This is a genomic window from Bacteroides rodentium JCM 16496, assembly GCF_000614125.1.
Classification (GTDB): Bacteria; Bacteroidota; Bacteroidia; order Bacteroidales; family Bacteroidaceae; genus Bacteroides; species Bacteroides rodentium.
Window position 1 is genome coordinate 1 of record NZ_BAKJ01000023.1, and the last position, 57671, is coordinate 57671.

The 57671-nt window shown below is 44.5% G+C and carries 47 protein-coding genes, 7 pseudogenes and 1 riboswitch (1 of these 55 running past the window's edge); of the genes and pseudogenes, 35 read left to right on the top strand and 19 right to left on the bottom strand.

Features of this window, described 5'->3' with window-relative positions:
* Positions 1–67 precede the first annotated feature (67 nt).
* The 4 genes from JCM16496_RS11400 to JCM16496_RS11415 all read left to right on the top strand — a co-directional run bounded on the left by JCM16496_RS11400 (position 68) and on the right by JCM16496_RS11415 (position 2278).
* The gene (locus JCM16496_RS11400; protein ID WP_005831772.1) at positions 68–412 is read left to right on the top strand and encodes a helix-turn-helix domain-containing protein; all 345 of its coding nucleotides are present in this window, start codon (positions 68–70) and stop codon (positions 410–412) included.
* A 128-nt stretch (positions 413–540) separates the two neighbouring features.
* A complete protein-coding gene (locus JCM16496_RS11405) occupies positions 541–1056 on the top strand; it encodes a GFO_1088 family ECF-type sigma factor (protein ID WP_025834405.1) in 516 nt (171 codons plus the stop codon).
* Positions 1037–1561 (top strand): PG0215 family putative anti-sigma factor, encoded by a 525-nt coding sequence (locus JCM16496_RS11410; protein WP_025834407.1) that lies wholly within the window; start codon positions 1037–1039, stop codon positions 1559–1561. The genes JCM16496_RS11405 and JCM16496_RS11410 overlap by 20 nt, the downstream gene beginning before the upstream one ends.
* A 6-nt stretch (positions 1562–1567) precedes the next feature.
* A complete protein-coding gene (locus JCM16496_RS11415; protein WP_025834409.1) occupies positions 1568–2278 on the top strand; it encodes a DUF4252 domain-containing protein in 711 nt (236 codons plus the stop codon).
* A 171-nt stretch (positions 2279–2449) separates the two neighbouring features.
* On the opposite strand, the pseudogene recA reads toward JCM16496_RS11415, so the two are convergent.
* From recA to JCM16496_RS11430, 3 genes and pseudogenes are all read right to left on the bottom strand, one after another.
* Positions 2450–3390: pseudogene (gene recA / locus JCM16496_RS11420) on the bottom strand (recombinase RecA).
* Between the two features lie 99 nt (positions 3391–3489).
* Positions 3490–3936, bottom strand: coding sequence for a thioredoxin-dependent thiol peroxidase (gene bcp, locus JCM16496_RS11425; protein WP_025834411.1), 447 nt, complete (start codon positions 3934–3936; stop codon positions 3490–3492).
* 24 nt (positions 3937–3960) lie between these two features.
* A complete protein-coding gene (locus JCM16496_RS11430; protein WP_025834413.1) occupies positions 3961–5154 on the bottom strand; it encodes a saccharopine dehydrogenase family protein in 1194 nt (397 codons plus the stop codon).
* 195 nt (positions 5155–5349) lie between these two features.
* Here JCM16496_RS11430 and JCM16496_RS11435 point away from each other — a divergent pair, with 195 nt between their 5' ends.
* Positions 5350–6141: an META domain-containing protein gene (locus tag JCM16496_RS11435; RefSeq protein ID WP_025834415.1), complete on the top strand. Its 792-nt coding sequence runs from the start codon at positions 5350–5352 to the stop codon at positions 6139–6141.
* 181 nt (positions 6142–6322) lie between these two features.
* Here the strand turns inward: JCM16496_RS11435 and JCM16496_RS11440 are convergent.
* Together JCM16496_RS11440 and JCM16496_RS11445 are read right to left on the bottom strand one after the other, a co-directional pair.
* Positions 6323–6897, bottom strand: a pseudogene (locus tag JCM16496_RS11440) (Crp/Fnr family transcriptional regulator).
* Between the two features lie 70 nt (positions 6898–6967).
* Positions 6968–8349 (bottom strand): annotated as a pseudogene (locus tag JCM16496_RS11445) (MATE family efflux transporter).
* A 443-nt stretch (positions 8350–8792) separates the two neighbouring features.
* On the opposite strand from JCM16496_RS11445, the gene dnaK reads away from it, so the two are divergent.
* The 10 genes and pseudogenes from dnaK to JCM16496_RS11500 all read left to right on the top strand — a co-directional run bounded on the left by dnaK (position 8793) and on the right by JCM16496_RS11500 (position 18990).
* A complete protein-coding gene (gene dnaK / locus JCM16496_RS11450; RefSeq protein ID WP_025834417.1) occupies positions 8793–10712 on the top strand; it encodes a molecular chaperone DnaK in 1920 nt (639 codons plus the stop codon).
* A 217-nt stretch (positions 10713–10929) separates the two neighbouring features.
* Positions 10930–11490 carry a helix-turn-helix domain-containing protein gene (locus tag JCM16496_RS11455; RefSeq protein WP_008154652.1) on the top strand — a complete coding sequence of 187 codons (561 nt, stop codon included), beginning with the start codon at positions 10930–10932 and terminating at the stop codon, positions 11488–11490.
* Positions 11487–12743, top strand: a complete 1257-nt coding sequence (locus JCM16496_RS11460) for a site-specific integrase (RefSeq protein ID WP_008154650.1) — start codon at positions 11487–11489, stop codon at positions 12741–12743. Before JCM16496_RS11455 ends, JCM16496_RS11460 begins: the two co-directional genes overlap by 4 nt.
* 292 nt (positions 12744–13035) lie before the next feature.
* On the top strand, positions 13036–13395 hold the full coding sequence (locus JCM16496_RS11465; protein WP_005864702.1) for a helix-turn-helix domain-containing protein: 360 nt from the start codon (positions 13036–13038) through the stop codon (positions 13393–13395).
* Entirely contained in the window at positions 13395–14771 is a 1377-nt protein-coding gene (locus JCM16496_RS11470; RefSeq protein ID WP_008154646.1) for a DUF3987 domain-containing protein, read from the top strand. Before JCM16496_RS11465 ends, JCM16496_RS11470 begins: the two co-directional genes overlap by 1 nt.
* 116 nt (positions 14772–14887) lie before the next feature.
* A complete protein-coding gene (locus JCM16496_RS11475) occupies positions 14888–15895 on the top strand; it encodes a DUF6371 domain-containing protein (RefSeq protein ID WP_008154644.1) in 1008 nt (335 codons plus the stop codon).
* Between the two features lie 12 nt (positions 15896–15907).
* A pseudogene (locus tag JCM16496_RS11480) lies at positions 15908–16461 on the top strand (MarR family transcriptional regulator).
* A gap of 414 nt (positions 16462–16875) precedes the next feature.
* On the top strand, positions 16876–17259 hold the full coding sequence (locus JCM16496_RS11490) for a plasmid mobilization protein (RefSeq protein WP_008154640.1): 384 nt from the start codon (positions 16876–16878) through the stop codon (positions 17257–17259).
* Between the two features lie 12 nt (positions 17260–17271).
* Positions 17272–18480, top strand: a complete 1209-nt coding sequence (locus tag JCM16496_RS11495; RefSeq protein WP_008154639.1) for a relaxase/mobilization nuclease domain-containing protein — start codon at positions 17272–17274, stop codon at positions 18478–18480.
* Between the two features lie 18 nt (positions 18481–18498).
* Positions 18499–18990 (top strand): hypothetical protein, encoded by a 492-nt coding sequence (locus JCM16496_RS11500; RefSeq protein ID WP_008154637.1) that lies wholly within the window; start codon positions 18499–18501, stop codon positions 18988–18990.
* An 11-nt stretch (positions 18991–19001) separates the two neighbouring features.
* Here the strand turns inward: JCM16496_RS11500 and JCM16496_RS11505 are convergent, their stop codons facing one another.
* The 10 genes and pseudogenes from JCM16496_RS11505 to JCM16496_RS11545 all read right to left on the bottom strand — a co-directional run bounded on the left by JCM16496_RS11505 (position 19002) and on the right by JCM16496_RS11545 (position 31635).
* The gene (locus JCM16496_RS11505) at positions 19002–19499 is read right to left on the bottom strand and encodes a tyrosine-type recombinase/integrase (RefSeq protein WP_500778596.1); all 498 of its coding nucleotides are present in this window, start codon (positions 19497–19499) and stop codon (positions 19002–19004) included.
* 141 nt (positions 19500–19640) lie between these two features.
* A pseudogene (locus tag JCM16496_RS11510) lies at positions 19641–21703 on the bottom strand (AAA family ATPase).
* Between the two features lie 3 nt (positions 21704–21706).
* Positions 21707–22213, bottom strand: a complete 507-nt coding sequence (locus JCM16496_RS11515) for a hypothetical protein (protein ID WP_008154633.1) — start codon at positions 22211–22213, stop codon at positions 21707–21709.
* Between the two features lie 61 nt (positions 22214–22274).
* Positions 22275–22724, bottom strand: a complete 450-nt coding sequence (locus JCM16496_RS11520; protein ID WP_244440339.1) for a hypothetical protein — start codon at positions 22722–22724, stop codon at positions 22275–22277.
* Positions 22725–22910: 186 nt separating this feature from the next.
* Complete coding sequence (locus JCM16496_RS11525) at positions 22911–23327, bottom strand: hypothetical protein (protein WP_008154630.1); 417 nt, start codon at positions 23325–23327, stop codon at positions 22911–22913.
* A gap of 348 nt (positions 23328–23675) precedes the next feature.
* Positions 23676–24821: a helix-turn-helix transcriptional regulator gene (locus tag JCM16496_RS11530; protein WP_008154629.1), complete on the bottom strand. Its 1146-nt coding sequence runs from the start codon at positions 24819–24821 to the stop codon at positions 23676–23678.
* Between the two features lie 5 nt (positions 24822–24826).
* Positions 24827–26647, bottom strand: a complete 1821-nt coding sequence (locus JCM16496_RS11535; RefSeq protein ID WP_008154628.1) for a hypothetical protein — start codon at positions 26645–26647, stop codon at positions 24827–24829.
* Positions 26648–26658: 11 nt separating this feature from the next.
* Positions 26659–30315 carry an ATP-binding protein gene (locus JCM16496_RS11540; RefSeq protein WP_244440340.1) on the bottom strand — a complete coding sequence of 1219 codons (3657 nt, stop codon included), beginning with the start codon at positions 30313–30315 and terminating at the stop codon, positions 26659–26661.
* Positions 30316–30328: 13 nt separating this feature from the next.
* The gene (locus JCM16496_RS23755) at positions 30329–31414 is read right to left on the bottom strand and encodes a zinc ribbon domain-containing protein (protein ID WP_244440341.1); all 1086 of its coding nucleotides are present in this window, start codon (positions 31412–31414) and stop codon (positions 30329–30331) included.
* A gap of 8 nt (positions 31415–31422) precedes the next feature.
* The gene (locus tag JCM16496_RS11545; protein WP_025814305.1) at positions 31423–31635 is read right to left on the bottom strand and encodes a helix-turn-helix transcriptional regulator; all 213 of its coding nucleotides are present in this window, start codon (positions 31633–31635) and stop codon (positions 31423–31425) included.
* 374 nt (positions 31636–32009) lie between these two features.
* On the opposite strand from JCM16496_RS11545, the gene JCM16496_RS11550 reads away from it, so the two are divergent.
* Positions 32010–34595: a S8 family peptidase gene (locus JCM16496_RS11550; RefSeq protein ID WP_008154625.1), complete on the top strand. Its 2586-nt coding sequence runs from the start codon at positions 32010–32012 to the stop codon at positions 34593–34595.
* 139 nt (positions 34596–34734) lie between these two features.
* Here the strand turns inward: JCM16496_RS11550 and JCM16496_RS11555 are convergent, their stop codons facing one another.
* The 4 genes and pseudogenes from JCM16496_RS11555 to JCM16496_RS11570 all read right to left on the bottom strand — a co-directional run bounded on the left by JCM16496_RS11555 (position 34735) and on the right by JCM16496_RS11570 (position 39862).
* Positions 34735–35613: an AAA family ATPase gene (locus tag JCM16496_RS11555; protein WP_244440342.1), complete on the bottom strand. Its 879-nt coding sequence runs from the start codon at positions 35611–35613 to the stop codon at positions 34735–34737.
* 194 nt (positions 35614–35807) lie between these two features.
* Positions 35808–36563, bottom strand: a complete 756-nt coding sequence (locus JCM16496_RS11560; protein WP_008154623.1) for a hypothetical protein — start codon at positions 36561–36563, stop codon at positions 35808–35810.
* 421 nt (positions 36564–36984) lie between these two features.
* Positions 36985–38496: an RNA-binding domain-containing protein gene (locus JCM16496_RS11565; protein ID WP_025834428.1), complete on the bottom strand. Its 1512-nt coding sequence runs from the start codon at positions 38494–38496 to the stop codon at positions 36985–36987.
* 134 nt (positions 38497–38630) lie between these two features.
* A pseudogene (locus JCM16496_RS11570) lies at positions 38631–39862 on the bottom strand (Cof-type HAD-IIB family hydrolase).
* Between the two features lie 100 nt (positions 39863–39962).
* A riboswitch (cobalamin riboswitch) is annotated at positions 39963–40161 on the top strand.
* Between the two features lie 136 nt (positions 40162–40297).
* Here JCM16496_RS11570 and JCM16496_RS11580 point away from each other — a divergent pair.
* The 19 genes and pseudogenes from JCM16496_RS11580 to JCM16496_RS11680 all read left to right on the top strand — a co-directional run.
* Positions 40298–42235, top strand: a complete 1938-nt coding sequence (locus JCM16496_RS11580) for a TonB-dependent receptor plug domain-containing protein (protein ID WP_025834432.1) — start codon at positions 40298–40300, stop codon at positions 42233–42235.
* Between the two features lie 53 nt (positions 42236–42288).
* Positions 42289–43389: a YncE family protein gene (locus JCM16496_RS11585; RefSeq protein ID WP_025834434.1), complete on the top strand. Its 1101-nt coding sequence runs from the start codon at positions 42289–42291 to the stop codon at positions 43387–43389.
* Between the two features lie 5 nt (positions 43390–43394).
* Positions 43395–44528, top strand: a complete 1134-nt coding sequence (locus tag JCM16496_RS11590) for an ABC transporter substrate-binding protein (protein ID WP_025834436.1) — start codon at positions 43395–43397, stop codon at positions 44526–44528.
* Between the two features lie 81 nt (positions 44529–44609).
* Entirely contained in the window at positions 44610–45638 is a 1029-nt protein-coding gene (locus tag JCM16496_RS11595) for an iron chelate uptake ABC transporter family permease subunit (protein WP_025834438.1), read from the top strand.
* Positions 45639–45749: 111 nt separating this feature from the next.
* A complete protein-coding gene (locus tag JCM16496_RS11600; protein ID WP_025834440.1) occupies positions 45750–47012 on the top strand; it encodes a carboxypeptidase-like regulatory domain-containing protein in 1263 nt (420 codons plus the stop codon).
* Between the two features lie 461 nt (positions 47013–47473).
* The gene (locus JCM16496_RS11615; protein WP_025834442.1) at positions 47474–48301 is read left to right on the top strand and encodes a DUF4121 family protein; all 828 of its coding nucleotides are present in this window, start codon (positions 47474–47476) and stop codon (positions 48299–48301) included.
* Between the two features lie 20 nt (positions 48302–48321).
* Positions 48322–49260: a hypothetical protein gene (locus tag JCM16496_RS11620; RefSeq protein ID WP_025834445.1), complete on the top strand. Its 939-nt coding sequence runs from the start codon at positions 48322–48324 to the stop codon at positions 49258–49260.
* Between the two features lie 81 nt (positions 49261–49341).
* A pseudogene (locus JCM16496_RS11625) lies at positions 49342–52343 on the top strand (N-6 DNA methylase).
* Between the two features lie 15 nt (positions 52344–52358).
* A complete protein-coding gene (locus tag JCM16496_RS11630; protein WP_244440343.1) occupies positions 52359–52529 on the top strand; it encodes a hypothetical protein in 171 nt (56 codons plus the stop codon).
* A 40-nt stretch (positions 52530–52569) separates the two neighbouring features.
* Entirely contained in the window at positions 52570–53067 is a 498-nt protein-coding gene (locus JCM16496_RS11635; protein WP_025834446.1) for a hypothetical protein, read from the top strand.
* 20 nt (positions 53068–53087) lie between these two features.
* Positions 53088–53402: a DUF8466 domain-containing protein gene (locus tag JCM16496_RS11640; protein ID WP_025834447.1), complete on the top strand. Its 315-nt coding sequence runs from the start codon at positions 53088–53090 to the stop codon at positions 53400–53402.
* An 11-nt stretch (positions 53403–53413) separates the two neighbouring features.
* Positions 53414–53782: a hypothetical protein gene (locus tag JCM16496_RS11645; RefSeq protein ID WP_025834449.1), complete on the top strand. Its 369-nt coding sequence runs from the start codon at positions 53414–53416 to the stop codon at positions 53780–53782.
* A 20-nt stretch (positions 53783–53802) separates the two neighbouring features.
* Positions 53803–54090: a hypothetical protein gene (locus JCM16496_RS11650; protein ID WP_025834452.1), complete on the top strand. Its 288-nt coding sequence runs from the start codon at positions 53803–53805 to the stop codon at positions 54088–54090.
* A gap of 93 nt (positions 54091–54183) precedes the next feature.
* On the top strand, positions 54184–55113 hold the full coding sequence (locus tag JCM16496_RS11655) for a hypothetical protein (protein WP_025834454.1): 930 nt from the start codon (positions 54184–54186) through the stop codon (positions 55111–55113).
* 37 nt (positions 55114–55150) lie between these two features.
* Positions 55151–55738, top strand: coding sequence for a hypothetical protein (locus tag JCM16496_RS11660; protein WP_025834456.1), 588 nt, complete (start codon positions 55151–55153; stop codon positions 55736–55738).
* Complete coding sequence (locus tag JCM16496_RS11665) at positions 55735–56367, top strand: hypothetical protein (RefSeq protein WP_025834458.1); 633 nt, start codon at positions 55735–55737, stop codon at positions 56365–56367. Before JCM16496_RS11660 ends, JCM16496_RS11665 begins: the two co-directional genes overlap by 4 nt.
* Position 56368: 1 nt before the next feature.
* Complete coding sequence (locus tag JCM16496_RS11670; RefSeq protein ID WP_025834461.1) at positions 56369–56578, top strand: hypothetical protein; 210 nt, start codon at positions 56369–56371, stop codon at positions 56576–56578.
* 12 nt (positions 56579–56590) lie between these two features.
* The gene (locus JCM16496_RS11675) at positions 56591–57613 is read left to right on the top strand and encodes an LPD29 domain-containing protein (RefSeq protein ID WP_025834463.1); all 1023 of its coding nucleotides are present in this window, start codon (positions 56591–56593) and stop codon (positions 57611–57613) included.
* A gap of 11 nt (positions 57614–57624) precedes the next feature.
* Positions 57625–57671 carry the start of a hypothetical protein gene (locus tag JCM16496_RS11680; protein ID WP_025834465.1) on the top strand. It continues 319 nt past the right edge of the window, so the window shows 47 of its 366 coding nt (coding positions 1–47); the start codon lies at positions 57625–57627; its stop codon lies beyond the right edge, outside the window.

Sequence of the window (57671 nt, forward strand, 5' to 3'; positions counted from 1 at the left end):
GACTTTAGGGACAAATTGATATTGGTGTTCCTTATAATATGAATGATTAATTTGTATCTTCATATAAATGGAAAAAAGTAATATATACATCGGAGAAATAATCAAGAACGTGATGCTTGAACAGCAGGTTACCAAGGCGGAACTTGCACGAAGACTGAAAGTTAAGCCTCAAAGTGTAGACTATATGCTTACGAGAAAAAGTATTGATACGGATACGTTGTATAATGTCTCACGTGCCTTGAACTACGATTTTGCTTTGTTGTATTCCATTCATAAGGAACAGATAAATTATGATACGTTAGAGCAGGAATACAGGCTCTCCACAGCGAAGGTGTTGGTGGAGCTTGAGCTGAAGCCTGAAGACATTGCGAAATTGAATCTCAAAAAGCGGATTGCTGATGTCTTGAAATAAACGCACTCTTGGACTGGTGCTATTGGTGTTTTCATTTTTTTCCATTTTTTCTTCCTGATTGTGTAACAAAATCCTTTCCCCCTACGTCTGAAGGGTATAAACAGAAATCTACTATTGATAAATAGCCCATGGACGCTGAAAGTTTTAAAAAAGAGTTTCTGCCATATCATCGCAAGCTGTACTGCATAGCTTACAGGCTATTGGAGAATGCTGCCGACGCTGAAGATTTGGTGCAGGAAGCTTATCTGAAGTTGTGGGACAAGCGGGAAGGACTGGCCATTATCAGTAATCCGGAAGCATTCAGCGTTACTCTGGTGAAAAATATGTGCTTTGATTTGCTTCGTTCGGGAAAGTATACTTTGAGCAGACAGAGTGTGGAGTTGGCCGAAGTACATAATGTGCCTCAAGCAGATAACTTTGAAGTGAGGGATGAAGCGCAGCAGGTAAGGCACATCATTGCCCATCTGCCGGTGCAACAGCAGAAGATAGTAACGTTGCGTGATGTCAAGGGATGTTCTTATGAAGAGATAGAGCAGGTCACGGGATTGAATGCTACCAATGTCCGTGTACTGTTGTCCCGGGCAAGAAAAAAGATACGTGAGGAATTTAATAAATGGAGTAACTATGAAAGTCGAGGAAATTGAAAGGCTGCTCGCCGAACTTTATGAAGGGAATACCAACGAGCAGGAAGAAGAGTTGTTGAAGGAAGCTTTCAGAACCGAAGAAGTGCCCGAGCACTTGCAGAAGGACAAGAAACTCTTTCTCAGCTTTTTTCCCGGGGAAGTGGTGGATAATGTTCCCGCCGGATTGGAGGATAAACTGAGCCGGATGATTGATGAAAAGGCTGAAGAAGAACAACGTTTTTTCCACCGGAACAAGGCCAAACGTAATTGGCGCTGGATAGGAGGTATTGCTGCCACCATTCTGGTTCTTGTAGGTGTAGGTTATGGCATTACGAACATGGGGGAGGATATGTGTCCTCCTACGCCTCAGGACACTTTCTCTGATCCGGAAGCTGCTTATAAGGCATTGCAGGCCACTTTAATCGAGGTGTCTGCGAATCTGAACAAGGGAATTGAACAGATAGAGGAAACGCGGATAGACGTAAAGAAGGTGAACCAGGAAGTAAGAAAAGAAATTCAACAATAATCTGATATGAAAACAATGAAAATGATTTTGGTAGGTGTACTGCTGATGTTGCCTTTGCTTTGCCAGGCACAGAAGAACCTATTCAACAAGTATGGAGATATGAAAGGCGTGTCGTCCGTCTACATATCCAAGGCAATGATAGAAACGAATCCCAACTTGTTTACTAAAGATGTTTATATTGGGAAAGTGTCCGGACAGTTGAACTCTGTGCAGGTACTTTCTACAATGGATAATAATGTAAAGAAAGAAATGCGTAAGGATCTTCGTTCTTTGGTGCAGTCTTCCAGATATGAATTGCTGATGAAGCAGAAAGGGACAGTCTCCAGTTCTGAATTCTACATGAGCCGTAAAGGGGAAAAGGTGAAGGAGCTGATAATGATTGTAGATGGTGCAGCCACTTTGAAATTTGTTTATCTGGAAGGTGATATGACTTTGAAGGATATACAGAATATCATGATGTATCAGAATACCAGCTGGAATGGGAACAATGTGAATATACAGCTTCCGGATATAAACTGGGCGGAGATAGAGAAGCTGAAGAACCGCGATTGGCTTGGAGAATTGAAGCATTCGCAAGAACTGGCATTGAAAGGGCTGGAAAATGTAGCTAAGCTGAAAGACAACAAGTATCTGAAAGAACAAATGGATGCCGATACATGGAAACGTTTTGAAAAAAGCATGGAGGCTTTGGAAGAACGTTTGGAAAAAATGGAGTAGGAAGCGGTAACCTTTTAGGGAAGAGGATGTGTCGAAACTGGTATTCACCACAGATTACACAGATTTGTACAGATAAGCATCTTTGATTATCAGTAGATTAAGTTCATTCTGTGTTAATCCGTGTAATCTGTGGTGAATTTTGACACCCTCTTTTTTGTTATTTGTCTTTTCTCAATTCTGCAAAGATAAGCCTTCCAGCTCTTCTGCCAGTTCCGGATTGTCAAGGATGACCTGCTTGGCGGCGTCGCGTCCCTGGGCAATTTTCGTCTCGTTATAGCTGAACCATGAACCGCTTTTCTTGATGATGCCAAGCTCTGCGCCCAAGTCAATGATTTCGCCTGCGCGGGAGATGCCTTCACCGAACATGATGTCGAATTCCGCTTTGCGGAAAGGAGGAGCTACCTTGTTCTTCACAACTTTCACTTTGGTCTGCTTGCCGATTACTTCATCGCCGTTCTTGATGGCTTGGCTTCCACGGATGTCAAGACGTACGGAGGCATAGAACTTCAGTGCATTACCGCCGGTAGTTGTTTCGGGATTGCCGAACATGACACCGATTTTTTCGCGCAACTGGTTGATGAAGATGCAAGTGGTGCGTGTTTTGCTGACAGCTGCCGTCAGTTTACGCAAGGCTTGTGACATGAGTCGGGCTTGCAGACCCACCTTGTTGTCACCCATATCGCCTTCAATTTCAGCTTTCGGGGTCAAGGCAGCCACAGAGTCCACTACAATGATGTCAATAGCGGAGGAACGGATCAGTTGCTCTGCGATTTCCAGCGCTTGTTCGCCATTGTCCGGCTGTGATATCAGCAGATTGTCCACATCCACACCCAGTTTTGCCGCATAGAAGCGGTCGAAGGCATGTTCTGCATCAATGAATGCGGCAATGCCTCCTGCCTTTTGCGCTTCAGCGATGGCATGAATGGCAAGGGTTGTCTTACCGGAAGATTCCGGGCCGTAAATCTCGATAATACGCCCGCGGGGATATCCTCCCACGCCAAGAGCCACATTGAGCCGATGGAACCTGTGGGAATAACTTCTACTTGTTCGACGCTTTCGTCGCCCATTTTCATGATAGAGCCTTTACCAAAGCTCTTTTCTATCTTGTCCATGGCAGCCTGCAAGGCTTTCAGCTTTTCGCCTGATGCCAGATTGCTGCCATTTTCAAAATTCAGTTCGTCTTTTTTTGCCACGTTGTTAATGTTTAATGATTATAAAATTTGTGCCGCATGGTCTTTGGTCTTCACTTCTTTCGGAGTGATGATGCGCTCTACAATACCTTCTTCATTAATGATGAAAGTTGTGCGGAACGTTCCCATATATTTGCGGCCATACATGCTTTTTTCGCCCCATACTCCGAATTGTTCTACCAGCTTCTTGTCGGTGTCTGCAATCAGGGTAAAAGGCAGATTGTTTTTCTCAATAAATTTCTGGTGTGACTTTTCGCTGTCCACACTGACGCCGATGACTTCATAACCGGCATTGCGCAGGTCGGCATAATTATCCCGCAGGTTGCAGGCTTGTGCCGTGCAGCCGGATGTCATGTCTTTGGGATAGAAGTAGAGTACAATCTTCTTTCCCTTATAGTCACTCAAGCGGATTTCTTCACCTTTTTCGTTGATACCCAATACTTCGGGTGCTTTATCTCCTATATTCACTTTGTTGATGATTAATGTTTAATTTCAAACTTCCAAGTCTCCGTCGATAATCTCATGCCAAGGCAGGCCTTGTTTGTTGAGCTGTTCCATGAACGGGTCCGGATTGAATTCCTCGACATTCCATACACCCGGCTTTTTCCACAATCCCTTGAGGAACATCATGGCGCCAATCATGGCGGGCACACCGGTGGTATAGCTTACGCCCTGCATGCCGGTTTCCTTGTAGGCCTCCTGGTGGCTACAGTTGTTATATACATAGTAGGTACGCTCTTTGCCATCCTTTAGTCCGCGGATGCGGCAGCCGATGGATGTTTCGCCTTCGTAGTTTTCGCCCAGGTCTTGCGGGTTGGGGAGGACGGCTTTCAGGAATTGCAGCGGAACAATCTTCATGCCGTTATATTCCACTTCGTCTATGCGGGCCATACCGATATTCTGGATGACACGCAGATGTGTGAGGTATTCCTGGCCAAACGTCATCCAGAAGCGTGCACGCTTGATGGTGGGGAAATTCTTCACCAGAGACTCCAGTTCTTCGTGATAAAGCAGGTAGGAGTCGCGTGGACCGATGTTCGGATAAGTCAGGTCTTTGTGGATTTCCAGCGGCTTGGTTGTCACCCATTCTCCGTTTTCATAATAGCGTCCGTTTTGTGTAATCTCACGGATGTTGATTTCCGGATTGAAGTTGGTGGCGAATGCTTTATGATGATTTCCGGCATTGCAGTCCACGATGTCCAGATATTGTATTTCGTCAAAATGATGTTTGGCGGCGTATGCAGTATAGATACCGCTCACTCCCGGGTCGAAACCGCAACCGAGGATGGCCGTCAGTCCGGCATCTTCGAAGCGTTTCTTATAGGCCCATTGCCAACTGTATTCAAAGTGGGCAACATCTTTCGGCTCATAATTGGCGGTATCCAGATAGTTGACTCCGCTTTGCAGACAAGCCTCCATGATGGTGAGGTCTTGGTAGGGGAGGGCTACGTTGATGACGATTTCGGGTTTGAAACTATTGAAGAGTGCTACCAGTTCGTCCACGCTGTCGGCATCTACCTGGGCGGTTTTGATGTTCGGGTTACCGATTGCCTTGACAATAGCGTCACATTTGGACTTGGTGCGGCTGGCTATCATGATTTCTGTAAACACATCAGGATTTTGAGCCACTTTGTGCGCAACAACGGTACCTACACCGCCTGCACCGATAATAAGAACTTTACCCATTTCTTTGTACTATATTATTATATTAGGTTTATAAAAAATACGGAGAGCAAATATAAGGGTTAATTCTTAGATAAACATTAAAATCCTGCTAAATACTTTGAGGTAAATGCTTCAAATATTAAACAAATTACTTGCATTTGGGTTATTTTCTATATATTTGCCCCTTGAATAAATTAACTTAAACAACGAATAACAATGAAAAAAGTATTTGTTTCCCTATGCATGGCAAGCGTGTTGATGGGCTTGTCTTCTTGTGCATCAACCAAAAATGCTGCAACTCTTTCTTCCATCAGCGGTGAGTGGAATATTATTGAAGTGAATGGTACTGCCGTAGTCCCTGCTCCGGGTCAGGAATTTCCCTATATCGGTTTTGACACAAAGACTGGAAAAGTATTTGGCAACAGTGGTTGCAACCGTATGATGGGTTCGTTTGACGTGAATGCCAAGCCCGGCACGATTGACCTTGGCGCTTTGGCAAGTACCCGTATGGCTTGTCCGGATATGACTGTAGAAAATAATGTGTTGTCGGCTTTGAACAAAGTGAAAAAGTATAAGAAGCTGGGAAAGGAAAATATAGCTTTATGCGGTGCTTCCAATCGTCCCATAGTCGTGTTGCAGAAGAAAGAGTCCGTTTCCAAGTTGTCTGATTTGGAAGGAAAGTGGATAATTAGTGAGGCTGTGGGCGAAGCCATTCCCGACGGAATGGAGAAGCAGCCGTTCATTGAATTTAATATTGTAGAAAAGCGCTTGCATGGTAATGCGGGTTGCAATTTGATTAACGGTGCTTTTCTGGTTGATGATGAAAATCCGTCGGCAATCTCTTTCCCGCAAGTTATCAGTACCATGATGGCATGCCCTGATATGGAGGTGGAAGACCGTGTGCTGAAAGCCTTGAATTCCGTTCAGTCTTTTGGCAAGCTGGCAGGCGGAGGCATCGGGCTGTACGATGCTGACAATAACCTGGTGATGGTGTTGGTGAAGAACTGACAGGATAGATTGAAATAATAAAAGGGGTGTGTCAAAATTCACCACAGATTACACAGATTTGCACAGATAAGCATCTTTGATTATCAGTAGATTAAGCTCATTCTGTGTTAATCCGTGTAATCTGTGGTGAATACCAATTTCGACACACCCTCTTTTTTGCATCTTGACATAAAATGGTCTTTTACTTTTTCTTTAATCCTGCGCGTATCCGGCTCAGGGATTGCGGAGTGATGTAGAGATAAGAAGCCAGATACTTGAGCGGTACATCCTGCAGCAGTTCCGGATTCTCTTCCATCAGCGTCATGTACCTTTCTTTTGCAGTGGGAGGGGTGCCGTAGGCTACTGTAGAACTGTCTACCGACAGAATTTCCCGTTCAAAGATTCTTCTGCCGAAGTTGGCCATATCTATGGAATACGAAAAAAGGGCTTCCAGCTCAGGCTTACTGATACAATAGGCGATGCTTTCGTTCACTGATTCGATGTTGATGGGGGAAACCTCGCCGTCCACATATCCCCACGATGAGAAAGCTGTGTCGCCCGGTGCGGCGAACCAAAGGGAGTTTTCCGTGCCGTCTGTCAGGTAGTAGCGCGCCAGATGCCTTTCTTCAAAAGATAGAAGTTGCTGTTCCTTTCCCCTTCGCTGATAATGAGTTCTCCCTTGCTGAAACGAACTTCTGCCATGTGTGACAGAAGTTCGTGCAAAGTGTTTTCCGGTAGTTTATACTTCTTGCAGAATTTCTTTATCATGGTTTCCATGTTGCAAAGATAGTGTAAACAGAAGACAGAACTTTTATGCTTGCATGAAAAAGTTCTGTTGGGATGTCGCTTATTTATCTATAGATAGGTATTTCTCTTCATGCTTTCCTTTCCCGGATATGTAAATCACAAGGATAAAGAGCGTTGTCAGTATTTCTGCAAGAGGAGTGGCAAGCCAGATTCCCCGGTCTCCCAATAGCAGGGGCAGTCCGAAAAAGCAGGCTGTCAGCAGGATAAAACCACGCAACAAAGTGATGGCTGTGGCATATTTGGCACGCTCCACACTCTGGAAATAGCCGATGGATACGATGTTGACGGCAAAAAACACGAAGCCAGTGGCATACAAGGGCAACCCTTTTACCGCTATGTCATAAGCCGGATAACTGCGGTCTATGAACATGCCGACAATTTCAGGACTGCAGAATATTGTGACCAGGGCAAAACATACACCGCAGCCTATGGCGGTTTTCAGCGCCAGCAAGTAGGCGCGGCGGACACGCAGGCTCTCGTTCAGGCCGTAGTTGTAGCTGATGATCGGCTGTGCCGATTGTGCAATGGCATTATATACCATAAATATGATAGGAAAGAAATAGCAGGCAATGCTGAATGCCGCCACTCCGTCTTCCTTCAGATAATGGATGAACACTTGGTTGCCGACAAACATCATGCAGGCAATAGCCGCCTCGCACAAGAAGGCAGACGAACCCAGGCAGCACATGTAGCCAATGTTGCGGCGCATCAGTTGCATGCTTTTCCGGCTCATCTTAATGGGGTGGAAGCGCAGTGCGCATCGGCGGCGCAGCAGATAGAACACTATCATCAATGCGCCTACCGTGGTGCCTATGGCACTTGCCAATGCGGCACCGAACATTCCCCAGTCAAAGGGGAAGATAAAGAGATAATCCAGCAGGATGTTCAGAACGGCAGCTACCACATTGCACATCATGCAAAGTTGGGTGAACCGTCCAGCCGCAAGAAAAACATACCCGAATTGAGCAATGCCGTGAACAGAGAGAAAGGCACAAACCAAAGCATGTATTCCACAGCCAATGGCGTGAGCCGTTCGGACCCTCCGAGCAGCTTTACCACCTGCGGGGCAAATGAACAGAATAGGGCGGAGGTGCACATCAGCAACAAGGAAGATATGGCTACCGACTGTGTGATATTGATGCGTGCCACCTTGACTTTCCCGTGTGACAGATGAATGGAGGCTACCACAGAGGCGCCGACACCGAACATAAGTCCCACACCCGTAGAAAACAACCATAGCGGTGCCACAATGTTGACCGCCGCCAAAGCATCACTGCCAATTCCTTTTCCGACAAAGATGCCGTCGGTGATAACGAATAGTGCGGAGAAAATCATCCCCAGTACAGTAGGGAGCAATAGTTTGCGGAACAATGTCTTGATGTCCGTGTTCTTGAAGTCGATACTGTCTCTAATCTTTTCCATACTCATCTTATTTATTTCTTTATATGTGAAAACCAATCATTTCCGTGCTGCGATTAAGCCCAATGTTAACTAATCCTTAATCGTTCCACCATGGTGGAACGATATTTCCCTCGTGGTGGAATGATATTTTCTCCACGGTGGAACAATATTTCCTCCATGGAGGAACGGTTAAAGGTATGCAAGGAAAATGATTAATGTTGTTCATGTTTTATTATCTCTGATTCGGGCGACAAAAGTAGAGCTTTTGAATGGAATGGAAATTAACAAATGGTAATTTCCGACAGAAAAAATGATTTTAATTCTGCCAAACTGACAGATAAACTGCCACAAGTATAAATCTGCGGCTGCTCTGAACAATTTGGCACAACGTTTGTCTTTTTATTGGCGTCTGCCACTGAGGTGGACGTCGAAACAGAATAATAACAAATAAAAAAATAACGATCATGGGAAAAATTATTGGTATTGACTTAGGAACAACAAACTCTTGCGTTGCAGTATTCGAAGGTAACGAACCTGTAGTAATTGCAAACAGTGAAGGTAAGCGCACCACTCCTTCAGTAGTAGCATTTGTTGATGGTGGTGAACGTAAAATTGGTGATCCTGCCAAGCGTCAGGCTATCACGAACCCCACCCGTACAGTGTTCTCCATCAAACGTTTCATGGGTGAAAACTGGGACCAGGTGCAGAAAGAAATCGGCCGCATGCCTTATAAAGTAGTAAAGGGTGACAACAATACTCCGCGTGTAGACATCGACGGACGTCTCTATACCCCGCAGGAAATCTCTGCAATGATTCTGCAGAAGATGAAAAAGACTGCCGAGGACTATCTGGGACAAGAAGTGACAGAAGCCGTAATTACCGTCCCCGCATATTTCTCCGACTCCCAACGTCAGGCAACAAAGGAAGCCGGACAGATTGCAGGTCTTGAAGTGAAGCGTATTGTGAACGAGCCGACTGCCGCAGCTCTTGCTTACGGTATTGACAAGTCTCACAAGGACATGAAGGTTGCCGTATTCGACCTTGGTGGTGGTACATTCGATATCTCTATCCTTGAATTCGGTGGCGGTGTGTTCGAAGTATTGTCAACCAACGGTGACACTCACCTGGGTGGTGACGACTTCGACCAGGTAATCATCGACTGGCTGGTTCAGGAGTTCAAGAACGACGAAGGTGCCGACCTGACTCAAGACCCGATGGCTATGCAACGTCTGAAGGAAGCTGCCGAGAAGGCTAAGATAGAGCTGTCCTCTTCTACAAGCACTGAAATCAACTTGCCGTACATCATGCCCGTAGGTGGTGTGCCCAAGCACTTGGTGAAGACGTTGACCCGTGCCAAGTTCGAGGCTTTGGCTCACAACTTGATTCAGGCTTGTTTGGAACCCTGTAAGAAGGCTATGAGCGATGCTGGTCTGAACAATGCGGACATCGATGAAGTAATCCTTGTAGGTGGTTCTTCACGTATCCCGGCTGTACAGAAGTTGGTAGAAGATTTCTTCGGTAAAGTTCCTTCCAAGGGTGTGAATCCGGATGAGGTAGTAGCCGTAGGTGCTGCCGTGCAAGGTGCCGTTTTGACGGACGAAATTAAGGGCGTTGTGTTGCTGGATGTTACTCCGCTGTCTATGGGTATCGAGACTATGGGTGGTGTGATGACGAAGCTGATTGATGCCAACACTACCATCCCCTGCAAGAAGAGCGAAACATTCTCTACTGCTGCCGACAACCAGACGGAGGTTACCATCCACGTATTGCAGGGTGAGCGTCCGATGGCTGCACAGAACAAGTCAATCGGCCAGTTCAACCTGACAGGTATTGCTCCGGCACGTCGCGGTATTCCTCAGATTGAGGTAACGTTCGATATCGACGCCAACGGTATCTTGAAGGTATCTGCCAAAGATAAGGCTACCGGTAAGGAACAAGCTATCCGTATCGAAGCTTCCAGCGGTTTGAGCAAGGACGAAATCGAAAAGATGAAAGCCGAAGCCGAAGCCAATGCCGAAGCCGACAAGAAAGAGCGTGAGAAAGTAGACAAGCTGAACCAAGCCGACTCTATGATTTTCCAAACCGAAAATCAGTTGAAGGAACTCGGCGACAAGCTCCCTGCCGACAAGAAGGCTCCGATTGAAGCTGCTTTGCAGAAGCTGAAAGATGCCCATAAGGCTCAGGACCTGGCTACCGTAGACTCTGCCATGGCCGAATTGAATACGGCATTCCAGGCTGCAAGTGCTGAAATGTATGCCCAGAGCGGTGCTCAGGGTGGTGCACAAGCTGGTCCTGATATGAATGCAGGGCAACAAGGCGGTGCTCAGGATAATACAAAGCATGGCGATAATGTGCAGGATGCTGATTTTGAGGAAGTGAAGTAAGTATCGGTAAATAACGATAACTAACGATAGTAAAATAGGGTGTAACTCAATTGGTTACGCCCTATTTTGTTTTTAGCACTTTCTGATTGATTTGCTTGTTTCTCGGATTTTTATTGTATATTTGTACCATATTTGTTCCGACACTTAGAAGTAGATAATGTGAAACTTATATAGTTGTCGGTGGTGATAGTGAATAACTTATGTTTCAAAGACAGATATGCCAGCAGCAAAGTTCGAGATAGTACGTAAATGCAAGATCTGCGGAGAACCGTTCAAAGCGAAGACCATTGAATCTTGGTATTGCTCTCCAAGATGTTCTAAAATTGCTTGGAAGAGAAACAAGGACGAGGAGCTAAGGATGCAGAAGTTGGATGAGGTTGTGAAGAAGATACCGAAGTCCAAAGACTATATCACCGTTCCTGAAGCCTATGCCTTGTTCGGGATTAGCAAAGAAACCCTATATCGCTTGATTCGTAAAGGTGTCATTTCAAGTGTAAACGTAGGCGAACGACAAACAAGAGTCAGCAAAGAAGAACTGCTGAAACTCTATCCTCTGCGGAAGAAAGCTCTGACAAAACCAAAGCCCGTTGCCAAACTATATAGCTTGGAACCGAAGGACTGTTATACCATCGGCGAAATATCCAAGAAATTCCATTTGGACGACAGCACGGTCTATCAGCATATCCGCAAATACTCTATCCCTACCCGGCAGATAGGTAACTTCGTTTATGTACCAAAGAAAGAAATTGACAATCTATATAAAGGAGCGAAGCAATGAAAAAAGCACTGGCCAATACGCGAGTTTCAGTAAAACTTCGCAAATCAGAATACCGTGAAGAATGGTATTTGTATGTAGAGGCTTATCCGGTTTTTCAAGCCGATAAGCCTACACCTCAGCGAGTGCGTGAATATTTAAACCGTACTATCACCACTCCCATTTGGGATAAGTCGCGGAACGCCCGAACTGACAAGGACGGCAAAACCACTTATAAGCCTAAACGTGATTTGAACGGTATTATTCAATGCAAGTCACAGTTAGACCAAGAATCGTGTATCTATGCCGACAAAGTGAGAAGTCTGCGGCAGAAGGAATATGATAATGCTTCTTTATATTCTGAAACAGATGCAGAACAAGCAGAACAGCTGGAACGTTCACGCTACAACTTTATTGAATACTTTGACCATGTGCAGCGCACCCGTCATGCGCACAGTTCTGATTCTATCATCGCCAACTGGAACCGTGTATATGAGCTGCTGAAGATTTTTTCAAAAGGCAATACCATTCCTTTTTTGCAGATAGATCTAAAGTTTGTAGAATCGTTCCGGCAATTTATATTGAACGCCCCACAAGGAGGCACAAAGAATGGTACTCTTTCTCAAAACACGGCATCCACTTATTTCTCCATATTCAAGGCAGCATTGAAGCAAGCTTTTATTGACGGCTATCTTACCGTTGATATTTCGGCAAAGGTCAAAGGCATTCAGGGGAAAGAGAGCCGCAGGGAATATCTGACGGTTGAGGAACTGAACCGTTTGGCTCAAACTCCATGTGACCCATTATTAAAACGAGCCTCGCTGTTTTCAGCCTTGACAGGACTTCGCCATTGCGACATACAAAAATTGAAGTGGTCAGAGGTTGAAGAATTTAATGGCGGTTACCGCTTGAACTTTACCCAACAAAAGACCAAAGGTGTTGAGTATATGCCCATATCCGAACAGGCATACCAACTTTGCGGCGAAAGGAAAGACGGTGAGAAACTTGTTTTTGCAGGACTTCCCGACCCGTCATGGATTAACCGTCCAATTAAGAAATGGGTTGCAGAAGCCGGAATAACGAAGCACATCACCTACCATTGCTTTAGGCACTCGTATGCAACCCTGCAACTCGCCGGAGGAACAGACATTTATACGGTCAGCAAAATGCTTGGTCATACGAATGTCCGTACAACTCAAATTTATGCCAAGGTCGTTGATGCCAAAAAGGAAGAGGCAACCAAGACGATTAAGCTGGATTTGCCAATGACCGAATAACCTCTTATATCATTTCATTTAAGTCATAAGCCATCTGCATCTTCATGTGGGTGGCTTTCTGTTTCTGTGCATTTTTATCTTCACAACCTTATGATTCAATGATGATTCGCTTATGCCGAGAGGCATAAGCGAAAAAATCTAATAATGGAATTTGTCATTATAGATGCTGATAATCAGTGCATATTGTTTATGATTCTTATGACCTGCTGATGTTTCTTTATGTGATATTTGTCACCCATAAATCAGTATTGGGATTTGCCATTACTTTGCGGCAAAATCAACTGATAATGATATGGAAGACAAGAACATTACATTTGAAGATTTGCCCAAGGCAATGTCATGGATGATGGACAAGTTGAATAAACTTGACTCCAAGATTGACGGTCTGAACAATATCCCGCAAATACGGCCTGCCGACCAGTGGATGAACCTGAAAGAACTGTGCGAATACCTGCCCAGCCATCCGGCGGAACAGACCGTTTACGGATGGACGAGCTGCCACCAGATTCCATTTCATAAGAGAGGCAAGCGCATCATGTTCCTCAAATCGGAGATTGACGCATGGCTTCATGACGGCAAACGGAAATCACAGAAGGAACTGGCGGAAGAAGCTGCACAATTCATTAATGCCAAACGAAACAGACCGTTCTAATGGATTCACTTGACTTGTGCAACAGCATCAGAATGGAGTTCGAGGGTATCGTAGAGAACAAGATACCTTTGGACGTGTTTCCTGCCAAGTTGCAGGACATGGTTCTGGCATTGGCACGGCAAGAGAACTATTCCATTGAGTACACAATGGCATCCCTTATTGCAGCAGCATCAACGGCCATCGGCAATGCGGTCAACATCCGCATCCGTGGCGGCTGGGTTAGCAGTCCAATTCTATACATGATATTGATCGGACGGCCAGGCATGGGTAAAACACCACCGCTTGACTTTGCTTTTCGCCCCATCCGAAAGCTTGATGCCAAAGTCATTAAGCAATTCAAGATAGATATGGAAAACTACAATTCCATACTAGAAAGTCAGAAGGGCAAGAAAGATGAAAGGCCGTCATTGCCGCCCAAGCCGATTTTGAAGCGAACAATCATTTCGGACTTTACCCCTGAGGCTCTTATTCGTGCACTTAACGATAATCCAAGAGGTGTGACCGTGTATGTGGATGAAATAATGGGAATGTTCAACGCCGTGAATCAATACAGCAAGGGGCAACTGATAGAACAGCTCTTGACGGCTTTTAGCGGTAAGCCTCTTGATGTGTCAAGATGCAGTATGCCGATACCTATTCACATTGAGCGACCTTTTATAAACATAGTCGGCACGATGCAGACTACCCGTGTGCATGAACTGGTCGATAAGGGGTACAAGGACAATGGCTTGCTGGATAGGATAATTTTCGTATATCCCTCGTCGCAGGAAATATCAGACTGGCCGATTGACGAAGATTTCACAGCTTCATCGTTTGAGAAGTATTCTGCCTTGTGGGAAGATGTAATCAACCGTATTTGCGAGATTTGTTTTATAACGGATGAGAATAACGACTACGCTTTACAGAACGTACTGAATTTTTCTCCAGAGGCTGGTACCTATTTTACCAACTGGCGCAATGGCCTAATTCATAAGGTAAACCAAATAAAGGATGACGGCTTGGTTGACAGTCGGATAATGAAAATACCCATGATTGCTGCACGGTTGGCTTTGGTATTTCAGATACTCCGATGGGCTTGTGGCGAAGTACACAAGGATTTCGTGGATATAGATTCCATTAAATCGGCCATCAGATTAAGTTCCTATTTTGAAGACTGTTATTCAAACATACAAAGATTCATGTTGATGGAGAGCATAGAACCGCAAAAGAAAGAATTGCTTGACAACGTACCAGCCTTGTTTTCTACCACCGAAGCCATCCAAGCAGGAAAAGAAGTCGGCCTGTCCGAAAGGTCTGTGATGTATATGTTGGTCAACCTTACAACGAGCAAGATTATCAGGAAAATCAAAAGAGGAGAATATGAGAAACTGCAATGAGCTACACGGTTTGCACCTTGCAGTATTTGCAGTTTGCAGTTCAGAAGACATGGGTAACCTGCAAAACTGCAACAACTGCAAACTGCACGAACTGCATTTATAAAAAAGGAGGAACTATGACTGAATACAGATTTACGCTCCAAAAATACAAGCGAGGCTCTAAGCTGACCTGTCCTAAATGCGGAAGGAAGCAATGCTTTGTCAAATATGTTGATACGGAAGGGCAGATTGCCTTTCCCGATTATGTAGGCAGATGTGACCATGAACATTCGTGCCAATACCATTACAAGCCATCGGATTATTTCAAGGATAATCCCGTTGCATTGGAAGAAAGGAAGTCGTGGAAGTCACAAGCAAAAGTTATGCAGCCCAAGCCAACAGATTACATTGATCGTGACATTATGCATCGCTCGCTTGCCAACTACGAACTGAATCCGTTATTCATCTTTCTTTCGGGTGTATTGGGTGAGAAAGAAACATCCCGGCTGTTCAAATTATACTGTGTCGGGACATCCAAGAAATGGGGAGGCTCCACGGTGTTCTGGCAGATTGACCGACAAGGAAAAGTACGAGCAGGAAAGATAATGTTGTATAATCCGACAACAGGACATCGGGTAAAAGAACCGAGAAGCTATGTGAGTTGGGTGCATACGGAATTGGAACTTGAACACTTTAACATGAAGCAATGCTTGTTTGGCGAACATCTTTTAGCTGGTTATCCAACAAAAGCTGTAGCCATTGTGGAGAGTGAGAAATCCGCTTTAGTGGCCAGCCACTTCATGCCTGATTTTGTATGGTTGGCAACTGGAGGAATACACGGCTGTTTCAAGGCTGACACCGTTGGCGTATTAAAGAACCATGCCGTAATTCTTTGTCCTGATTTGGGAGCGAAAATGGTTTGGCAGGAGAAAGTGCAGTTGCTTTCTTCCGTTTGCTCTAAGGTGGTTTTCAGTGAAAAACTGGAGCAGTGCGCTACAAACGAACAAAGGGAAAAAGGATTAGATATAGCTGACTTTCTGCTGATGGCGGACACTCCCATGATGACGCTTCAAAAAATGATAAAGCGATGTCCGAGTTTGCAAACGCTCATTGACCAATTTCAGTTAGAGTTAGTTGAACAATAAATAGAAATGAAAATGAAGAAAGACGTTTATTATTGCATAGTGCTTTCCGACAGCAGCTTGATTTTCTGGCAGGAAGCAAGTACGGCATCGACCGCATGAAGGTATTGAAATGCCTCATTGACGCTGTGGTCATTAAGGAAACGAAGTACGAAAAGAAAGGCTTTGCCGTTACATTGCATATCGGGCAAGCCGCCCTTTCGGAAGTTGAATTGGCTACCCGTTTAGGCTATGACAAGAAGACTGTTTCGAGGTTACTTGACAAAATGGCCGAGTTGGGGATTGTCACATCCGAACAGACCAACCGCACAAGCATACACACCGTGCATTGTGTGTCGGCATGGTATACGGACAATCAAAAGATACTCAATCCGTATTACGTGAGCGTGAAAGAGCGGCACCATTGTGTCGGAGAGATTGGCGACAATGGTATAGATAAAGATGGTATCTCTGCCAATACGCCAAATGATGGAATTGGAAAGTCGGATACCTCCGCCTGTTGTAACAGTGAACAGCCGTCTCTATCCCTTATTTTGGGCAATAATGTTCATGACGGAAACGGAGCGTAAAACCTAATGAAACCGAGACCGTTGCAAAATGCCGTGTATTGGCTTTCAAAAGATGGCTTTTTACAATGCGAAACACGGCCTTTCACGCTGCATTTTGTGACCTTTTGGAAAAGCGTTGGTTTATGGCGGAATTGGGACTTGTTCTTATGAAGCGGTTGGAAGCACTTTTTTGAGGAATGAATGTAGCGGAGTACGTTTGTTTTAGACGTTTATAAAGACTTCGGACAAACTGCCCGCTCTGTGAGTCATGATATATCCAAAGTTCGTGTCAGGACTGTTACAAGAATTGCCTATGTCGCACAAAAACGCTCCGCGCTTCCATGCCACATAAGCCGTTACAGCCGCTCGCAAGCTCGCACCGGGCTGACCAGTTTTATTTATTTTATCGTATCACCTTATTACAAATCATTAGATATGACAACAACGGAAGAAAACAAGGACGAAAAGAAAAAGGATATAAAGCGCACAAAGCGGTTGGAGGCCAGAGTGACCGAAAAAGAATACGCAAAAGCCGTGGAACTTGCCGAGACCTGCGGTTTGACTTTGAGCGACTATATTCGAAAATGTGCTTTGGGGCAGCATCCGAGGCGGCGGCTTACCGACAAGGAGGTGGAAGCCCTTTGCAGTCTCTCTGATGCACGGGGCGCACTAATGCGAATAGCGGCAGCCGTCAAGTCCATACAGGGCAGCCATCGGGCGCAATACTTCGCAGACACCCGTTTCGTGGAGCAGTGGATGCGTGCAGCCATTCCCCTTATGGCCCGTTGGAATGAAATTCAGGAATACATCACCCAATAAATTCCCAACCAAATGATAGCAAAAGCGGCCACCATCAGCCACGGCGGAAACGCCGTCCGCTATTCGGTCAACAAGGACAAGGCCGAGATCGTGAAAGTGAACTTTCTGCCCGATGACATATCGGCTGAAGCCATGTACCAACGTATGGTACTCAAGCAAAAAGAATTTGCCAATACAATCAACAAAGGCAGACCGCTCAAACGGAATGTGATAAGAATGGAAATATCCCCAACTAAGGAAGAATCCTCAGGCTGGACGCTGGACGATTGGGTCAGATTGGCAAACGAGTACATCCAAGTATTCGATTCCATTGACCTCTCGAAAAAGACTAAACGTACCAGTGCGAAATCCACCAACGTAAAGAACAGCCAGTATGTAGTTGCTCTCCATCATGATGCAAAGAGTGGCATACCTCATCTGCACATAGATGTGAACCGTGTGGACATGGATGGAAAAGTCAACGATGACCACTTAATAGCGGAACGGGCAATGTCGGCTGCGTACATTATCAATGAACGGCGGGGATGGGTACAGCCGGAGGATATTTACGAGAAACGCAGGCTGGAGATTGCTGGCACTTGCATGGACGTGCTTCGCTCCTTGCCGAATTTCAGTTGGTCAGGCTATGAGGCCGGACTAAAAGCACACGGCTACGGCATACACTTGCAAGAGGATGACAAGGGGAATGTACGAGGCTATTCTATTCTGTCGGGCAACTCCAGTTATAAATCCTCCATTCTCGGTAAAGGCCGACATCTCATGCCTTCAAAGATAGAAGCGACATGGGCAAGGCTTCATGAAGAGCGGAAATCTTCGCTAATCCCAAATACCGAACAGAAAATACGGCCAGCTACCGTTTCGACTGAAATGCCACAGACAAACCGTCCGGCTCTAGTTATTAAGCACTACGACATTTCCACGGATGAATATCACCATTACCATGTGGCCATACCGGAAGAAGCGGACGAAATCATCTGCAAGGAATGTTCCGTGCCGGATGACAATCCCTTAGCAACTATAGAAGATGTACAGAAAACCGCCTTGCTCCTTTTTGCTGAATACCTTGACGGTGCAACGAGCATGGCTGCATCCAGTGGCGGCGGAGGTTCTGACATGAGCGGTTGGGGAAAGGATAAAGATGAGGATGAACGCGAATGGGCAAGGCGATGCGCTCAAATGGCTAATCATCTTTGCAAGCGCAGGAGGGGTTTACACAGATAATTGTTTCACTCAAAATCAATGAATATGGGAATAGGAAAAGGGAAATCTGACAAGATAGACATTGACGGCCTTATAGAAGGTGTAGGCAATGAAAACAAAGTAGCCCAAGAAGAAAGTAAACTTGAACAGAAAATTAAAGAACTAAAGGATGTACGTTTAGAATTGGAAGCCGCTACCCGCAAAATGGAAGAAGTTACTTTTGCGCTCAAAACAGCTACGGATAGTGCCGACAACATTATTTCAGGCATTTGCCGTGCTATTGTCAAAGCGGAACAAAATATAGTTTTCCGTGCCAAAATCAGCACAGATGAGTTGGCAAAAGTGCATCAATGCACAGTCCGACATATTAAGGCCGAAGAAGATCTATTGGAAAGGCATAGTGACAAAATGGCCAAACACCTCCAGAACAATGAAGGCGTTTGGCTTTCCACCTCTTGGCTTATATTTACTTTGGTCGTACTGGCGATTAGTTATCTTGCCGTAATTTTATGGGCTATATATAAAAGATGAGTTACACACTTTTACTTGCCCAATGATTTGAACATCTTGGTAATGCAACGCTTCTTCTGCTCCATGTTAGGATGAACGTAAAGGTTGAGCGTGGTTGAAATGTTGGAATGACCTAACAATACGCTGACAGTTTTATAGTCGCATCCGGCTTCAATGCAACGGGTGGCAAAGCTATGGCGCAGGCCGTGATATTTCAATTTAGGGATGTCGAGTTTCGCCATCAAACTGTTGTAGTAGTTGCGGTATGTGCATGGTTCTGTTGGATGCTCGTCGTTACCAATCAACACGCCATCAAACATGGCATTGAAGTCGATAGTGTTGTTGACATAGAATGTATCGTACTCTCCGCATCCTATCTTGAAGTTGAATGATACACCCTGGCACTTTACACCCTTTCCTTGTACTGAGTGTATGTCCATGGTCTTGCCGTCTATTACACTTGACTCGTCGATCAATGAAAGTACCGACTTGTTGAGTATGCAATGTACGGAACCGCTATCAACCATCATAGCACCCACGTACACATTTCCATCCTTTCCCTTGAATGCAGCTTTCACAATAGGGAACCCCACTTGCTCTATGTCTCTCAGTTTTGCAGTTCTTGTTCTTCATCTTTTTCTGGTTTTGTTTGTTTGGAAGAGCCACCTGCTTTATGCTGCAGGCTGTTCTTCGTTGAATTCTTGCTTTTTGATTCTGCGAATCAAGTAAGCGATAGCCTTTGGTGCCTTCTCTCGGCAGACCTTCAGCTGAGCAAGGAACTCCTCCTCGGTAGCGTCTGAGTTGAAGAGGTCCACCAACTCGCAGTTGTTGTCCGACTGCTTGTCAAGCTTTAGGTTGTGGCATTGCATCAAAGTGCGAAGGGCAAGGATGCCAAGGTCGTACTTTGGACGTGCCTCTACCAGTTTGCGCATCAAGTCAAGTCCTGGATCGCCAATGTGCATCTCGTTGAGCATGGCAATCATGAAGAGCACCTTTGCGTCTGGTGTTGCCATCTCGAACACGTTCGCAAGCTGGCAGTTGGTCTCGTCAGCTTCTGTGTAGCGTTCGAGTTTTGCCAAGCACGCGACTTGATGTACATGGCTTCTGCACATTGGTGTGTTGCCAGTACCTCGTTAGCGTACGCCAATGCTTCCTCGTACTTCTCTGCATAGAGGCAGAGCAACGAAGCAAGGAATTTCGGTGCCCAATGGCTTGCCTTTGTCAGACACTCTGGTACCGACTCTATCGAACCATAGAGATGCTCGTCGCACACGAGTATGTCAAGGAAGCGTTTTGCTTGCTGCATGGCTTCTTTGATGTCGCCGTTCTCAGCCTTCTTCGCTACGAGGAGCAGGTACTGACGTGCCGCTTCGTCGTAGTCGTTGTGCTGGAGTGCGCCATAGACAGCTTTTCCGCTCTCTATCTCGTTGCCAATCTGTTGCTCGTTGTTGTACTCGCTTGCGTAAGTCAGCACCTCACGACTCGTATGAGCATACTGAGGTATGACGTTCTTCGAGAGGTACAGACCTTCAAGGCTGCGAACACGGCTCAGAGCTACGTAGAGCTGTCCTGCTGCGAACATGCCACGGCTGAGGTCGAGCGAGAGTTTGTCGAAGGTCATGCCCTGACTCTTGTGGACGGTGATTGCCCATGCAAGTTTCAGAGGGTACTGGGTGAATGTACCAATGAGTTCCTTCTTCATCTTGCGCTCCTCCTTGTTGTAGTCGTAGCTGTACGACTCCCATGAACAGCATGGCACAATGTATGTCTCGCCGTTGTTGAGCGTCACGCTGATTTCGTCCTTAGTGAGTTTGCTCACCTTGCCGAGAGTGCCGTTTGCCCATCGTTTTTGCTGGTCGTTGCGAGTGAACATCACCTGAGCACCAACCTTGAGGCGAAGCTTCATGTCCACCGGGAACTTCTTTTCCTCGAACTTGCCGTCAATGGTTCCTTCATAGACGAACTCCTCCGACTCAATCTCCTCTAGTCGCTGAAGGTTGATCTTGTCTGCCGTCTTATTGATGGAAGCCAGCGTGATGACAGCACCATCTTCTGCGGTCGGAATGTGAACGCGATCGTTGAGGTGCATGATGTTCTCTGGTGTTACCTTGTTCAGGCGCACGTTCTCCAAAATGTGCAGGAAGTGTTCGTCATCCTGACGGTACACCTTGCGGAACTCAATCTTCACGAGTCGCATGCGCTTGATGGCGTCTGATTTGTAGAAGAAGAAGTCATCCGTTTGGTACAGATCCTTCAGCATATCCTTCTCAGGACCTTGCTTCACCACCGGTGGCAACTGGAACATGTCGCCTACGAAGATTATCTGCTTGCCGCCGAAAGGCATGTTGTTGCGCAGAGCCTTACGCATGGTGTAGTCGATGGCATCCATGATGTCGCATCTTACCATCGACACTTCATCGATGATGATCGTGTCTGCATGTAAAAGCGTCAGAATCTTTGCCTCGTTCATCTTGCCGCATGTTCCTGGCGTACACACCTCCATTGGCAAGCCAAAGAAGGAGTGTATTGTGTCGCCACCGGCGAGGATGGCAGCCACACCTGTTGGGGCAAGGGTGATGAACTGCTTTCCAACCAACTTCTGTACGTTGTGAAGAAAGGTTGTCTTACCTGTTCCAGCACGACCTGTGAGGAAGAAACTGGAGTTTGTGTTGGCAACAAGCTCGTATGCAAGCTGCTGTTCGTGGTTGTGTGGGTCTATCTGTGTGTTCTGCATGTCCTACTTCTGTTCGATTTGTGGGAGGATTTGGGTGAGACGTGTGTTGTAGTCGCTGTCGAGGAAACTCTTGTAGCATCCATCGATGATGCCTTTCGCCTTCTCTTCGAGTTCTTCCTGTGGCATGCAGCTTCTCTGGGCTTTGAGTACTCCTTCAAAGAAGTTGCGCACCATGATTTCTAATTCCTTTCGGATGAACTCCTCGTTGCGATGCACCTTGTCGTAGTCTCTCTTCTGAACAAGTTCAAGGCGTGTACCGTTGAAGGCGTAAACCTCGATGCCGTCGATGTAGGTCCAGTTGTGGTAGAGTCCCACCTTCTCGACAACTACGATGCGGTCGCAGAACCTCACGCCCTTGTAGTAGCGGTTTCCGCTTGCGCTCTCGTACTCTTCGCAGAGGAACATCTTCTGTCCTTCGTCCCATACAGGAATATGAACTCGTTGGTTTCCGAATGTCGGCAGGATGCTGTCGAACAGATCTTTGTTGATCGCTTTTGTTAAGCTTGCCATGTCGTTTTGTTTTTCTTGGTTTGTGATTTTTGTTTGTTCTCTCTTTGATTGGGCATGATGGTTAGCCCAAGCACTTCTGATGAGTTGCCTCTATCATGCTTCGCGAGAAGTCAAGGAGCTGACTCTCTGCCACCATGCTGCCCATTGTCTTGGCTTGTCCCTTCAGGAAGTCCTTCAGCATGAGGATGCTCTCTTCCTTGGCGCTTCGTTCGTTGAAACATCGCCAGTTGCATCCGCCCCAGAACTTCTGGGCAATGATGTTTGCCTTCTGTCCGTTCCATGCAAACAGCGTGATGCCGTTGAGGAAGGTGTGGGCGTAACCTTGTCCGATGTGGTAGTAAACTGCCAATCGGTCAGAGAGGCGGATTGCTCGGTAGTAGGTGTTGCCAGCTGCGCTGGTGTAACCGAGGGTGAGGTACACGTTCTTCTCTGCGTTGTAGGTGAGAGAACTACCCGAGAGGCTGGGAGTGCCTTTGCGGCAATGAGTGCGAGTGATGTGTTCATCGTACATCTGGTTTTTGTTTAGCGGAATAGGCCGCCACCTCTGTTGTTTGTAATAATAAAATAATGTATAAACAAAACCAACTCTCTCGGAATTGTGATGCAAAGTTACTATGTTAGTATAGGGCATGCAAGCTTTTTTACATGAGTATTGGTTCCTTCCGTTTTGGAACCAATCACACTCATTTTTGAAAGTTCATGCAGCGTATCTTTTCTTTCTGATATCCTTCATGCACTTGCTTGTGCATGCAAGGGTGATGTGCATTGAGGTGAAATCTTCTGAACGACCATGCTTCTTGTGGTTTGCCTGTGCCTGACGTTTCTCTATGATGCGACGGAGAATTCTGTCCTGCACTTTTGAAGGCTTCATCTTACTTCTGATGTTCAAGTTGAGAAGGATGCCGTCAAGTACCTCAATCTCAATCTTGTTTGTTGTCACATTGCAGAGCTCTTCGGTAGCTGCCTTGCGATAGCGATTAGATGTCTCAACACGTTCCCAACGCTTGTTGGTTCTTCTGTGAGCATCTGCCTCTGCCTTCCTCTGCTTCTTTGTCTGCTTTGCTGTTACCTTGTTATTCATGGTTGCCTTGTTGTTGTTTGGTATCTGTTTCATAGTCGTCCGTTTTTGATTTCGAGTGCAAAATTACTACTTGATTTCGGATTTGAATAATGTTTCTGTCTGAACAATAGTTCCTCTCATTTTGGAACCATTGTCTCTCTGATCAACTACTTCTTTCCTGCGAAAAAACAGTAATAGCAGTACCGATTGCCGAGCAGATAGCTGCTGCGAGCAACCAACGATCTTTCTCTGTCATGGGCGTTTCTGTTTTTGGAGATTGCTGTGTTTCCATTTGCGATCAGTTTTAGGTTTCCACCAACGAATTGCAGCGTCAACTTCGTGGCGGTTTTCGAAGTTTGACTCTGCAAAGGTAATAACTATTCTTGTGATAAAATCAAGAACTTATGATTCTAATGGTTCCTCCGTATTTGGAACCATTCGTTGAAGTTTCTCTCCAGGTTCAAGGTAGTGTGAAACTATGTCTTTCACTCTTGTCGCGAAGATCTTACGTATCCTTGGCGGTGACATAACTTCGAGTCCTGCACCCATCTGGAGAACACGACCAATAAACTCGTTGTTCATCTCTACATCAACAGAGAACTCAGCATACTCTCCATCTTCGTATAATCCGTAAGGCTTCACAACCTCGTATGAATGATGCAGAGGCTTTGTGTCTATTAATTTAAATATATAATGTTCGTGCGCGCGTATAACGATGTGTTCTTTGTTCGGGTGCTCCTTCATGTGGCTCACGCCCACGATGTCCTTGAAGAACTCATCATAATAGTGCTCCGGTGCAGGAACATAGTCCACCTTACTCCTCTCACGAGGTTTCTCTTGTATGCGGTCAAGAGCAATGTTGTACCCGAATTCCGGTTCTCTACCTTCTGCATGACCGAATAAATGCCATCGTCCATTGTACTCTTTCAAGTAATGCGGATGAAATAGTAAGGTTACTTGTTCATTGTCGTATGGCTTATATTCTATCTCCATCACCGTTTTGTTGGTAATAGCTTCATAGAGCTGAGGGAGATATTCTATATTGGTTAATATTCGGTCAAGGCTTGAACTTATCACCTGCTCACCTTTCCGGCGCTTAGCCTTCATGTCGAGCAAATCCTGACAATCATGGAAGAAGTACTCCAACCACGATTTAGGGAAGAATCCAGCAGAGTCCTGGCAAAACTTCCAGTACTGACGAAGATTATTGATGACCTTGGCATTACGCATGTCTGCAAGTGGATCATCATCCTTACCAACGTATCGAAAGCGCTTATTGCGGTTGTTGCCTTCTTCCTCAAAGCATTCGCCAACGTCCTTTTCAAGCTTATCGGCTATAGCTTTCTTTAGTGTGCCAACCACCTTCTTCAACTCGCCATACCCATCGCAATTTGACAAATTAGCAGGAAGTTCTTTTGTTGTCACACCAATATAATCAGCCATGATATCTGCATAACTAACCCATCGGTGACTCATAAGCCACCGATAGGTTATCAAAGCAAATTGTGCCTTATAGCTATCTCCGTCAAAGAGGTTCTTGCGTTGCATGATTATTAATCATTTGCCGGTCTTACGTTTATTGCAAAAAAGATAGGCTTTCCCGTTTTTGGATTCGTTCCTTCTTTTAATTCAAACAAAACCTCCTCTCTTTCAGAATAGTCGTATTCTCGAGGGGAATTGTTTGGTGCAAATCCCTTTCTATTGTCAATAATGTATACAGGATGATTATCTACAAGAATTCTGTTTCTGTCACCATTAATTTTTCCTCTTAAAGCAGAACTGCTGTCCGACCCAGTTGTAAAGGTATTTGTATTAGTGCGAGAAGGAGAAGTTGGAACTTGCATGCCACATAATTCATCTCGACATAATTGTAGAATTCTAACTTGCATCTTCGCGAACTCATAATCATAAATCGGGCGACTACCATTATTGACAATCATCAATAAACGCTCCTCCGGCATTGTCGAAGGAACACATTCTCTATGATTATATAGATGCCTTAATGCACGAGTTAAATTAGCGAATTCGGACGATTTATCAGGAAGATTGTTTCCGTTATTACTTCCTTCATAGTATAATTTATACAACGATCCCGAAAATGCATCCATTGAAGCTTCATCATAGCATCGCTTTCTTAAGATTCCAAATTCGATTGGATCTTCGTGAGAAGGAATAAATACCTCATGAACATTAATATACCGTTTATTTACGCCAACTCGCAATCTTTCTATTTGACCTACTAGCTCATTTAGTTCTTCTTGCTCTATGGAATCAACATCCACAACTTCCTTGTCATGGCTACATGCACGCAAATAATCTTCCAAATACCCAATCGGCAAATAAAAGGTCGATTCAGAAATGCTATTTACAAGACCCTTAGACCTTAAACTCGTTATTCCGTCTGGTATAGTTCCTTCAAAATTCTTAGGTCCTTTTGAAAGTAAGAACATTGTGGAACGCTCTGCTTCAGATACAAACCGATTATTAATTATCTCACATAAATAATCTCGAATTACATCATATTCAGGCAGAGCAACCTTTCTATTGGTATACATATGAGAAGCTACAAACTTAGCATAATATGGAACGCCTCCTGTCTTCTGAAACAAAGGAGACAATAAATCCAAATACTGTTGTCTTAAGAAAGTTTCTTCAATCAAAGAGCATTCATGTTGCCAAAGAGAGGTGAAGTCCTCCTTTGATGTTGAAGTAATCGTCACATTCTCCAATCCACAATTAAGTTCTGGAGAGCCTACACTCGTGCATATTGCACTCCATGTTGAGGTTCCGGCAATCCAAAATTTCAGATTAGACTCTGGAGAAGTAGCAGCACCTCTTATTCTTGAAAAGTCAGACGGAGTATCAAATGCCTCTAAAAGGAGATAATCAATTTCATCAAGAAGCAACAACAAATATTTGTTGTTCTTTGCAAGGCTGTTTGCAAGTGTAAATAGCACTTGCTTTTGATATTCAGGATTCCATTCTTCCATTTGTACTCGCATGTCGAGTTCATCGCAAGAAATATCTAAAGAACATCTTCTAGATATTTTCAGCTCCCCTTCTGGCAACAAATTATCCAAACACATTTTTGATGCAAGAAGCGAAGCCATAGATCTATATACAGCAGGAGTATTTTTCTTAACTCCACATTGAGTTTTTACATCAAAATACAAAGGGTAAGCCCCAATACTACTATTGTTAACCAAATATGTTTCCAAAGACTTCATTAAGCAAGTCTTACCAAAACGTCTGGCGCCAATTATTCCTGCGTTTCCTTTTCTTTTGGCACATGAAATCAATGTCTCGATTTCTCTATTTCTACCAAACAAATCTTTTGTAGAGGTAATATCAATACCTACAATGAAAGGTTCCATATTATTGATTGTTAAAGTGAAAATTCTAAATCTAAATCTCTATGGTGAACAAACCACCAACGTCTAAACAAGTCAACGCTCAAACGATACACCTCTCTACCTTCATCTGTAAATGAATATAGTATCTTCTTATCTTTTAAACTCACCAAAGCTCTTGTCATATTGAGTCGTCTTTCTTCATTTACAGAATACTTATCCCATAAGCGTTTAAGTTCATCCATACTTATGCCGCGTTCAATTTGAGTACTTTCTCTATTAAGGTAGGAAATAGATGAAATCAATTGATGCTCGGCAATATTTTCCGGATCAATCTGATTATTATGGAAATTAGTTTCATCCAAAGACTCCCAAGTATCTCCTTTACCAGGTTGTACTTCACCGGTTAATACTCTAACCACATCATTAACCTCATTGAATCCTAAATGTCTATGTTTGCTAGCGACAGCATACTTACCACATGCTAAGCATATCCATTGAATCCAATATGGCACACAACCAGACAAAGCGCGGATATAAGCTTTTGCCCTTTCGTCAAATATTATTTTAGGACATGCATCGATTAATTCATTTGCATATTGCTCCTCAATTTGGTTAATAGGCATTGGCAAAGTATTATTCATTTGACCTGCAATATACTCTTTTTCCTTTGGAAGTTCCTTTATATCGTAGGTACCAGAGTAAACAAAGCAAGCTTTTCCAGTCAACGCCAAATTTCTTAATGTAGAAATAAATGTCGCATCTATTAAACCCTCCTTGAGCATAAGTCGAACAAATGAGAACTCGTCTATTGTAACAAGCGGAATAACATTATTCTCGTTAAGGACATCGATTACCTTACAAAAATCAATTTGCGAAAGACTTTCTGCAGGAGGAAGACCATCTTCACCATAGGCTGCTTCAACTTTATCGGCCAATTCATCTGTTAACTTGTCATATATATTCGTTTCCAAAGCCCAAGTCCAAAATTGGGCAGAGGTCGAATTCTTGTATGGGAATTCGTTTAAATACCATTTGAAAGCTAAAATGTGTTTAGAAGAGTCTTCTTTTAATATCTGACCATCAATTCGATTTCTCAGATAATCCAAAATTGAAGATTTACCTGTACGAGTTAATCCATAAAGAATATAAGTCAAAGAACGATCTTTTGACAAATAGTGATCGATCAATGTCCTCAACTCTTTCTCGCGACCTTTAAATATGTGTTCCTCTGGAGTGTTGGATATTGTCCAAGGAATATCAATTTCGTCCGACAGCACATCCTCATTTTCCACTTCATATGTAGCTTCATATTCTCTTGGTTGTAATTCCTTACCTTGATATTTAGCTACTAAATCGAACTTCACATTGGCAGATATGATTTCATAGAAGTCAGGAGAAATAAATCTCTCTCCACAGCAATCTCCTGCGGATAACTCTTCATTATGAGTTATACTGTATTTTTTGCCATTAATTGATGCGGTAACAACGAAAGATTCAGCAGTAGAGTCACCATTATTTGTTACAACAATGCTGATACAGCCATTACCACTAAGATCTTTAGTGATAAAAGCAGGTTCGCAAGAAATACTCAAGACAGGCAATGTTCGTGCTTCTTTTTCTTTGATTTGTCGCCCGATTTCCTCCAGCCAATTGTTAAACAAGTGAGAAAAGAATGTTCTACCATAATTTGTGGTCGTTTCTGTAATTGATTTCTGACCATTGAGAAGAATTTGCTGAGATGTAACTAAGCTTCTATATCTTTCATTCTCTCTATGTCCAGCATAATTAGCGAGAGTATTTAGAACCTCTTTAACGATGTTTTGAGAATTTGTATCAGTATTTGTCATTAAGGCCGAGTGCTCTAGTACCGAATTCCATAATGAAACGAAAGTTGTTATGTCAAATTGGTCAAATTTCCATTCTAGGCAATCATGAAGACACGTTTCAAGTTTCGTGATTCTTGTTCGACGATGCTGAATAATTCTCTTTAAGAATGTACCCGAAGTTAATTTACTGTCAACATTCGCATTTTCTATTGAATTAATTAGATTACAACATTTTTTTCTAAGATTATCATCATCTCTGAAAGCAGAGAACATCGGCATAAGTCCGTCTGGTGAACCACTTAAAGTGTTCCACGAATTTTCAGATGATGCTCCTATTGCGATACATGATCGGAAGAACACTTTTTGTTCTTCATTGCTATCCCCAAACAAAATTTCTTGCAATTTTGCCTTTAAAGTCCAATCTTCCCAATCAGAGTCGGGAGTTTTTCCTCCTTCTAATTGCGAAATAACGAAATGTAATTGTAAATACTTTAATAGTAATTCTTGGAGGTGATTTTTCTCTCCTAAACTATTAAATATACCTAGAGCTTCAATATAATAGCTACAAGCGCAATCACAAAGAGCTTGTAATTCTGCAAATTCACCAGTATTGTTTCTTATTAAGTTGGCAAATCGAGCATACATTCCATGCCCTTTCATTCTTGCATAGTTAGCAACAGAAATCTTATACATAATTGAAGATGTCTGTTTGGTGTTATAATAAGCACCAGCTGCCTCTAAAAATAACTGAGCCTTACCCTCAAATGATTCCGTGTCGTCATTGCGTTTGTTTTGAGCTCTACCAAACAGTTGTTCGGCAGGAATTATTTCATTCGAAGGAAGTAGTTCCTGCCGTTTAGCCTCTTGGCACACATCCTCAAGAAGCATTTTGCTGATACTATCGCTTGAAGAATCTGGATTATTGATATCATTGGAATCCATCCTTTGAATGGACTCTTTTAGCTTTGTGATGGCATTATTATTGGGTTTAACACTTTCTGCATATAATATTGCTTTTAATGCCTCTTCTCTATTATTATCTTTCTGATACAATCTTGCCATTGTTATATACAAATGGCCAATGCTATTTACATTAACGTCACTCTGTTGTTCAGTTAGAACAATAAGATATGCAAGGGATTGCAAAGCTTCAGTTGTATGATTTAATGCAATCTCTGTATTCACAATTCTATCAAGATAACTTCTTAAGTATTTAGGGGTTGGACGACTTGTGTTTATAATTTGATAAGAACGTTTAAGACATTCTTCTTTCTGTCCATTTCGAATTAAAGTATCCAGTTCCTTCTCTAATTGCTTACACTTTGATTCGTTCAAGTTTGGCATTTTTTTGCTTAGGAAAGCCGTTACTTCATTTGAAAATAAAATTGTAGGCTTAACCAATTTTCTTTGCGATGAATCATTATCTGTGTGAGAAGTCTCTATGATTTTTGGAAATCTTGTTCTTTTACTATATGGAATACTATCTAAATCGACCTTGCCCATTACTTTTAGTTGAAGGCCTCCATTCTCTAATATTTTTTCCGACTCGGTTTTGTATAGTTCTACATTTGTTGGATGGATGGCTTTTATAGACTGATCTTCAGGGGTATTGGTTGATTTGTCATATTCTTCCGCTTCATCATCAAAAATATCTGGATCTGTTCCTACATACGAAAGGATAATTTTTTGGAATTTCTCTATTTCTATATAAGCTTCCTTTTTGGAAGTCATTTCATCCATCATGAACTTCAAAACAGCAAGCATTGTTTTTTTTCTTTTAGCTGTAACTCCTTTGCGATATACAAGAGCTTTTCTAAAAAGATTCATTACATCATGGTATGATGTTTCAATTAATGAAAACATAGTTGAATTCTCATTAATCCTGTTGCAATATAAGCGAGAACCAGGAGCGCAACTTTTTTTTCTTGAAATTGACAAAATTCCCTCTTAACGTCTCCGATAATCCAGAATCAGTTGTTATATTTATACCATTGTCATTAATATCTACGATAGTTGCATTAGTAGGTATTAGCGTCCTATTGTTTATGGATAAAATTGGAAATATTTTTAACAATAATAGATCAAAGATATCAAGCACTTTCTGAGAAGACAAACTATCTGCATCTCTGAAATTATTTTCTACCTCAGTTGTGGTTAAAATATTTTGAATACTATCTATGGAAGTTTGACGAACCGTTATTATAGTTTCGTCCCTTTTTTTGATTGTTGCAAAAACCGGTGTCAGGTTAACGATTTCACCAGACACTTTATTTGTGTTAAAGGATATTTGAACCTTGTCGCCAACCTTATAGCTATTAGTTATAATATTGTACAGAGGAATATGGCCGCAATTAGGACAAATAAATGCGGATTTTGATATTTTTTTTCCACAATCTGGACATTCGACAAGTTTGTTCAATAACTCCGTATTTTTTGATTCTTTTATTGGGGCAATAGATGGACTTTGATCTTGCATCTGAATAGTATTTAATTGTTCTTTTGCAAATAAAAAAATGTTTTGGGCAATCCTTTGTAACCTAACCCCAGTCCATGTGATAGGTGGGTTATTAGCAGCTACTATCAAAATCTGTTTTGTCTCCTTTATTTGATGAAAACTAAAAATAACCCCGTATACTTCAAAATACAGGCATTTTTGGTTCTTATCATAATATAGTTTTGAATCATAGAAACTTGTTGCATTCTTTAGTACACAATCTGCAACTGCAGAAACTCTTGTTTTTATGAATTCATAAAACAATCTGGATTTATATTTTTCTGTTTTAATAGCAGCATTGAGTAAATTAATAGCAGATAGAAAATAAAAGAGTGAATTATCATCTGTGACATTTATTTTATTGATTACGCCCATCGCCTCATCAACTACATTTTCGTCAATTGGTTGTATTTCGTCTCCAACCAATTGACTGTATAGTCCAAATATGTGTTCTGATATTTTGCTCATAACATTTATCAATTATTGCGTTCAACCAAAAGTTCTCTAATATTAACCTTAAGCAAATCTGAAATCTTTGCTAACGTCTGCAAGTCTGGTTGTGAGGTATTCGTGCACCATTTGCTGACGGTAACAGGATCCTTGCCAAGTTGCTCAGCAAGCCACTTGTTTGTTTGACCTGCGTCTGCGAGAACTGCTTTCAGTCGATTTAGTTTTTGGGGATTTTCCATATTTAATAAATTAACGTTGAACACAAATTTACTAAATTACATCTTAATAAAAGAAATAATATGTAGTTTTCTTCAATTTGGAGTGGCAATTTAACATTAACTACCGAAATACACAATAAATTGATGGAAATTACAGGATGCGCTTTAATATTAACGTGTTTATCCACATATGTGTGAAAATATATCACATCCATCCTTGCTCACCCCTTAATAAAACATTTATCAACAGTGTTAAGATGGGTGTGGTAAAACGACCTCTATCCATGCGTAAGAGTCTCTTGTGCTAAATCAACTGCAATTTATGGTATTATTTTAAAAGATGTTGCTAATTTTGTAGTTTAGAATGTTTTGTATTTATTAAATGGTTCGATACAATGGGTAAAAGTCATCTGTTTTTAAAGAACGAATTTGGTATCTGCCTTAAGTTTAACCGAACAAGAGGCAGAGATGATGAAGAAGAAACTTCGGAAGACGAAAAGAATTATTGTCGGCAGAGAGAAAAGCTTCATCGTTGCCGAATTAATTTTAAGCAAGCCTTAGAAGAACGCCATAGCTTACGGAGACAAGATGTGGTAAGTGAACATTTTGATATGCTGTCTATTGATTTTTTGAAAATTGCAGATAGCACCTTAACAAGACAATATTGCCAAGTCTATGGATTATCCGAGCTTAATTATTCCAACATGAATCAGACTGTCCTATTCGCTATAGTTGACGAAGATCGATTTAATGATGTTTTTATAACTCAAATTGATTCCTTTTCAACGGAAGAAAATAACGAAAGTACAGAATATAAGCCACTGACTTTGATGGCCGGTTTTAGTTATTGGGATAGTGATTCGATGAAGCCTTTTGGTATTACAAGCGATGATGCTCATGATGTACTTCTAGAGTTGGTGGAGAGTTCACCTAGAATAGCGATGAAACATCAAGCTATAGTGAAAGCAATGGAGGAGTATTTAGATCAGAAGCAGATTCTTTATAAAAGGATAGAATCTGGAATATACCAAATAAACTTCATTTCTAAAGATGATTTGGCTATTTTATTGGATAATTTTGATGTGATACAAAGAATTCAATCTTTGTACACTACTCGTGTACGTCCTAACACTTTTGGTGATTTGGAAAGGGTGTCAGATGCAACTTTAAATTTGCTGGAAGGAGCACCAATTATTGGTGTAATTGATACAGGTGTTCAAAGACTGGCCGTACTAGATCCCATATTGGAACATGATGGACTTGATTTAGTTGATAAGAATACCCCGCATCCGTATGAGATTGATTTAAGGTCCGATTCAAGTCATGGTACAACTGTTGCAACATTAGCTGCATTCGGAAACAACTTCTATCGTAACATGGATGCTAACGTAGTTGATGCTGATGCCAAAATCTTTTCTATCAAAGTACAGAGAGGCGAAACTGGACTCGTGAACATCGCCGACATAAAAGAGGCTATCACTATAGCTCATCAAAACTATGGCATTCGTATCTTTAATCTTTCAATGTCCGTTCGTGGAAAATTTTATAATGAGGATATTTCTACTTATGCATATATACTTGACGAATTAGCCTACATATATGATTTGCTGATTTTTATTTCCGTTGGTAATCTTAGTGAAGAGGATATTAAGAATATGCAGATTGTTGCTGCTAATCCTAATACGAGTGAAAGAGTTAAGCGTTTTCTGAAATATCCGAATCATTATTATAATCCCTTCATTTCGATAGAAGAAACAGAGTGTCACGACGGCGAGTGTATGAATCTTTGTGAACCTAGTGAAAGCATGAACAACATGTCTGTTGGTGCTATTGCTGAAAGTTATAATATTAATCACGGTAATCATGGATTGAGTTTGGGGTGTGAGTTTCCTGCTTATTATTCGCGTAAATACCACATAGACTACAATTCGTTGATTAATGGCACTCGTTTCAAGAACAACCAAAAAAATAAGAATCTCTTTAAGCCAGATATTGTTATGCCTGGTGGTGACCAATTGGATGTTGAGTCACGCATGCTAGTTTTAGCACCGAGAATAGATGGAACAGGCCTGAAAATAGAACAAAACTCTGGAACGAGTTACGCAACTCCATTAGCAGCTAATATTGCAGCTAAGATTGTTAGTAAATATCCTAACATAAATATGCAATCAGTGAAGGCTTTGATGATTAATAGTGCAGAACCGATTAAAAAGTATTATCTCGAAGAGATTATCGATGAATTGAAATTTTTGGATAATAATTCATATCCCTATGTTGATAGTAAAGAGAAAACTCTTTTATCCAAAAAGTATAGTGCAGAACGATTATCCAAGTATATTTCTGGTCATGGTGTGCCTAACATTTCTAAGTGTATAGATTCAGACGATAATCGTTGTACGTTTGTTATTGAAGATACAATAGCTTTCGATAGTCACAAGGTTGTTAATCTGAATATCCCTAATTATTTACTTCAATACTCAAAGAAAGGTGTATTATTAACTTTAACTGCTACACTTTGCTATAAGTTTAATCCTAAACGGGCTGATGTATTATCTTATTGCCCAATTCATATTGCTTTTAACTTTGGAAATAGTATGAATCATGATGAACCAAGAAAGAATGCAGAGGAATATGCAAGTAAAAGAGCCTCTGACGATAAGGATAGAATGGCAATAAAGTCTAGCGTAGGTTCATGGTCTGATGATTTTTACCCTGTATCAAGTAAAATGTTCTCAAATGTACAGAAGATGAGTTTAAATATTAGCCGTGATGAAATCGAAAAGATTCGTAATCAGATATCTATTATTTTTCGATGCACAGGTCGTGAGTATTTAGAAGGCACAAATCATCCATTCTCATTTGTGCTGACGATTGAACAAAAACATTCTGCAGAATTGGATGGGAACAGTTTATACGATAGTTTGGAGCAAGTCAATATAGTGGAAGCTATTGCTCAGGCTGCTCTTGAAGCAGAACTATAATTTAAATTTAAACGATAAAAGGATTGGCATTAGCTAATCCTTTTATCGTTTAAGAGTTTTTTCCAAATATTAGTTCGAATAATATTGTCATTATATCCATCTAATATATTCCGTTTGATTGCATTAAGCAAAGCGCGTTTTATAACGTAGTAGGACAAATTTCTACATTCGCTATTGATAATGTTTTCTTTGACTTGTTCATCGTCAAAGACGAACCGATCTTTAATCGTATATTGGATAAGAGCATGTACCTGTTCAGAGTTTGGTAAATCCATCTTAATAGATAAATCAAACCTTCTAATAAGGCTTCGTCTATCATTTGTAATTGATTAGTAGCTGCAATGATGATAGTATCTTGACTTACAAAATCAAATAGTTGTAATATGGTATTTACAACCCGTTTCATTTCGCCATGATCTTGATCGTAATCTCTTATTTTCCCTAAGCTGTCAAACTCATCAAGCAAAACAATAGCTTTTTCCTGAACTGCAGTCTTAAATATTTGAGTGAGATTTTTGCTTGTTTCTCCTAGTCTCGATGAAATGACTGTACCCAAATTGACTATAATCAGTGGACGATTCAATTCGCCAGCTAATACATAGGCACTTAATGTCTTTCCACATCCTGATGGGCCATGAAGCAATATCTTATTGGATACTGGAATATCCATTTGGACAAGAGCCTCAGTTTGTTGTCTTTCCTTGATAAAATATTCAAATTCCTCACGAACATCTTGCGTACAAACTAAATCCTTCATTGTAAATGAAGACGTTACTGTCTGTAAAATATACTCGTCAGCTTTGTAGTCAAAATGCTTATTTAGTCGATATTCTTTTAGCTTTCCCAATGAATTCTCTCTATCAGAATCTTTAATGATAGATAGGATTTCAGTTGCAAATTTGCCTCTGTTATTTTGTTGAGAATATTCTACATACTGATACAACAAATCTCGCAAACGAGCATTGTCATTTGCTAAGGCAAATTTTGCTATTTGCTTGATGTAATCAGCCTGCTTCATAATGAATTTATTTTCTTTAATTTACAAAATTAGGCAATTTAGTCGAATTACCAAAATTTTGGAAGATTGAAAAGGATAATTTAACAAGAGATCAATTTCAACATCAACTTTATAGAATCTGTTTGCATTAACATCATATCGCAATTTATGAAAATAAGTATTTCCCTTATTTGTTTTATTGATGTCTTTTCTTCTCAGTTTGATATGGTTGGGTGTTTGATAATTTGCTCATCTATTTTAATCTTATGATTTCCAGTTGTTGTTCGCAAATTCTTTCTGATTGTATCAATGGTGGAATTGACAAACCATTCGTGGAATGTTTGTATAACGAATTGAGCCGTGACATCCCGGCTGATGTTATATTGGAAAGCAATGTTCCAAGCGAAGTTCTTTAATGAAATTTGGGTAACAGCTGTACGCCGTTTGATGTGGATGTTTACGCTAAGAGCTTGCTGATTGGTGACAAAGTATCGGACACATTCGCAGATTTGGAAAATTTCTTCTTCGCTAAAATCAAACTGCCTGAATGTATTTCGAGTGTATTGCAATACGGCTTGTAGTTTTTCATCTTCTTCTCTTTCTTTTTGCTGTAGGTATTGTCGTTCTTTGTGCTGGTACTCATAATGGAATAACTCCATCCGTTTCATTTGAATATTGTCATTGTCAACCGTAGATATAGCAGTTGCAAAAGTGCAATCATCTTTAGTTTGTCGGTCAGATTTCGTAGGCTTATGGCGGACTAAAAAAGCAAGAGATATTATATGTGCCGACAGAGAGAGGCATAAATGGTAAATGAGTTTTAGAGCAACATAACAAGCTACCATGACAAAAGGGAGAATGCTTAACTGCACATTCAAAGCATCACTTACTGGAAATGATATTGTGGATGCCAGAAGCACTGTTACTACTTCTATTGCCCACGATTGGAATATATGTTGCCTTTGCTTCATAACTATTTTTATCTATGGTTGTCTTGCAAAGGTATAATGTATTTCCATAAAAAACGAAAGCCAAAAATAAGCAGCAAAGAGGCAATAACTTCATTTTATGGTGTTTTTGCAAACAAGAGCATAACAAGAGAAAATACCGATGAAAAAATGAAAACATCTGCAAATAAGAAATGAATAGTTAAATAAATATAAATCTTTCTTTGACCTACATAAAGCCAGGTTTGTCCTTATGCTTTTTGTGTGTCGCTTATAAAATTGTCCTTATTTGTACCATAGATTTATAAATTGCTTATAATCAATATATATTATATTTGAGGAAGTGAAGTAAGTTGCGATAGGTGATTTTATAGAAAAAAGAGGCGTGCAATCCATTAAGTTGCACGCCTCTTGTGTTTTTGAATTTCAAGTCAGTCTTATATACTTATTTTTCAGTTTGAGGATTAATGACAATGCGCCAATAGCCACCAAAGTCCGCACCTTCACGAGATAAGATACCCTTAGACCGCAATTTTGCAATTTGTTTTTCTACGGCACGAGAACTTATACCAATCTTGTAAGCCATAGTTTCGGCTGACATAGAAGGATCGGAAATGACGAAATCGATAATCTTCTGTGCTGTCCTTCCTATGTTTTTAGGGGCATCTGGGCTCTCTCCGAACCTTGTCTCCGAACTTGTAGGAGGCTCTCCGAACCTTGTCTCCGAACTTTCTTCGTTTGCAGGATACTTTTTGAGGGGATTGTTTACCCTTTCGGCCACTTCTTCTACGGGTATTCTTTCGTTCTTTCTCCAATTCAAATTATAGAATGTGGTATAGAAAGTCATAGCTTCTGTTTGATATTGCGGTTCTTTGCCTTGCAGGAAATTGGGCAGCTTCTCTGTAAGTTCCCGCATCTTACGTAAGCCCGAACCACGTTTCTCCATATAGTCCAACTGTGTGAATACATCCGCAATGACCGGGTTACGACGCATGGACGGAACTTTGTATATATCCCGGTCTTGAATTTGTGTGCCATCGAGCATCGCACCGGGTGATACTAGTTCTACGCGGTCATCGTAAATGTCGATATGTACTTCACCGCCCATCACGGTGTAATCCCGATGGATAAGATGGTTTACCAATCCTTCAAAGATAGCACGGTCGGAATAGTCGGGGAGATTAAGGCGATAGTTAGGCATCTTTACCCAACCACTCATGGTATGGTTTTTAATGAAGTCCATACCATATTTTAGTAATAACACAAGATTAGCCCGATGTTCTACGGAACTGATAGCATCATCTTTATAAAGTCCGGTCCAGCGAGTACAGAAAATACGTGATTGAAATACGGTACAGTTATCTACAAACAATAGTCCGGCATTAGTCAGTTTTCCGTCAAAAGTAATTAAGCCGAATGATTCTAAATACTTGTCATTCCATTCTTGGTGAGTTTGTTCACGGAATGTATTAGCAAGGATAATGAAAGAGTGTTTGCCAGCATCCACTTGGGTAGGAAGTGAATCCCATGTTATGTGTGTGCCTTTCAGTACTAACGAAAGAAGTTGTTGCGAATTACATTCTACGCTTTCATTACCCACTCTTGTATAGGCAGTACGTGTTCCGTCTTGGTAATAATAATAAGGTGTCAACATCCCTGCTTTTACTGTTACTTCAAGTAGAGTATGTCTTTCGTGTTCTATTGGAATAAGTTGTACTTCCGGTACAGGGTCAAGTCTTGCCTTTATCATTTCGCTGATAAAGTCGGCATCGGCTTGTGCATTCTCTAAACCTACAATCACTCCGTCATCGTTTACTCCGTAGAACAAACAGCCACCGTCAGTATTGGCAAAAGCCGACACGGATTTAAGCCATGACTTCACTTTCTTACGTTCCAACATTTCCTTGAAATCATAAGCTGAACGTTCTGTTATCAATGTATTGTTGCGTATCTGCATCGTTTTCTTTTTGTTGTTCGGGTATAACGCTCTAATATAATTTGCAAAGGTAAGGATAAAACCGGGGAATTGGTTAACCCCCTTTTCCCTTTTGATTTTTATGCATTTACATTACGTAGTTTATAACAGTTGCTTTATCTTTTCTTTATCACACTATTCACCACCCGTACAGAGGAAACCAGTTTATTGGTGGAAGTAAATACATCCACGTTCCACACATGGGATGAACGCCCTTTATGAACGATGGTTGCCACTGCACGTACCGTATCTCCTTCGTGTGCAGAAGAAATATGATTTCCGCTGACTTGCATTCCCACGACAATCTCATCAGGTTCGCAAATAATCATGGAGCCTAGTCCGGCAACGGTTTCTGCCAAGGCAAGGGTGGCACCGCCATGCAGAATGCCGAAAGGTTGGCGGGTACGGTAGTCGACCGGCATGGTCGCTTCTACGCGCTCATCCGAAGCGTATGTGTATTGAATGCCCAAGTTTCCCATCAATGCGTGGCGTGCCCGTTCGTTCAGTAAATCAAGAGGCACCTCTGCTGCATGCACTTCTGCCAATATTAGTTTTTCTACGGCCAGGGCCACTCCATCTTCTTCATTCGATGCGGTCACATAGTCTGCACAGACCTTTACCGAATCTTGTGAATGTCCCATAGCTACCCCCATGCCGGCCAATTGGAGCATGGTCACATCGCATACGCCATCTCCAATGGCAATGACTTCTTCCCGTGTTACTCCCAAATGCTCTAATAGGGCGCCTAGCGTATTCGCTTTATCGACTCCGCAGGGCACCACCTCTAAAAAGTAAGGCTCGGAACGGAAAGCGTCCAGAGTACCTGCCAGGCGTTTTTCCCAATGTTGTTCCAGCCCTATCAGAGCTTCTTCCTTGTCACTCACCAGCATGCACTTGCAAGGTGCGAAGTCTATGGCAGTAGAGAATTCATCTTCCTTGATTATTTTCAAATTGTTTAGCAGGGCTTCATTCTTTATATATTCATTGTCCGGGCTATCCGTAATGAGGGTATCATCGTGGTAGGTGAAGATGGCAAAGCCGTTTTTGCGGGCTTTCTTTTCCAAATAAGGCAGCATTTCCGGATTGATGCGTCGTTCGAACAGTATCTCCCGTTCTGCGCCCTTATTATCTGGCAACCGTTATAGGAGAGGATAAACCCTCCATAATTGCCGAGTTCGAGGGTTTTGGCCAGTGGCATCAGTCCATAAGTCGGTCTACCGGATGCCAAAACTATGCGCACTCCCATCTGCTGGACCTTTAGCAGAGCAGCTAATGTCCTTTTACTAATTTCTCTTTCATCATTGAGTAGCGTTCCATCTACATCAAGAACCAATAACTTATATTTCATGGCAACTCGATTTTGGGGTTATTATGTTACAAAGTTAGAAAAATGACTGTTAAAACGGTAATATTTGTTTTGTTGTTTATTGAAACTTCTTTTATTTATCCTATCTTTGTCCACGTTTTGTTCTGCGTTCTCTATCCGGAGAAGCGGATGAAAAGGGAATCGGGTGAAAGTCCCGAACAGTCCCGCTGCTGTGAGTTCCATGCTTGGTGTATCATACTTGTGCCACTGTTCTTCGGAAAGAACGGGAAGGCGATGTACCGGGAACGAGTCAGAAGACCTGCAAAACAAAGTCGAAAAATTGTCCATTCGAGGAAAGTGGGCAGTGCGCAAATGGTTTAAGATAATCTTCATTTATTCTATGTCAGGAAGGACTAAGGTACTACTGGTCTGTGCTGTTTCATTGGGTGCAAGTATACTTCGGCTCTCTGCCAGGAGGTGGGGGGAGATACGATTACGGGGAAAGTGCATCAGATAGAGAAAGTGACAGTGACAGCACGCAGGTCGCCCAATAAAGTGACTTCTGCCGTACCCATACAGACGATGTCACGGCAGGATATCAGCCAGCTGGGAATACAGAATATGGCAGATGCTGTGCGCCGTTTTGCCGGAGCCAATGTAAAGGACTACGGAGGCATTGGAGGACTGAAAACTGTTTCCATACGCAATATGGGAGCCGCCCATACAGCTGTCAGTTATGACGGGGTGGCGGTGAGCAATTGTCAGGCGGGGCAGATAGATATCGGGCGTTTTTCGCTGGACAATGTTTCCATGCTTTCGCTCGCCATCGGGCAGTCGGAGGACTTGTTGCAGTCCGCCCGCTTGTATGCGTCGGCCGGTGTGCTGGGCATAGAGACGGAAAAGCCTCATTTTGATGACGGGCGCAATGCCGCTTTTCAGGCACGGGTGCGCGGAGGGTCGTTCGGCATGGTCAGCCCCTCGCTGCGCTGGTGGCAGAAACTGGGCAGCCGTACACGCGTGGCGGTAGATGCCGGTTATATGAGGGCGGACGGTAATTACCCTTTCACGCTGGTCAATGGGAAATACGTGACGGAAGAGAAACGTAACAACTCCGGCATCTATTCCTGGCAGGGCGAAGCTACCCTTTATCATACTTTCAAGGATGACAGCGAACTGGATGTGAAAGGGTACTACTTCTATTCCCGCCGGGGACTTCCAGGGGCGGTTACGCTCTATAATCCCCTTTCCGATGAAACGCTTTGGGATGAGAATACTTTTGTGCAGGCACGTTATAGGAAGCATTTTTCGCCCCGGTGGAGTTTGCAGGCACAGGCAAAGTATAATCATGGCTGGAACAAATATAAGGATGAGGGCAAGGAATATACCGACGGATATTATCGGGAAAATCACCGGCAAGACGAATATTATATTTCCGCGACCGTTCTCTACCGTCCTTGGGAAGCTTTGACCCTTTCGTTGGCGCAGGACGGGGTGATAAACAAGTTGCGCAACAGTTTGCCGGAATGTCCTTTCCCCACAAGGTATACTTCCATCAGTGCCTTCAATGCACGTTACCGACAAGGATGGCTCACGGCCACGACTTCGCTGGTGCATACCGCCACTTCGGAGCATGCCGAGAAAGGTACGGTCCCCGATGACTTCCATCGTTTTGCTCCCTCTTTATCAGTCAGTATGCAGCCTTGGCAGGACGAGTCGCTGTATTTCCGGTTGATGTATAAGAGTACGTTCCGTCTGCCCACTTTCAACGACCTCTATTACTACCGGTTGGGCAATCGCAATCTGCGACCCGAGAAGGCGGACGAATATAATGTCGGCATCACATGGAGCAAATCCGGATTGTCTGTGTTCGACTATATCTCCGTTACGCTCGACGGTTACTATAATGATGTGACGGATAAGATTGTGGCTTTTCCCACCACCTATGCGTGGAAGATGGCGAACTACGGCAAGGTGCATGCCGCAGGTGTGGATGCCACTTTGGCGGCAACCGTTCCATTGACGGAGAAAATAAGGCTGATTATATCGGGCGGATATACATGGCAAAAGGCTATTGACCTGACCGATTCCGACGCGAAGAACTATAAGGACCAATTGCCTTATACTCCTCTTCATAGCGGAAACGCGTCTGCCATTGTAGAAACGCCGTGGGTGAATGTGGGCTACTCGGCGGTAGGAGTGGGAAAGCGCTACTATTTGTCGCAGAACATTCTGGAGAATGAGATTGAGGGCTATCTGGAGCATACGATGAGCCTCTCTCATGAGTTTGCTTTGGGCGGTTGCCGGCTTCTGTTGCAGGCCGAGATTATAAATCTGACCGATGAACAGTATGACGTGATAAAGTATTATCCTATGCCGGGCCGTTCGTGGCGGTTGACGGGTACTTTCAAGTTTTGAATAATCTATTTAGGAACAACAAAAACTAATTATAAACAATAAAAACTGTGATTATGAAAGTAAGAAGTTTATTATTCGGTATGCTCTGCATGCTTGCTTTGGGTGCCTCTTTGGCATCTTGTAGTGACGACGATGACGATTCTCTGGATGACGGCGGGTCGAAGGTGACACTGCCACGGACGCGGGCCTATATTCTGAATGAGGGTGGTTGGGGAGCTAATAACGCAAGACTTGCCTTTTATGCACCCAATAAGGATGCGGATTTCATCAGTGATATTTACCAGACTCAAAACAACGCCAAGTTGGGTGACCTTGGTCAGAGTATGATTGAGTATGAAGATGAAATATATATAGCTGTAAGTGGTTCCAATTATCTGACTAAGCTGAATGCTGCGGGTGTGGAGTTGAAACGTGTTTCGTTTGTAGACGACAACGACCTCAGTGCAGGTATTCGTTATATCGATGCTGAGGATGGATATATCTATGCTTCCTTCTACGGAGGAACTGTAGCTAAAATCAATGCGAAAACGTTGGAGGTAGTGGATAAATTGACCGGACTTGGCGACAATCTGGAAGGTGTGGCAATCTGCGAGGATATGCTTTATGTGGCGAATAGCTGTACTGCTGATTGGAGTACTTATCACAATGACGTAAAGGTGATAGATTTGCGTACTTTCAAGTTGAAAGAGACGTTGACGGTAGGTTTGAACCCCAATGCTTTGGTTGAAGAGGATGATAAGGTTTTTTTGATTTCATGGGGTAATTATGTTGATATTGGCTATTCATTACAGATGATAGACCCTGCTGCCAACAATAAGGTGACGGAATTAGGCAGTGCCACCCGTATGTGTGCTACTGATGATATTCTCTATTTGACTTATTCAAATTACACCAATCCTACCGCTTCTTTTTTTACTTATAATATAAAGACTGGAAAGATGGATGAAGCTTCTTTCTTGAAGGATATACCGGAAAAGTTGAAAACTTCTACGATTTATATGTTGGAAGTAAATGATAATAACGGTGATTTCTATATTGGTACTTCTGAATATACCACGAACGGCACCATTTATCGTTTCAAGAAAGACGGTACCTTTATAGAGCAGTTCGATGCAGGAGGTATGAATCCTAATTCTGCTATCTTCTTCAATTAATATCAATGAAAAGAAATAGTTTACTTATCTGTCTGTTCGCAGTCTTGTTTCTTTCCTCCTGTGGGGGAAGGAGCAAGACTGCCTCTGCTTTGGCCAACGGTGACACCATTCCCTTACGTTATGCAGAGAATCTTACCTTAGTGTCCTATCCCGGCTATACCCTTGCCACCTTGCGCAATCCTTGGGATACGTTGCACACGCTACATACCTATATACTGGTCCCGAAAGACCGCGAACTCCCGGCACATCTTCCGGCAGGTACTGTGGTACGTACCCCGCTCTCCAAATCAGTCATCTACTCTTCCGTCCACTGCGGACTGATGGATAATCTGGGTGTATTCGGCAGCATCGGCGGCGTCTGCGACTTGAAGTACATCAAGCTACCCGTCGTGCACGAAGCCTGCCGCCGGGGTGCCATCGCCGATTGTGGTGACGGCATGAATCCCGATATGGAGCGCATCATCGACCTGCATCCCGATGCCATCCTTCTGTCTCCGTTTGAGAACAGCGGCGGTTATGGCCGTATCGAGAAACTGAATATTCCTATCATCGAATGTGCCGACTACATGGAAACCTCCGCTTTGGGACGTGCCGAGTGGATGCGTTTTTACGGACTGCTCTTCGGGGCTGCGCCACAAGCCGACAGCCTTTTTGCCGAAGTGGACAGTTGTTACCAACGACTCAAGATGCGTGCACAACTTTCATCCACCTCGTTCTCCGTTGTCAGTGAGCTGAAAAGCGGCTCGGCATGGTACGTGCCGGGAGGGCGCAGCACCATAGGAAGGCTTTTTCAGGATGCTTGCGGGCGTTACGCCTTTGCCGATGATACCCACAGCGGTTCTGTTCCTCTGGCTTTCGAGACCGTTTTCGACAAGGCGGGCGATGCCGACGTCTGGCTGGTGAAGTACAACCGCGATCGCGACATGAGCTATGCTGATTTGGAGGCGGATTATATCGGCTACACCGGTTTCAAGGCTTTCAAGACCCGGAATGTCTATGGCTGTAATACGGCGAAAGTTCCTTTCTACGAGGAGACTCCGTTCCGTCCCGATTATTTGTTGTCCGACCTGATACAGATTCTGCATCCCGAAATAGGAGATTTGGGAGGCTTGCGCTATTTTTGCAGACTGAAGGAGTGATGAACACAGAGATACGGAACTTTTGTGAAAGTAATAGAAAACTCTGTGCCTCCGTGTTTCTGTGTGCTAAATAATGTAACTATGAGTAAAGGCTGGAAATATGGTATCGGGCTGGGAGTGGTCATCTTATTGCTGTTTGCGGGCAATCTGCTGGTGGGGTCGGTTTCGATTCCGCCTGCCGATGTTTTCCGTATCCTGCTCGGTGGAGAGGGGGAGAAGGCAAGCTGGAGCTTCATTCTTTGGGAATCCCGTTTGCCCCAAGCGCTGACGGCGCTGCTTTGCGGTGGCGCATTGGCTGTTTGCGGACTGATGTTGCAGACGGCTTTCAAGAACCCGCTGGCAGGACCATCCATTCTGGGCATCAACGCCGGGGCAAGTCTGGGAGTGGCCTTCGTCATGCTGCTGTTTGGCGGCAGCATCACGGCAGGGGCGTTCAGTCTGTCCGGCTTCTTCTCCGTACTGCTTGGCGCATTTATCGGAGCCATGCTGATTATGGCACTTATCCTTTTCTTTTCCACGCTGATAAAGAGCAATGTCATGCTGCTGATAACGGGTATCATGATAGGCTACATCGCTTCTTCTGCCATTGCCCTGCTCAACTTCTTTGCTACGGCAGAGGGGGTGCAGTCCTATATGATATGGGGGCTGGGCAACTTCGGTGGAGTTTCCCTGCAGCAGATGCCGGCCTTTGCGCTGGTCACCGTTGTGGGACTGTTCGGCTCATTATTGTTGATAAAGCCCCTGAACGCCTTGTTGCTGGGAGAGCGCTATGCCGAAAACCTCGGTGTAAACATCCGCCGTGTGCGCAACTGGCTTTTGATTATCACCGGGCTCTTGACGGCTGTCACCACCGCCTTCTGTGGCCCGGTCGCCTTTATCGGCCTGGCCGTGCCGCATGTGGCACGCATGATATTGGGGACAGCCAATCACAATTCTCTGTTGCCGGTCACCATCCTGAGTGGCGGTGCAGTGGCACTGCTTTGCAACCTGATTTGCGTCTTGCCCGGCGAAGCGGGTATTATTCCCTTGAATGCCGTCACGCCCATTATCGGTGCGCCGGTCATCATCTACGTTATTCTGAGCCAGCGGAAGCCCCAACAATTCAACTAAACTATAGCCAACAGCTTGACAAGGTTTTGCCTTACTATTTTTCTCTCCATTCCATAGGGTTTTATCTTCCTCACCGCTCTTATTAATAGAAACCCCTTAAAAACATGCCTTATGAAAAACTTTGTAGGATTTACACTTGGGTGTTTGTTTGCATTCTTATCTTCGGGTATCACCCCGTTGATGGCGCAGGACGCGGCAGTGAACGAGCTCGTCATCACCGGTACGGTCAAGAACAAGGACAGCAGGAAGAAACTCGAAAACGTGAACGTCTCTGTTGTCGGCAACAATATCGGAACGGTGACCAATGCCGACGGCACATTCTCCTTGAAAGTAGCGGAAGCGGAAGCTTTCCGTGGACTGGAAGTCTCCCATATCGGCTATCTCACTACACACCTCTCTCTGGAAGAACTTGAAAAAACGGGCGAGCTGACCATCTGGATGATACCGGCTCCCAATCTTTTGAGCGAGATTGTGGTCTATGGCAATAATCCCCGCGTCATAGTGGAAGAGGCCATCAAGAAAATTCCAGTAAACTATTCTGGCAATGACAACATGCTGACTGCCTTCTATCGGGAAACCGTGCAGAAGCGCCGTCGCTATATCAGCGTGTCCGAGGCAGTGATGGATGTCTATAAGACGGATTATAACTCCCGCGATGTGGACCGCGACAAGGTGCAGCTGCTGAAGGGCCGCCGCCTGCTGAGCCAAAAGCAGAGTGACACGCTGGCTGTGAAAGTGGTGGGAGGCCCCAATTTGTCCCTTTATCTGGACATTGTGAAGAATGGCGATGCGCTGTTGAGCACGGACAATCTGGACTATTATGAATTCCGTATGGAGGACCCCGTCAATCTGGATAACCGCATGCAGTATGTGGTCAGCTTCCGTCCGCGGGTCAGCCTGATGTATGCCTTGTTCATCGGGAAACTGTATATAGACTACGAACGGCTCTCCTTTACACGCGCCGAGTTTGGCCTGGACATGGCAAACCGGGTGAAAGCAGTGGAGGCCATTCTGCATAAGAAGCCCGTCGGCTTGCGGTTCCGCCCGCAGGAAGTCACCTATCTGGTGACCTACAAGCAGCAGGGGACCAAGACTTACCTGAACTATATACGGAATGTCATCCGCTTTAAATGCGACTGGAAAAAAAGGCTGTTCTCCTCCAGCTACACCGCTTTCTCCGAAATGGTGGTGACCGACAGGACGGAAAGCCCTCTCTCCGGCATCTCCAACAAGAACACCTTCAAACGGAAGCAGGTATTCTACGACCTGGTGGATGAGTATTGGAACGAAGACTTCTGGAGGAACTACAATATTATAGAACCTACGGAATCCCTGGAGAATGCAGTCAGCAAATTGCGGAAACAATCCGATTGATTATCTGATAGTTTTATCTATATTTGTTGTAATCTGAAGTATCTTATTTGATTACCAACGCTTTGTAGAAAACTCGCATGAGAACGGGCAACGGATAAGAAAATGCCAGACTGTTCAGAACCACCATGTTCCTCATGCTTTCAAATAACTCTTTTGTCAATGCAAAGATAGCATTTTTTCTGTAAAGGCCGGTAATATCCGGTCTGAATTTTATGCAATAATCCATACCGAAAAGTACAGCCATCCCGTAGCCGAGTCCCCGTAACTCACAGGCAAAGGTAACTCGTGTTCTTTTCGTACAAGCAAGGTCAAGCCCTTCGGGTTCCGTGGAAAAATCTTCCGCGCCCGAAGGCTTGCGGTATTTTTCCCGGAAACCTTGCATGTACGGAACACGACCTTTTAAAGCCTGTAGTTACGGGAACTCCGGCCCCGAAAAGCCGGACTAACAAAAATCAATTGTTATGTTACAGCAGATGGCAAAGAACAAGTACAGTATCGAAACGCTCAGAGAACGGAATGTTTCATACGACCATGAACATTGGCTGACGCAGGAAGATGTGGATATGGCCAACAATTATGTACAACTCATCGAGCGGACACGCTCGGAAGTCACACCGCAAATCGGTGACAGGCTGGTATATGTAACCGAACATGGGGACTATTACGGTCACGCCCTTATTGACAGCAGGAGCGCAAAAGAAGGATACCTATCCGTATGCGAACAGCCGTATGTGCCTTTCGTATGGACAGAGGACGGGAACATCCGTCTGAGTGTCAGCGGAGGCGCATTCCACTCTGTAAATCCGAAAGACCTGAAATTCCTGAAATGGACGGAAGGCGCGTTCAAGGACTGGGGGCATTGCGGGGCGTGCGCCAACGGTTCGGTGACATTCCTGGCTAAAGTGCCGTTATGGTTCTATGTCGAACCCAATCCCAAGTATGGAAAATTCACAACCGAGACCTACCGGAAGTTTTACCTGAACAAAAGAGAGGAATCCGGGAATGGCAATCTCTATCAAAGTCTTGATATCGCTTTTGGGAACGAAGCCGACTTCCAACAGTTCTTGAAAGACTACGAAGGAACGGTTTTCAAAGGCAATTGGCCCACCCAAATCGTATTATGGTGTTTCCGTCGCGAATATATATTCCTGCCTCTTGCCGAATGGGAAAAGATTGATGCCCCGGTCGAAGAACGAAGGCTCAATTTCCATCCCGAACAGGTGAAGATAGTCAAGGACATGGAAAAACACATCACCTGTTTCTACCGAATCAAATCACAGAATTTCTAACACTTAAAAATCCAACAGATATGCAAACTACAACAGCAACCAAGACCGGTAACGCTCCCGACCTGCTTCAAGGTATTTTGAGCGTACAAGTGAGAAACGAGGACAAAATCACGGAGCAAGACCGAATCTATTGCCAGAACCAACAGGACTTGCTCTACAAGACACTCGACCAGATAGACCATTGGTACGCCATCTTCAAGGAAGACGCGGAGCAGTATCAGGAGGAACGGAAGTTCCATTATGAGGAAAACGGCAAGGTATCCATGCGCAATTTCTATTCCTACCATAACGACAGGGATGACTATTCGCACAACGAGTTCAAACCGTTCGACCTTATCAATGACCTGGTAGATAAGAACCACAATGCCAACGCGAATTTCGCCAGCCGTATCATCGCCTATTTCAACAAGACCTACAATGTTCAAGTGCCGGTGCCAAGCATAGACGGGAAAACGCTCCGCATGGGATTCCGCCCGGTCTATGAAACATACGTGGATGCCGTTATCGAACATCTGGGTGGCAAGAGTTTCCGGGAAACGGCGGAGGAAGAACTGCTGTCCCGCTTCCTAAAAACAGTGAAACCGTCGTGCTGGAGCAAGGTCAAGCCGGAGTTGAAAAAGGACAAAATCACGTTCCCCGAAATTCTGAGATTTGACGAGTTCTATCTGTCATACAACCGCAACCAGATCCACTACAACTATAAGGGCAACATAGAGACCTTCTGTGAAGGCATCGCATTCGGTGCCGATGACACCATCCATGGTTCAAGCAGGATGATTGTCGGGCTGCATGAAGATGATGTGGATGTTTCCCGTTGGTACGACCTCACCACGACCAATGCCGAACAAATCAGATTCTACAAGAACGGGCGTATAGACGTCAGGTTCAAGGACAGCGCGATAGCGGAAAGCTGTTTCAAGCGGCTCCGGCTGGATGAAATCACATTAAGAGAACAATAACGGCATGAGAAACCAATTCGGGCACCCCGTAAGGCATCCTTGCGGGGTGTCTTCATTTTCAAACGTAAACAATCCCAAGATATGTACGCCATCATCCCCCAACAGATACCGCAGGACAAGCGGGCCGAAATCAACGAGAAGATACTTTTCGCCATAGACTCCGGCAAGGACCTTATTCCGGCGGAGAGCATCTACAACTGCTATACCGGCATCGGAGGGTTGCACAACCTCAGGCAGTCCGACTTTGCCAACTACCATGAGTATGCCCAGGCGAAGAAGGAGTTCGAGATGGGACAGTTCTTCACCCCGCATGAAATATGCCGGGACATGGTGGATATGCTGTGTCCCGTCTCGTCCGAAATGGTACTGGACATGTGCTGCGGCATGGGCAACTTCTTCAACCACCTGCCTAACCTGCACAACGCCTACGGCTTTGACATAGACGGCAAGGCGGTGGCAGTTGCAAGACACCTCTACCCGGAAGCCCATATCGAGAAATGTGACATCCGGCAATATTACCCGCAGCAACGCTTCGATATTGTTATCGGCAATCCTCCTTTTAACTTGAAGTTCGACTACAAACTGTCGCAGGAATACTATATGGACAAGGCTTACGATGTGCTTAATCCGGCCGGTATCCTGATGATAATCGTGCCCGGCTCCTTCATGCAAAGCGAGTTTTGGGAAAAGACACGGATAGCCGGTATAAACGGCAAATTCTCTTTTGCCGGTCAGACTAAATTGGTTCCGTCAGCCTTTGCCGCAGTCGGAGTCCATGACTTCAATACGAAAATCATGGTATTTCTCCGTAAATCGGCCCACATCGAGATGCAGGCTTACAATGCTGAGGAATTCATAACGGCGGACGAGCTGAAAAAGCGCATCGGCGAGGCAAGGGCGATGAAACACCGGTTGCGTTTCGACCTGATGCGCGAAACCAACCGGATCGACAAGGAAGAACTTGAGCTGTTCGAGTACAAACTTGCCAAGTACATGTACGAGCTGAAGGCGCACGTCAAGTTGAACAAACATATAGACAAGGCGGAAGCGTTGGTCACGAAGTTCCGTAACCAGAAACCGCCTGAGAACGCCACGCGGGAGCAGGTGGAGCAATGGGAGAAGAACAAGCTGACCCCGAAGAAAGTGCTTGCCGTCATCCGCAGGTACATCACCTCGCAAAATACCGTACCCCGCAAGGAAGTGGCATTGGTGAAGACCTCATACGGCTTCAAACTGAAACAATATGCTCCGCGACTCCTTGACAAAGTTCCGCACAAGGCGGCAAGTATCAACGACCTCGTGCTGGAGCGTGCCGAACTGCCCATGCCGGAAGTGCCGACAGAAAAGAACATGCATCAAATCCGTGCGGCGGAGAAACTGATCCGACGCAAGCGGAGAGAGTACGAAATGCAGAATCGGCAGTTCCCGGAAATGGAGGAAGATGGCAGGCTGAAAGAATACCTGGACCGGTGTGCATTCATCAACAAGGACGGCGAGACCTGCGAGTTTACCACGCTCCAGAAACACGACCTGAACCTCGTCTTGCAGAAACGCCACGCGCTGCTGAACTGGCAGCAAGGCTCGGGCAAGACAGCCGCCGTGTACCATCGTGCCAAATACCTGCTCAAATTCCGCAAAGTACGGAATGTCATCATACTGCTCCTGCCATCGCCACCAATATGACATGGATACCCTTCCTCTCGATAAACAGGGAACAGTTCCGGGTGGCAAGGAGTAATGCCGACCTGGAAACTGTGCCGGAAGGCGTGTTCATCGTCCTATCCACCTCCATGCTCGCCAAGCTGAAACGGGGCATGGCAAGGTTCGTCAAACGCAGTTCAAGAAAACTGTGCCTTGTTTTCGACGAGTCGGACGAGATAACCAACCCGTCGTCACAACGTACAAGGCATATCCTCGGTCTCTTCCGCCGCCTCAAATACAAGATACTCGACACCGGTACGACCACACGCAACAACATCGCCGAACTGTACAGCCAGTTTGAGCTGTTGTATAACAATTCCATAAACATGGTCTGTTGGAGCAGTCGGGTGTACCACGAGAACAGGGACAAGGAGATAGAGGAAGATAACAATCCGCACTACGGTGAGCCGTTCCCCGCTTTCAGGGGGCATGTGCTTTTCCGTGCCTGCCACTGTCCGGGGAAATCCACCGTGTTCGGCATTGAGAAGCAGAACCAGGATGTCTATAACAAGGAGGAGCTGGCCGGCCTTATCGGGAAGACCATCATTACACGCAAGTTCAGGGACTTTGCAGGAGAGAAATACAAGATACGGACACATACCGTCAGCCCGTCCGACGGCGAGCGTGAGGTTTACCGTGTCATCATCGAGGAGTTCTGCCGCATCTGCGAACTGTATTACAACAGCACGGGGGATGCAAAGAAGGATGCCGGACTCCGGCTTATGCGCCAAATCAGGCTGCTCATCAAGGCCTGCTCCGTCCCACACCTGATAGAGGGCTATTCCGGAGACGGGATTCCGAACAAGACAAGGTACATCGAAAGGCTGGTACGGAAGATACCCGGCAAGGTGGCTGTCGGCTGCACGTCCATAGCCGCATTCGACCTTTACGAGAGCCGTCTCCGCGAATGTTTTCCTGACCGTCCCGTATTTGTGGTCAAGGGCGACGTGGCGTTCAAGAAACGGCAAAGCATCGTGACGGAGTTCGATTCCACCATCAACGGCATACTGGTATGCACGCAGCAGAGCCTGAGCAGTTCGGTGAACATACCCACCTGCAACGACGTGATACTTGAATCCCTGCAATGGAACATCCCGAAGATGGAGCAGTTCTACTTCCGTTTCATACGCCTTGACTCCAAAGAGCTGAAGGACGTGCATTATGTTACCTACAAGGATTCCGTAGAGCAGAACCTTATAGCACTGGTGCTTACCAAAGAGCGGCTGAACGAGTTCATCAAGACGGGCGAAGTAAAGGAACAGTCGGAAATCTTTGAGGAGTTCGACATCACCATGTCCGTTATTGAGAGCCTGCTGGTCAGGGAGCGTGACAGCGAAGGGAAAATACATATCAGCTGGGGAAGCCAGCGCATCATGAACTGAAAAATGGAAAAACAAATGAGAAACCGCAGATTCCATTCCACAGGCAAAGGTAGCCCGCCCCCTTACCGGCAGGGCAAGGTCATGCCGCAAGCGGTTTTCGGGAAAATCATCCTCGCCGGAGGCTCCGGTATTTTCCCGAAAAACCCTGCACTGCGGGGTGCGGACCTTTTGGAGCCTGTGGAATGAAATCCCCGGTTCCGAATCATAAACTATAATGAAGAATATCATGGACTTGAATCAGGCAGAAGTGGCAGTGACCACGCAGCATCTCATAGACATGGGGCAGGAAAAAGACAACCTGCTGCAAATGTCCGACTTCGGCGACATGGGGGAATTCCTGTGCACCTGCTCCGAACTGTTTCCCGAAGAGGAAACGCCGGAATACAGGTACACGAGATGGGAGGAGATCCCGGACCTGCTCATCAACCGGGAATGGCTGTGTCCCAACTTCTTCGAGATAAGGGAGGCGATGGAACAGCTGGAGGAACCCGACAAGGATTGCTTCTTCGACTGGTGTGACCGTTACGGGCATGACATCAGTACGGAAGACCCGCACCTGCTGGTGGCGCACTATATCGAACTTTATGGAAATGCGGCCTATATCGACGATGAGCCTTGCCCGGACAGCGGGGATGAAAGCCTGCTGTACTACCCGGGCATATCAAACAACTATTTCGACACGGGTATTCCCCGCTTCGAGGTATTCGATGACAATTACGATTAAAGCATATAAACATATACAAGATGGAAATCAACTTCAAAGGACCGGTAATGCCGGTTGACCCCTACTCGCAAATGGCGTTTGTGGAGATTCTGAACATTCTCCTGACGGCAGGACACATCGTGGATGTGAACAGGTTTCTGATAAACAGGAATGCAAACCCGCGATTCGGCTCGTTGTCAGGGTATTTCAGGTGGTCGTTCTCCGACAATCACTTCACGCTGTGGCAACGTGTGGAATACAATTCTCCGATCTGCTTCACACGGCGCATATTCAGCATCCATTTCGGAATGCTGGCAAGCCGTGACAGGAAAAGAGACAATACGGTAATGAACTAAAATATATCCATATGAGTCACCAGGTAATTACAAGAATGGCATACAATGCCAAAACCAAGCAGATAGAAACTTGGCAGCATTCCAAGAACGTGTGGCCGACAACAGACCATTTTTATGCATTGGATGTGAAAACAGACGAACAGATGTTTGAATTCATGACATTGATAGCAAACGGATTGTGGCAAGGGCGCAAATGGCGTAAAGCATTCAAGACACTTTTTGAAGAATATCCGGAATTGGTCAGGTCCTCATACGAGCACGAGCTTAGAGGCCAGCCTTGGAAGGCATACTGTGCCATTTGCAAAAAATATGAGGAACTTGCCCAAAGCAAATGCAATGAAATAGTTGCGCGATTCAGGCAACTTACCGGGATTGTCTGACCCAAACAGATGCAAAATATATGGAAGAGATAAAGATTTCAAACAGGCAAATCGCACTGATGGCTTTCGACCGGTTGCGCAAGGAAGACAAGACAGATTCCGCATTGAAACTCGCACGGTGTATGCTGCATGGCACAAGCATATCTCTTGGCATAGGTGATATCGACTGGGAGATAGACAGGGCAATACAGCAGTGCGGAGGAGTGCCAAGAACAGGATACAGATACACGGCTTATTTCCACTTCAACCGGAATACGGAGATGGAAAAGGAAAGATATGACCGGATTGTGAAGGAACTGTATGGATAAAGAAATTTACACGGAGGCGGCCGCAAGGTCGCTTCCGGCATTTATAACGGTATGTACGGGAAAACAGAACCCTGCCGTACACAGGTAACAGAAATGGATGAACAGAAAACATTGACATTGGATTTCATCAAATCCCTGATGGAACCGGTCTATACGCTGGTATGGACAGATTACAATGACAACCTTGACAACCATCGCGGACTGATTCAAAAATGCCTTGACGGCAAAAGCCGCGAACATTTGTGGGAAAAGGCAGACGAGTGGTACAGCGATGCCGAATGGGAGGCTGTCCGTGAGATTATTGCGAAACTGAAAGAGGAATGTACCGTATTCCATGACTTTGACGAAGAAGATGTGGATGATTTCTTCGATGAATACGAAGATGAAATCCGTGACGAGATTTACAGCCGCAACGATTCGGACGTGGTGAAGGAATTGATAAGGCATACGGACGACATCCCCATCCGGGTGGAGATGCTTTCCAACTATGACTGCATCAACTCCAACCGGTTTGAATCGCAAGGCGGTTACAGGTACGAGGAATCCTACTTCGGGGACATGGTGGACAGCCTGAACCTCAATCCGGCGAGAGTAAAGAAAATCCTGACAGAGCATGGCTACAAGGCTTACGGGCGTTTCCCGAACCGTAAGAGCCGGAACGGCAAGGAGCAGGTTTCCTACGAACAATTCTACGAGGAACTTATCAATTCCTGCTGCGGTGCGAACCTGCTGACCTACATAGGCAGGGTAAGCCTGAAAGAGCTGTATGAAGCCGGCTTTTCATTGAAAGAGGTCGTTATCCCCAAAGGCAACTGTTGCGGACTTTTCAGTTCGACGTATGGTGGTGGAAGCCTGCTTGAAATGGAACTGAAACGGGACATAAAGCTGAAATTGGAAGTCAGGGACTATCACGGTTTCCGTTTCCGGCTGGATGACGAACGCTCCAGGTACGACTACACCATCCAACAGGTTTATGGAGTGGATGATTCTTTCTTCGGTGATGCGGTAAGCATAGTGTCTTGACAAATAAATTATTAACGAACAATCAAATCATAGAACAATGAACAAGTACGATGTAAGGGTAAGGTACGCCTTCGAGGGTACTTACACGGTAGCGGCAGACGACCGCGATGAAGCGAAAAGAATGGTCGCACAGGACTGCGGTCTGGTATTGGGCGGCAACATCCACACAACGCTGGATGACGATGAAGTGACGGACTGGAAGTTCGGTTGTCATCCGGACTTGCAGGTTCTCTCCGTAAGGCAGAGAGGCGGGAAATCCCCCATGTCGGTGTTCGGAGACAGGATCGAAGAACTGCGAAAAGACATCATCGAAGCGATACGGCAATTACTCCACGACCATGCCATGAACGCGGTACGGTTTCCGGAAGAGGATGATGACCCGGTCTGGGTAATATGGTTCAGCGATAACGGAGACCCTTACGAGTGCAGGGTAACAGGACTCCGGGTAACGGACAGCAGCCTGACCGTCATCGCCGAAGATAAAGAAAGCGGTGACGAGGTGGAATGTTACAGCCCGTTTGAACTTGGTGCAAAGAACATAGACTGGCTTCATGAAATGTACGAGGCTGTATGGCGGCAACTGGAAGAGAGCGAAAAAGTAGAACCACAAACTGAAGAACAATGAAATATCAAGCGGAAAATGCAGTCTCCAGCTTCTTCTACTATATGTGGAACGCCTGGAGCAAGGAAGAATGCAAGGCCGTATTTGGAAACATGCACCGGCACTTCTGGGATAAATGGTCCACGTTGGCGGACAAGTCCATATTCGGTGCCGCGGAACGATTCTTTGCCGAGTTGTCGGAAAATTATCAGAAGCAGCTTGTTGAGCGTGCGGTTATGCTTTATGACGGCAGGGCTTTCAGAAAAGAACCGGACGATTCCGACATCCTTGTCTGTAAAGAATGCGGCTCACAACAGTTGGAAATTCAAGTATGGATAAATGCCAACACGGGTGAACGTATCAGCTATGTGTATGATGACAATGACGGGCACTGGTGTGACGGCAAATGGTGTGAAGAATGTGTTGACCAGACCTTTTTCTGCACTAAGGCGGAATTCACACAAAAGATGCAGGATTGGTGGGAGTCGTGCGGTTTTGAGACAATGGAACAAATCACAGGGTTGAAAGTCTGTGACTATCCGCCTGCTGAAATTCCACAGGCATTCATTGATGCGGCAGGCCAATGGTGGGACAGCCGGGACTACGAGCGTAAACGGAAAATTTACAACATGTATAATACTAAAAACGAATGATATGCAGACTGATATTATCGAACTGATCAGCAACTCATGCAGTTGCAGCCAAATGGAAGCACAGGAATATCTTGGCTCCGAACTTCGGAACTTGCGCGAATTGCAGGAACTGGACGATTTGAGGGAGGAGGACATAGAAACTGCGTGTCTCGGCCTCGGTCTGGACCTTGACTGTCTGGAATATTTTATCAACCGCCTCGCAGGGGCATAATTACTTATAACTATGGCTTATTTTCAGAATATACACTCATTGGCGGACTTGAAGAAGGAGTACCGCCGGCTGGCATTGGAGCACCACCCGGACAAGGGCGGCGACACCGCCATTATGCAACAGGTGAACACCGAGTTTGAAAAGCTGTACGGGATATGGAAAGACAGGCCGGATGTTTCCGCAAGCGCAAGCGGCTACGAACACGACTATTCGGGAGCGACGGCAAGGGAATACACGGAGTATGTCTATAACGAATACCGCTGGAAAGGCCGCAACTACAAGGGGCAACATGCCCCGGAGATTGTGGAGCTGACACGGACATGGCTGAAAGAGACCTATCCGAGATACAGGTTTTCCGTCAGACGCGAAAACTGCCATTCCATCCATGTCCGACTTATGAAAGCGGATTTCGAGGCGTTCACCAAAGAATCCGGCAAGGTCCAGGACGAAATCAACCATTACAATATCGCTTCCGACAAATCCCTGACGGACCGGGCCAAAGAGGTGATGACGAATATCTGCGATTTCGTCATGTCGTACAACTTCGACGACAGCGATCCGATGACCGACTATTTCAATACCAATTTCTACCTGACATTGGGAATAGGCAGTTACAAGCAACCGTATAAGGTGGAGACACCCGAGCTGGATTGCAAGGGCAAGGACAGACCGGAAGTGTTCAAACATCCCGAAGGTGCCGCACACAAGGCTGTCCGTCAGGCGTTGGGCACAGCCCGTTTCGATTTCATCGAACACAGGAGGCATTCCGGTGAGATGATACTCGGAGAAGACCATTACGGCTCACAGGGCGAACACTATTTCTGGCCGAAGGATTACTCCAGCGCGAAACTGGCGCAGAAACGGATTGACAAATTGGAGAAAGCCGGTATCCGATGCAGACTCACGGGGTACAACGGCGGTTACATCCGTTTTCTCGGCTACACTCCCGAAACGGAAGCGTTGCTGGAGAAGGAACGGCAGGAATATATCATCGCCCATCGGCAATGGCAAACCAGACAGGCAACAACCAATTAAAACTTATGAATATGGAACCGAACAATTTGAATGAATGGTGGGGCGGGCAGCCCGACGG

Bases quoted from the DNA above. Each gene is read 5' to 3' on its own strand.
- JCM16496_RS11400 (WP_005831772.1), top strand. From the start codon at position 68: ATGGAAAAAAGTAATATATACATCGGAGAAATAATCAAGAACGTGATG.
- JCM16496_RS11405 (WP_025834405.1), top strand. From the start codon at position 541: ATGGACGCTGAAAGTTTTAAAAAAGAGTTTCTGCCATATCATCGCAAG.
- JCM16496_RS11410 (WP_025834407.1), top strand. From the start codon at position 1,037: ATGAAAGTCGAGGAAATTGAAAGGCTGCTCGCCGAACTTTATGAAGGG.
- JCM16496_RS11415 (WP_025834409.1), top strand. From the start codon at position 1,568: ATGAAAACAATGAAAATGATTTTGGTAGGTGTACTGCTGATGTTGCCT.
- JCM16496_RS11430 (WP_025834413.1), bottom strand. From the start codon at position 5,154: ATGGGTAAAGTTCTTATTATCGGTGCAGGCGGTGTAGGTACCGTTGTT.
- JCM16496_RS11435 (WP_025834415.1), top strand. From the start codon at position 5,350: ATGAAAAAAGTATTTGTTTCCCTATGCATGGCAAGCGTGTTGATGGGC.
- dnaK (WP_025834417.1), top strand. From the start codon at position 8,793: ATGGGAAAAATTATTGGTATTGACTTAGGAACAACAAACTCTTGCGTT.
- JCM16496_RS11455 (WP_008154652.1), top strand. From the start codon at position 10,930: ATGCCAGCAGCAAAGTTCGAGATAGTACGTAAATGCAAGATCTGCGGA.
- JCM16496_RS11460 (WP_008154650.1), top strand. From the start codon at position 11,487: ATGAAAAAAGCACTGGCCAATACGCGAGTTTCAGTAAAACTTCGCAAA.
- JCM16496_RS11465 (WP_005864702.1), top strand. From the start codon at position 13,036: ATGGAAGACAAGAACATTACATTTGAAGATTTGCCCAAGGCAATGTCA.
- JCM16496_RS11470 (WP_008154646.1), top strand. From the start codon at position 13,395: ATGGATTCACTTGACTTGTGCAACAGCATCAGAATGGAGTTCGAGGGT.
- JCM16496_RS11475 (WP_008154644.1), top strand. From the start codon at position 14,888: ATGACTGAATACAGATTTACGCTCCAAAAATACAAGCGAGGCTCTAAG.
- JCM16496_RS11490 (WP_008154640.1), top strand. From the start codon at position 16,876: ATGACAACAACGGAAGAAAACAAGGACGAAAAGAAAAAGGATATAAAG.
- JCM16496_RS11495 (WP_008154639.1), top strand. From the start codon at position 17,272: ATGATAGCAAAAGCGGCCACCATCAGCCACGGCGGAAACGCCGTCCGC.
- JCM16496_RS11500 (WP_008154637.1), top strand. From the start codon at position 18,499: ATGAATATGGGAATAGGAAAAGGGAAATCTGACAAGATAGACATTGAC.
- JCM16496_RS11505 (WP_500778596.1), bottom strand. From the start codon at position 19,499: ATGATGGTTGATAGCGGTTCCGTACATTGCATACTCAACAAGTCGGTA.
- JCM16496_RS11515 (WP_008154633.1), bottom strand. From the start codon at position 22,213: ATGGCAAGCTTAACAAAAGCGATCAACAAAGATCTGTTCGACAGCATC.
- JCM16496_RS11520 (WP_244440339.1), bottom strand. From the start codon at position 22,724: ATGTACGATGAACACATCACTCGCACTCATTGCCGCAAAGGCACTCCC.
- JCM16496_RS11525 (WP_008154630.1), bottom strand. From the start codon at position 23,327: ATGAAACAGATACCAAACAACAACAAGGCAACCATGAATAACAAGGTA.
- JCM16496_RS11530 (WP_008154629.1), bottom strand. From the start codon at position 24,821: ATGCAACGCAAGAACCTCTTTGACGGAGATAGCTATAAGGCACAATTT.
- JCM16496_RS11535 (WP_008154628.1), bottom strand. From the start codon at position 26,647: ATGGAACCTTTCATTGTAGGTATTGATATTACCTCTACAAAAGATTTG.
- JCM16496_RS11540 (WP_244440340.1), bottom strand. From the start codon at position 30,315: ATGTTTTCATTAATTGAAACATCATACCATGATGTAATGAATCTTTTT.
- JCM16496_RS23755 (WP_244440341.1), bottom strand. From the start codon at position 31,414: ATGAGCAAAATATCAGAACACATATTTGGACTATACAGTCAATTGGTT.
- JCM16496_RS11545 (WP_025814305.1), bottom strand. From the start codon at position 31,635: ATGGAAAATCCCCAAAAACTAAATCGACTGAAAGCAGTTCTCGCAGAC.
- JCM16496_RS11550 (WP_008154625.1), top strand. From the start codon at position 32,010: ATGGGTAAAAGTCATCTGTTTTTAAAGAACGAATTTGGTATCTGCCTT.
- JCM16496_RS11555 (WP_244440342.1), bottom strand. From the start codon at position 35,613: ATGAAGCAGGCTGATTACATCAAGCAAATAGCAAAATTTGCCTTAGCA.
- JCM16496_RS11560 (WP_008154623.1), bottom strand. From the start codon at position 36,563: ATGAAGCAAAGGCAACATATATTCCAATCGTGGGCAATAGAAGTAGTA.
- JCM16496_RS11565 (WP_025834428.1), bottom strand. From the start codon at position 38,496: ATGCAGATACGCAACAATACATTGATAACAGAACGTTCAGCTTATGAT.
- JCM16496_RS11585 (WP_025834434.1), top strand. From the start codon at position 42,289: ATGAAAGTAAGAAGTTTATTATTCGGTATGCTCTGCATGCTTGCTTTG.
- JCM16496_RS11590 (WP_025834436.1), top strand. From the start codon at position 43,395: ATGAAAAGAAATAGTTTACTTATCTGTCTGTTCGCAGTCTTGTTTCTT.
- JCM16496_RS11595 (WP_025834438.1), top strand. From the start codon at position 44,610: ATGAGTAAAGGCTGGAAATATGGTATCGGGCTGGGAGTGGTCATCTTA.
- JCM16496_RS11600 (WP_025834440.1), top strand. From the start codon at position 45,750: ATGAAAAACTTTGTAGGATTTACACTTGGGTGTTTGTTTGCATTCTTA.
- JCM16496_RS11615 (WP_025834442.1), top strand. From the start codon at position 47,474: ATGTTACAGCAGATGGCAAAGAACAAGTACAGTATCGAAACGCTCAGA.
- JCM16496_RS11620 (WP_025834445.1), top strand. From the start codon at position 48,322: ATGCAAACTACAACAGCAACCAAGACCGGTAACGCTCCCGACCTGCTT.
- JCM16496_RS11630 (WP_244440343.1), top strand. From the start codon at position 52,359: ATGAGAAACCGCAGATTCCATTCCACAGGCAAAGGTAGCCCGCCCCCT.
- JCM16496_RS11635 (WP_025834446.1), top strand. From the start codon at position 52,570: ATGGACTTGAATCAGGCAGAAGTGGCAGTGACCACGCAGCATCTCATA.
- JCM16496_RS11640 (WP_025834447.1), top strand. From the start codon at position 53,088: ATGGAAATCAACTTCAAAGGACCGGTAATGCCGGTTGACCCCTACTCG.
- JCM16496_RS11645 (WP_025834449.1), top strand. From the start codon at position 53,414: ATGAGTCACCAGGTAATTACAAGAATGGCATACAATGCCAAAACCAAG.
- JCM16496_RS11650 (WP_025834452.1), top strand. From the start codon at position 53,803: ATGGAAGAGATAAAGATTTCAAACAGGCAAATCGCACTGATGGCTTTC.
- JCM16496_RS11655 (WP_025834454.1), top strand. From the start codon at position 54,184: ATGGATGAACAGAAAACATTGACATTGGATTTCATCAAATCCCTGATG.
- JCM16496_RS11660 (WP_025834456.1), top strand. From the start codon at position 55,151: ATGAACAAGTACGATGTAAGGGTAAGGTACGCCTTCGAGGGTACTTAC.
- JCM16496_RS11665 (WP_025834458.1), top strand. From the start codon at position 55,735: ATGAAATATCAAGCGGAAAATGCAGTCTCCAGCTTCTTCTACTATATG.
- JCM16496_RS11670 (WP_025834461.1), top strand. From the start codon at position 56,369: ATGCAGACTGATATTATCGAACTGATCAGCAACTCATGCAGTTGCAGC.
- JCM16496_RS11675 (WP_025834463.1), top strand. From the start codon at position 56,591: ATGGCTTATTTTCAGAATATACACTCATTGGCGGACTTGAAGAAGGAG.